This window comes from Microbispora siamensis, from assembly GCF_016863095.1.
Classification (GTDB): domain Bacteria; phylum Actinomycetota; class Actinomycetes; order Streptosporangiales; family Streptosporangiaceae; genus Microbispora; species Microbispora siamensis.
The window spans coordinates 1-57671 of record NZ_BOOF01000033.1; the positions used below are offsets into that span (position 1 = coordinate 1).

General features: G+C 73.3%; 43 protein-coding genes (1 of these 43 running past the window's edge). 23 read left to right on the forward strand and 20 right to left on the reverse strand.

The genetic code is table 11. From position 1 onward, the window contains the following. Positions 1–48 precede the first annotated feature (48 nt). Complete coding sequence (locus Msi02_RS26765) at positions 49–1128, reverse strand: MBL fold metallo-hydrolase (RefSeq protein ID WP_239108734.1); 1080 nt, start codon at positions 1126–1128, stop codon at positions 49–51. A 203-nt stretch (positions 1129–1331) separates the two neighbouring features. Between Msi02_RS26765 and Msi02_RS26770 the strand changes: the two genes are divergently transcribed. The 3 genes from Msi02_RS26770 to Msi02_RS26780 all read left to right on the forward strand — a co-directional run bounded on the left by Msi02_RS26770 (position 1332) and on the right by Msi02_RS26780 (position 5645). After that, positions 1332–2576, forward strand: a complete 1245-nt coding sequence (locus Msi02_RS26770) for a MurR/RpiR family transcriptional regulator (protein ID WP_204050825.1) — start codon at positions 1332–1334, stop codon at positions 2574–2576. 77 nt (positions 2577–2653) lie between these two features. Next, on the forward strand, positions 2654–4405 hold the full coding sequence (hutU, locus tag Msi02_RS26775) for a urocanate hydratase (RefSeq protein ID WP_275414181.1): 1752 nt from the start codon (positions 2654–2656) through the stop codon (positions 4403–4405). After that, positions 4398–5645 (forward strand): allantoate amidohydrolase, encoded by a 1248-nt coding sequence (locus Msi02_RS26780; RefSeq protein WP_239108735.1) that lies wholly within the window; start codon positions 4398–4400, stop codon positions 5643–5645. The genes hutU and Msi02_RS26780 overlap by 8 nt, the downstream gene beginning before the upstream one ends. Before the next feature lie 244 nt (positions 5646–5889). Here the strand turns inward: Msi02_RS26780 and Msi02_RS26785 are convergent, their stop codons facing one another. Beyond that, positions 5890–6318: a hypothetical protein gene (locus Msi02_RS26785; RefSeq protein WP_204050827.1), complete on the reverse strand. Its 429-nt coding sequence runs from the start codon at positions 6316–6318 to the stop codon at positions 5890–5892. Positions 6319–6551: 233 nt separating this feature from the next. Next, entirely contained in the window at positions 6552–8951 is a 2400-nt protein-coding gene (locus Msi02_RS26790; protein ID WP_239108736.1) for a Tex family protein, read from the reverse strand. A 182-nt stretch (positions 8952–9133) separates the two neighbouring features. On the opposite strand from Msi02_RS26790, the gene Msi02_RS26795 reads away from it, so the two are divergent. Further along, complete coding sequence (locus tag Msi02_RS26795; protein ID WP_204050829.1) at positions 9134–11107, forward strand: APC family permease; 1974 nt, start codon at positions 9134–9136, stop codon at positions 11105–11107. A gap of 37 nt (positions 11108–11144) precedes the next feature. Here Msi02_RS26795 and Msi02_RS26800 read toward each other — a convergent pair whose 3' ends face one another. Continuing rightward, on the reverse strand, positions 11145–11525 hold the full coding sequence (locus Msi02_RS26800; RefSeq protein WP_204050830.1) for a hypothetical protein: 381 nt from the start codon (positions 11523–11525) through the stop codon (positions 11145–11147). A gap of 126 nt (positions 11526–11651) precedes the next feature. Continuing rightward, positions 11652–13400, reverse strand: coding sequence for a RecQ family ATP-dependent DNA helicase (locus Msi02_RS26805; RefSeq protein WP_204050831.1), 1749 nt, complete (start codon positions 13398–13400; stop codon positions 11652–11654). 106 nt (positions 13401–13506) lie between these two features. Here Msi02_RS26805 and Msi02_RS26810 point away from each other — a divergent pair, with 106 nt between their 5' ends. The 3 genes from Msi02_RS26810 to Msi02_RS26820 all read left to right on the forward strand — a co-directional run bounded on the left by Msi02_RS26810 (position 13507) and on the right by Msi02_RS26820 (position 16084). Further along, positions 13507–14508, forward strand: a complete 1002-nt coding sequence (locus Msi02_RS26810) for an NADPH:quinone reductase (protein WP_239108737.1) — start codon at positions 13507–13509, stop codon at positions 14506–14508. A 68-nt stretch (positions 14509–14576) separates the two neighbouring features. Next, the gene (locus Msi02_RS26815) at positions 14577–15530 is read left to right on the forward strand and encodes a Ppx/GppA family phosphatase (RefSeq protein WP_204050833.1); all 954 of its coding nucleotides are present in this window, start codon (positions 14577–14579) and stop codon (positions 15528–15530) included. A 125-nt stretch (positions 15531–15655) separates the two neighbouring features. Further along, a complete protein-coding gene (locus Msi02_RS26820; RefSeq protein ID WP_204050834.1) occupies positions 15656–16084 on the forward strand; it encodes a hypothetical protein in 429 nt (142 codons plus the stop codon). 91 nt (positions 16085–16175) lie between these two features. Here the strand turns inward: Msi02_RS26820 and Msi02_RS26825 are convergent, their stop codons facing one another. Then, complete coding sequence (locus Msi02_RS26825; protein ID WP_156080805.1) at positions 16176–16316, reverse strand: hypothetical protein; 141 nt, start codon at positions 16314–16316, stop codon at positions 16176–16178. Between the two features lie 131 nt (positions 16317–16447). Here Msi02_RS26825 and Msi02_RS26830 point away from each other — a divergent pair, with 131 nt between their 5' ends. From Msi02_RS26830 to Msi02_RS26845, 4 genes are all read left to right on the forward strand, one after another. Beyond that, on the forward strand, positions 16448–16939 hold the full coding sequence (locus Msi02_RS26830; protein WP_204050835.1) for a metallophosphoesterase family protein: 492 nt from the start codon (positions 16448–16450) through the stop codon (positions 16937–16939). A gap of 37 nt (positions 16940–16976) precedes the next feature. Then, positions 16977–17558 (forward strand): DUF5709 domain-containing protein, encoded by a 582-nt coding sequence (locus tag Msi02_RS26835; RefSeq protein ID WP_204050836.1) that lies wholly within the window; start codon positions 16977–16979, stop codon positions 17556–17558. Positions 17559–17672: 114 nt separating this feature from the next. Further along, entirely contained in the window at positions 17673–18086 is a 414-nt protein-coding gene (locus tag Msi02_RS26840) for a PH domain-containing protein (protein WP_079319957.1), read from the forward strand. Between the two features lie 68 nt (positions 18087–18154). Beyond that, positions 18155–18571 (forward strand): DUF3592 domain-containing protein, encoded by a 417-nt coding sequence (locus Msi02_RS26845; protein ID WP_079319958.1) that lies wholly within the window; start codon positions 18155–18157, stop codon positions 18569–18571. Between the two features lie 37 nt (positions 18572–18608). On the opposite strand, the gene Msi02_RS26850 is transcribed toward Msi02_RS26845, so the two are convergent. Further along, positions 18609–20882: a glycoside hydrolase family 3 N-terminal domain-containing protein gene (locus Msi02_RS26850; protein WP_275414182.1), complete on the reverse strand. Its 2274-nt coding sequence runs from the start codon at positions 20880–20882 to the stop codon at positions 18609–18611. Between the two features lie 248 nt (positions 20883–21130). On the opposite strand from Msi02_RS26850, the gene Msi02_RS26855 reads away from it, so the two are divergent. Beyond that, positions 21131–21838 (forward strand): MBL fold metallo-hydrolase, encoded by a 708-nt coding sequence (locus Msi02_RS26855; protein WP_204050837.1) that lies wholly within the window; start codon positions 21131–21133, stop codon positions 21836–21838. Here Msi02_RS26855 and Msi02_RS26860 read toward each other — a convergent pair. After that, a complete protein-coding gene (locus Msi02_RS26860) occupies positions 21828–22007 on the reverse strand; it encodes a putative quinol monooxygenase (RefSeq protein WP_204050838.1) in 180 nt (59 codons plus the stop codon). The genes Msi02_RS26855 and Msi02_RS26860 overlap by 11 nt on opposite strands. 134 nt (positions 22008–22141) lie before the next feature. Between Msi02_RS26860 and Msi02_RS26865 the strand changes: the two genes are divergently transcribed. The 3 genes from Msi02_RS26865 (at position 22142) to Msi02_RS26875 (ending at position 29026) form a co-directional block, all read left to right on the forward strand. After that, positions 22142–26422, forward strand: coding sequence for a glycoside hydrolase family 38 N-terminal domain-containing protein (locus tag Msi02_RS26865; protein WP_204050839.1), 4281 nt, complete (start codon positions 22142–22144; stop codon positions 26420–26422). A gap of 122 nt (positions 26423–26544) precedes the next feature. Next, a complete protein-coding gene (locus Msi02_RS26870; protein WP_204050840.1) occupies positions 26545–27255 on the forward strand; it encodes a peptidylprolyl isomerase in 711 nt (236 codons plus the stop codon). Between the two features lie 70 nt (positions 27256–27325). Beyond that, positions 27326–29026, forward strand: a complete 1701-nt coding sequence (locus Msi02_RS26875; RefSeq protein ID WP_204050841.1) for a WS/DGAT/MGAT family O-acyltransferase — start codon at positions 27326–27328, stop codon at positions 29024–29026. 157 nt (positions 29027–29183) lie between these two features. Here the strand turns inward: Msi02_RS26875 and Msi02_RS26880 are convergent, their stop codons facing one another. After that, on the reverse strand, positions 29184–30485 hold the full coding sequence (locus tag Msi02_RS26880) for a serine/threonine-protein kinase (protein WP_204050842.1): 1302 nt from the start codon (positions 30483–30485) through the stop codon (positions 29184–29186). A 157-nt stretch (positions 30486–30642) separates the two neighbouring features. On the opposite strand from Msi02_RS26880, the gene Msi02_RS26885 reads away from it, so the two are divergent. Both Msi02_RS26885 and Msi02_RS26890 read left to right on the forward strand, forming a co-directional pair. Then, positions 30643–31254, forward strand: a complete 612-nt coding sequence (locus Msi02_RS26885; protein WP_079313960.1) for a TetR family transcriptional regulator — start codon at positions 30643–30645, stop codon at positions 31252–31254. Between the two features lie 207 nt (positions 31255–31461). Next, a complete protein-coding gene (locus Msi02_RS26890; RefSeq protein ID WP_239108738.1) occupies positions 31462–33291 on the forward strand; it encodes an MFS transporter in 1830 nt (609 codons plus the stop codon). Between the two features lie 27 nt (positions 33292–33318). Here Msi02_RS26890 and Msi02_RS26895 read toward each other — a convergent pair whose 3' ends face one another. From Msi02_RS26895 to Msi02_RS26910, 4 genes are all read right to left on the reverse strand, one after another. Further along, the gene (locus Msi02_RS26895; RefSeq protein WP_204050843.1) at positions 33319–33858 is read right to left on the reverse strand and encodes a nitroreductase/quinone reductase family protein; all 540 of its coding nucleotides are present in this window, start codon (positions 33856–33858) and stop codon (positions 33319–33321) included. Between the two features lie 6 nt (positions 33859–33864). Next, positions 33865–34494 (reverse strand): hemerythrin domain-containing protein, encoded by a 630-nt coding sequence (locus tag Msi02_RS26900; RefSeq protein ID WP_239108739.1) that lies wholly within the window; start codon positions 34492–34494, stop codon positions 33865–33867. Between the two features lie 91 nt (positions 34495–34585). After that, positions 34586–37900 (reverse strand): ATP-binding protein, encoded by a 3315-nt coding sequence (locus tag Msi02_RS26905; RefSeq protein WP_204050845.1) that lies wholly within the window; start codon positions 37898–37900, stop codon positions 34586–34588. A gap of 116 nt (positions 37901–38016) precedes the next feature. Continuing rightward, the gene (locus Msi02_RS26910) at positions 38017–39066 is read right to left on the reverse strand and encodes a zinc-binding alcohol dehydrogenase family protein (RefSeq protein WP_204050846.1); all 1050 of its coding nucleotides are present in this window, start codon (positions 39064–39066) and stop codon (positions 38017–38019) included. A gap of 121 nt (positions 39067–39187) precedes the next feature. Here Msi02_RS26910 and Msi02_RS26915 point away from each other — a divergent pair, with 121 nt between their 5' ends. Further along, positions 39188–39781 (forward strand): TetR/AcrR family transcriptional regulator, encoded by a 594-nt coding sequence (locus tag Msi02_RS26915; RefSeq protein WP_204050847.1) that lies wholly within the window; start codon positions 39188–39190, stop codon positions 39779–39781. 204 nt (positions 39782–39985) lie between these two features. After that, complete coding sequence (locus Msi02_RS26920; protein ID WP_204050848.1) at positions 39986–41443, forward strand: alpha/beta fold hydrolase; 1458 nt, start codon at positions 39986–39988, stop codon at positions 41441–41443. A 69-nt stretch (positions 41444–41512) separates the two neighbouring features. Here Msi02_RS26920 and Msi02_RS26925 read toward each other — a convergent pair whose 3' ends face one another. The 5 genes from Msi02_RS26925 to Msi02_RS26945 form a co-directional block, all read right to left on the reverse strand. Then, positions 41513–42160, reverse strand: a complete 648-nt coding sequence (locus Msi02_RS26925) for a hemerythrin domain-containing protein (protein WP_204050849.1) — start codon at positions 42158–42160, stop codon at positions 41513–41515. Between the two features lie 157 nt (positions 42161–42317). Continuing rightward, complete coding sequence (locus Msi02_RS26930; RefSeq protein WP_204050850.1) at positions 42318–45617, reverse strand: ATP-binding protein; 3300 nt, start codon at positions 45615–45617, stop codon at positions 42318–42320. 40 nt (positions 45618–45657) lie between these two features. Next, complete coding sequence (locus Msi02_RS26935; protein ID WP_204050851.1) at positions 45658–46974, reverse strand: amidohydrolase family protein; 1317 nt, start codon at positions 46972–46974, stop codon at positions 45658–45660. Positions 46975–47087: 113 nt separating this feature from the next. After that, the gene (gene mctP, locus Msi02_RS26940; RefSeq protein ID WP_204050852.1) at positions 47088–48680 is read right to left on the reverse strand and encodes a monocarboxylate uptake permease MctP; all 1593 of its coding nucleotides are present in this window, start codon (positions 48678–48680) and stop codon (positions 47088–47090) included. Continuing rightward, complete coding sequence (locus Msi02_RS26945; RefSeq protein WP_204050853.1) at positions 48677–48898, reverse strand: DUF3311 domain-containing protein; 222 nt, start codon at positions 48896–48898, stop codon at positions 48677–48679. Before Msi02_RS26945 ends, mctP begins: the two co-directional genes overlap by 4 nt. Positions 48899–49152: 254 nt before the next feature. Between Msi02_RS26945 and Msi02_RS26950 the strand changes: the two genes are divergently transcribed. Continuing rightward, positions 49153–49680 carry a DUF1697 domain-containing protein gene (locus Msi02_RS26950; RefSeq protein ID WP_204050854.1) on the forward strand — a complete coding sequence of 176 codons (528 nt, stop codon included), beginning with the start codon at positions 49153–49155 and terminating at the stop codon, positions 49678–49680. A gap of 27 nt (positions 49681–49707) precedes the next feature. On the opposite strand, the gene Msi02_RS26955 is transcribed toward Msi02_RS26950, so the two are convergent. Then, positions 49708–53319 (reverse strand): CHAT domain-containing protein, encoded by a 3612-nt coding sequence (locus Msi02_RS26955; RefSeq protein ID WP_204050855.1) that lies wholly within the window; start codon positions 53317–53319, stop codon positions 49708–49710. Positions 53320–53429: 110 nt separating this feature from the next. On the opposite strand from Msi02_RS26955, the gene Msi02_RS26960 reads away from it, so the two are divergent. Together Msi02_RS26960 and Msi02_RS26965 are read left to right on the forward strand one after the other, a co-directional pair. Further along, positions 53430–53801, forward strand: coding sequence for a hypothetical protein (locus tag Msi02_RS26960; RefSeq protein WP_204050856.1), 372 nt, complete (start codon positions 53430–53432; stop codon positions 53799–53801). Position 53802: 1 nt separating this feature from the next. Continuing rightward, on the forward strand, positions 53803–54759 hold the full coding sequence (locus Msi02_RS26965) for a hypothetical protein (RefSeq protein WP_204050857.1): 957 nt from the start codon (positions 53803–53805) through the stop codon (positions 54757–54759). A 32-nt stretch (positions 54760–54791) separates the two neighbouring features. Here the strand turns inward: Msi02_RS26965 and Msi02_RS26970 are convergent, their stop codons facing one another. Next, positions 54792–56453 (reverse strand): CocE/NonD family hydrolase, encoded by a 1662-nt coding sequence (locus Msi02_RS26970; protein ID WP_204050858.1) that lies wholly within the window; start codon positions 56451–56453, stop codon positions 54792–54794. Between the two features lie 282 nt (positions 56454–56735). Between Msi02_RS26970 and Msi02_RS26975 the strand changes: the two genes are divergently transcribed. After that, positions 56736–57671, forward strand: the 5' portion of a protein-coding gene (locus tag Msi02_RS26975; protein WP_204050859.1) for an anthranilate synthase component I. It continues 1200 nt past the right edge of the window; the window shows 936 of its 2136 coding nt (coding positions 1–936); its start codon is at positions 56736–56738; its stop codon lies off the right edge, out of view.

Genomic DNA, 57671 nt, shown 5'->3' on the forward strand with positions numbered 1-57671 from the left:
CCTCACCTGTGAGGGCGGGAATCCCGGTCCATTAGGGCCGGGAGGAAGTCAAAGGATCGTCTGCCACCAGCCGTCCACCGGCGGAGGGTCGTCGACCGTGACGCGCTCGCCCGGCCGCGGCACCACGAGGCGCACGTCGCGGGCCTTGGCCTCCCGCCACAGCTGGTCGATCGGGTCGTTCCAGGCGTGCGGGGCGAGCGCGAACGTGCCCCAGTGCACCGGCAGCAGCACGCGGGCGCGCAGGTCGAGGTGGGTGAGGATCGCCTCCTCCGGCGTCATGTGGATGTCCGGCCAGCCCTTGCTGTAGGCGCCGATCTGGATCACCGACAGGTCGAAAGGCCCGTGCGCCTCGCCGATCGCCGCGTACCCGTCGAAGTAGCCGGAGTCGCCGGTGTAGAAGACCCGCCTGCGCTCGCCAGCGATGACCCACGAGGCCCAGAGGGTCTGGTCCCTGCGGAACCCGCGCCCGGAGAAGTGACGGCCGGGGGTGGCCACGAACCGGAGGCCGGACACCGTGGCCTCCTCGTTCCAGTCCAGCTCGATGATCCGGGACGCGGGCACCCGCCACCGTTCGAGATGGGCGCCGACCCCGAGCGGCACCAGGAACGGCGCGGACTGCGTGCGGGCCAGCAGGCGCACCGTGTCCATGTCGAGGTGGTCGTAGTGGTCGTGCGAGATGACGATCGCGTCGAGTTCGGGCAGCTCGTACAGCGGCACCGGCGGAGGGTGCAGACGACGCGGCCCGGTGAACGACGCAGGGGAGCAACGCTCGCTCCACACCGGATCGAGCAGCACCCGCCGCCCCTGGATCTCGATCAGCGCCGAGGAGTGGCCGTACCAGACGGCGTCGAGGTCGCCGCCCCCGGACGAGCCGGGAGTCATCAGGGGAACGGGCAGGCGGGGCTTGCGCTGCGTCCGGCGGAGGAACTCGCGGGCGACCTGCTGCCTGGTCCCCGGCGGGAGGACGGGACTGGGCGTCGTGTTGCGGAACGCGCCGTCGCGGAACTGTCTGGAGCGCCGCACCCGCAGCGCCCGCTCGCCCGACGGCCGCGCCCCCAGCGCGGCGGGGACGTCCCGCACCGCCCACACCGCCGCCGCCAGGGCGGCCGCTCCCGCGAGGAGCCCCACGCGACGGCCCAGGTCACTACTTCTCAAACCACCGGTCTTCAACGGCAATCTCCTTGCTGAGTTCTGCCGATCAGACTAGGCAATCTCCGCGCCGGTCGCGCCGACGACGCCTTGCCTGTGGACAACCCTCCCTGGAGACTGCGTGGTGAATGAAAGCATGCAGACCGACCGGCCCGGCGCGGGCCAGGCGAGGCGGGGGGACGATGAACACCGGCCACAACGCGGACGACGGCCCGGCCGGCAACCGCGACGACTTCGCCGGCTTCGGCGGCCGTGATGTTGCCGGTGACCGTGATGTTCTCGGCGAGCGGGGCGGCCGGGGCGACCGTGACGTCTTCGGCGACCGTGACGACCGTGATGGCGACGCGGCGTCCCGCCTGCTGCGGCTGTTCGAGGGGCACCGCCTGACGCCCGTGCAGCGCAGGATCGCCCACTGCCTCGCGCAGCACGCCGCGGACGCGCCGTTCCTGTCGAGCATCGAAGTGGCCGAACTGGCCGGGGTCAGCCAGCCGTCGGTGACCCGCTTCGCGATGGCGCTGGGCTACAGCGGATACCCCGGCCTCCGGCGCAGGTTCCGTGAGCTCGGCGTACGGCCCGGCCGGAACGGGGAGGACGCCGGGCCCGATGCCCGCGCCTCCGCGCACACGGCTGCCCACCGGCTCTCCGACGGCGGCGCGGCCGGGCGGGCCGCGGGCAGGGAGCAGGGGCCGGCGGAGACGCTTCAGGCCACGCCGGAGGATCCGCGTCGCCCGTCGTCGCGACCCGGCGCACCCGCGCGCCCCGCGCCTCAGGATCCCGTGCCCTTGGATTCCCCGCCCGAGGATGCCGGGCACCCGGACCCCGATCACGGACCGGATCGGGCGACGGGACCGGGCGGCGAATACCGGCGGGCCGTGCTTGCGGAGATCGAGAACCTGCGCGCCCTCGCCCGGTCGCTGGACGACCCCGGGCCCGTCGCCGAGGCCGCCCGCCTGCTCGCCGCCTCGCGCCCGCTGCCGGTGCTGGGCCTGCGAGCCGCCGCGGCCCAGGCCGCGGGGTTCGCCTACTTCGCGGCGAAGGTCCACCCCGACGTACGGCCCCTGCACGAGGCGGGGTCGCTCCTGGCCGACCGTATCGAGCAGGCGGCGGCGGCCGGGGCGACGGCCCTGCTGTGCTTCGCCCTGCCCCGCTACCCGGCCGAACTGGTGGACGCTCTCCGGGCCGCCCGCACGGCCGGACTGAGCGTCGTCACGGTCGCGGACCGTCGGGTGCCGTCCCTTGCCGGCCTGTCGCACGTTCTGCTCACCGCCGCAGTGGGCACGCACCTGGTGTTCGACACGGCGTGCGCGCCGATGATGCTCGGCCGGGTGCTGCTTGAGGCGATGTGCGACGAACTGCCCGGGGCGCAGGCCCGTCTGGAGGCGTTCGAGGCGTCGGCCGCCGCCCGTGAGGTGTTCCTCATTGACTGAATCTATTCATTCACCCAGGATGGATGGGACTCACTGAATGGGACCATGCGCCGCGGGCGCGGGTGGAAGGAGGACTCGTGGCTGACGACGGCGGCAGCGCCCCCAACGGCCGGGCCCCCAACGGCCGGGCTCCCCACGACCGGGCTTCCGGCGACCGGGCGCCGGTCCGGGCCCCGCGCGGCGGCACGCTGAACACGCGCGGCTGGCAGCAGGAGGCCGCCCTGCGCATGCTGATGAACAACCTCGACCCCGAGGTCGCCGAGCATCCGGAGCGGCTCGTCGTCTACGGCGGCAGCGGCAAGGCGGCCCGCGACTGGCCGTCGTACGACGCCATCGTGCGCGAGCTCACCACCCTGCGGGCCGACGAGACGCTGCTGGTGCAGTCGGGGCGGCCGGTCGGCGTGATGACCACCCACGAGTGGGCCCCCAGGGTGCTGATCGCCAACTCCAACCTCGTCGGCGACTGGGCGACGTGGCCCGAGTTCCGGCGGCTGGAGCGACTCGGACTCACGATGTACGGCCAGATGACGGCCGGTTCGTGGATCTACATCGGCACCCAGGGCATCCTGCAGGGGACGTACGAGACGTTCGCGGCGGTCGCGGCCAAGCGGTTCGGCGGCAGTCTCGCCGGCACGATCACCCTCACCGCCGGGCTCGGCGGCATGGGCGGCGCCCAGCCCCTCGCGGTCACGATGAACGGCGGCGTGGCGATCTGCGTCGACTGCGACCCGCGCAGCGTCGAGCGCCGCATCGGCCACCGCTACCTCGACGTGCGGGCCGAGAGCCTGGACGAGGCGCTGCGCCTGGCCTACGAGGCCAGGGACGCGCGCCGCCCGCTGTCCATCGGGGTCGTGGCCAACGCCGCCGAGGCCGTGCCCGCCCTGCTGGCCGGGGGCGCGGAGATCGACGTCGTGACCGACCAGACGAGCGCGCACGACCCGCTGGCGTACCTGCCCCTGGGCGTCGCGTTCGAGGACATGGCCGCGCTGGCGCGCAAGGACCCTGAGGGGTTCACCCGCCGGGCCCGAGAGTCGATGGCCCGGCACGTGGAGGCGATGGTCGGCTTCCAGGACGCGGGCGCGGAGGTGTTCGACTACGGCAACTCGATCAGGGGCGAGGCGAGCCTCGCCGGGTACGCGCGGGCGTTCGACTTCCCCGGGTTCGTGCCGGCCTACATCCGGCCGCTGTTCTGCGAGGGCAAGGGCCCGTTCCGGTGGGCGGCGCTGTCCGGCGACCCGGCCGACATCGCGACGACCGACCGCGCGATCCTCGATCTGTTCCCCGACAACGAGCCGCTGGCCCGGTGGATCAGGATGGCGGGGGAGCGGGTGCGGTTCCAGGGCCTGCCCGCGCGGATCTGCTGGCTGGGGTACGGCGAGCGCGACCGGGCCGGCGAGCGGTTCAACGACCTCGTGGCCTCGGGGGAGATCTCCGCGCCCATCGTGATCGGGCGCGACCACCTCGACTGCGGCTCGGTCGCCTCGCCCTACCGGGAGACCGAGGGCATGCTGGACGGCTCCGACGCGATCGCCGACTGGCCGCTGCTCAACGCCATGGTCAACGTCGCCTCCGGCGCGTCCTGGGTGTCGATCCACCACGGCGGCGGAGTCGGCATCGGCCGTTCCATCCACGCCGGACAGGTCACCGTCGCAGACGGCACACCGCTCGCGGGGGAGAAGATCCGGCGGGTGCTGACCAACGACCCCGGCATGGGCGTCATCCGGCACGTGGACGCCGGATACGACCGGGCCGCCGAGGTCGCCGTGGAGCGCGGCGTACGGGTTCCGATGGCCGGGGCGGAGCCCGCCGGCCCCGACGCCGATGTCTGAGGGGACGGCGCGGGTCCTGCCGGAGGAGGTGGCGGACGGCTTCCGCCGGATGTGGCGTGACCTGCTCCCGGTGGGCCGGTACGACGCGACGGGCGGATACCGCCGGCACGCCTGGACGGCGGCGGACGCGGAGTGCCGGGCCTGGTTCGCCGAACAGGCCCGGGAGCGTGGCCTGGCGTACGAGACCGACCGCAACGGCAACCAGTGGGCCTGGCTGGGCGATCCCCGGGCCGGGAACGCCGTGGTGACCGGCTCCCACCTGGACTCGGTGCCCGACGGCGGCGCGTACGACGGCCCGCTGGGTGTGGTGGGGGCGTTCGCCGCGCTCGACGCACTCCTGGCGCGCGGGCTCCGGCCGGAGCGGCCGCTGGCGGTGGTGAACTTCACCGAGGAGGAGGGCGCCAGGTTCGGCCTGGCCTGCCTGGGATCGCGGCTGATGACCGGCGCCGTCCGCCCAGAGACGGCGGGGGCGCTGCACGACGCGGACGGCGTCACCCTGGCTGTGGCGATGGAACGGGCGGGACGCGACCCGGGGGCCGCCGGGCGTGACGACGAGCGCCTCGCGCGGATCGGCGCGTTCGTGGAACTGCACGTGGAGCAGGGCCGCCACCTCGCCGCCACGCCGCACCCGGTCGGCGTCGCCTCCGCGATCTGGCCGCACGGCCGCTGGCGCTTCGACTTCCGGGGGGAGGCCAACCACGCCGGGACCACCCGGCTGGAGGACCGGCGCGATCCCATGCCGGCGTACGCGGCGGCGGTGCTGGCCGCCCGGGCGAACGCCGAGCGCCTCGGCGCCCTGGCCACCTTCGGCAGGATCAGGGTCGAGCCCAACGGCACCAACGCCATCGCGTCGCTGGTCAGCGCCTGGCTCGACTGCCGGGCGCCGGACGCCGCCCTGCTGGACACGCTCGTCGAGGAGACGGCCCGGGCGGCCGAGGGGGCCGAGGTGACCCGGGAGTCCTACACGGCGGTCGTGAACTTCGACGTGCCCCTGCGTGACCGCGTCGCGCGTGTCCTCGGTGGCGCGCCGGTGCTGCCCACGGGAGCGGGGCACGACGCGGGCATCCTCTCCGGCGAGGTTCCCGCGGCCATGCTGTTCGTGCGCAACCCCACGGGCGTCTCGCACTCGCCGTACGAGTACGCCGAGGAGGCCGACTGCCTCGAAGGGGTCGCCGCCCTCGCCGCCGTTCTCGAGGACCTGCTCGCGACGGCCGCCGACGGCCCCGGCGCGGCTCACTGAGCGCGCAGGCGGTGGGGCGGCCGGGCACGGGCCCTGCTCGCGACGACCTTCAAGGCCCCCGAAGCAACAATCGGAATCCCAAGTCAGGTGGAATTCATTCCGGGTTTCGGCAAAGCCGCAATCGCGGAACTGTTCGAATGGGGCCGGATATCTCCATACTCCCGTGCTTATGGGCTTTTGCTGGCAAAAAGGCTTATTGCACCCTGATGGGTGACTGAGGCGTTTGCTGCCTCTAGCGTGAGAATCAGGGTCCAGATCCAAGGTTCGACGGATCGATTCGAGCTCCGTGAATTCGGACGTCGTCCGCTTTCTCGTCGCGGAGCCGAACGGGGGGATACCCATGTTCAAAGAAGCATTGGCTGCCGCCGTCATGACGGCTTCGGCCCTCGTCGTCCCTGTCACGATGCAGACGCAGCCCGCCAATGCCGCCGGCACGACCGAGCAGGTCATCCGGCCGTCGACCACGGGGGACTGCCCGGGAGGCAGATGCCGCGAGAGGCACCACCGTCACCACCGCCATCATCGCGAGCAACAGCAACAGCAACAGCAACAACAGGAGGGCCGCGGCGGTCAGCAACAGCAGCAGCAGCAACAACAACAGGGCCGCAGCGGTCAGCAACAGCAACAACAACAACAGCAACAGCACGGCCGTGGCGGTCAGCAACAGCAGCAACAACAGCAGCAGCAGTGACCGAATGACCGTCCGCGCAGCGGTCCGGCCAGGTGCACGACTACCTGACGCGCGGTAAGGCGCCGCCGTCGACGCCGAGCTGCCGGACGTCGTGCCTGATCAACCCTGGGCCCCGCGTCCACTGCCTCGCGGGGCATGTTCCGCGCCGCACGCGGTCCCGGCGCACCGAAGGCGGGCGCCGGGTGCGTGCGGCCGGCGGATCGGGGTGAGATGCGTCAGCGGGAGCGGCGGTCGCCGGAACCGGGATCGGCCAGACCGGCCCGGCGCAGGGCCTCGGCCATGGCCCCGCCCAGCGGCGCGCCGCCCGAGCCCCGGCCGTTGCCGCGGCCCGACCCGCCCCTGCCGTTCTGGTTCTGACCACCCTGGTTCTGGCGGGACGGGTTCTGGCGCTGCTGGCCCCGCCGGCCACCCTGGCGGTCCTCGCGGGCCTCGCCGTTCGGCCCGCCCCTGCGGCCGTTGCCCGCCGTCTCGTCCTCCAGGCGCAGCGTGAGGGAGATGCGCTTGCGCTGGAGGTCCACGTCGAGAACCTTGACGCGGACGATGTCGCCGGGCTTGACCACCTCGCGCGGGTCCTTCACGAACGAGTTGGACATCGCGGACACGTGGACCAGGCCGTCCTGATGCACGCCGATGTCGACGAACGCTCCGAACGCGGCGACGTTGGTGACGACGCCCTCCAGGATCATGCCGGGCGACAGGTCGGACGGCTTCTCGACGCCCTCCTTGAACGTGGCGGTCTTGAACGCCGGGCGGGGGTCGCGACCCGGCTTCTCCAGTTCCTTGAGGATGTCGGTGACGGTCGGCAGGCCGAAGGTGTCGTCGACAAAGTCCGACGGCTTCAGCGAGCGGAGCGCGGAGGTGTTGCCGATCAGCGTGCGCAGGTCGCTCTTGGTGAAGTCGAGGATGCGGCGCACCACCGGATAGGCCTCCGGGTGCACGCTGGAGGCGTCGAGCGGGTCGTCGCCGCCCGGGATGCGCAGGAAGCCCGCGCACTGCTCGAACGCCTTCGGGCCGAGCCGCGGCACCTCCTTCAGCCCGCTCCGCGAGCGGAACGGCCCGTTGGAGTCCCGGTGCGCGACGATGTTCTCCGCGAGTCCGGCGCTGATGCCGGAGACGCGGGTCAGCAGCGGGGCGGACGCGGTGTTGACGTCCACGCCCACCGCGTTCACGCAGTCCTCCACCACCGCGTCGAGCGAGCGCGACAGCTTCACCTCAGACACGTCGTGCTGGTACTGGCCGACACCGATGGACTTGGGGTCGATCTTGACCAGCTCGGCCAGCGGGTCCTGCAGGCGCCGCGCGATCGACACCGCGCCGCGCAGCGAGACGTCCAGGCCGGGCAGCTCCTGTGAGGCGTAGGCCGACGCCGAGTACACCGAGGCCCCGGCCTCCGAAACCACGATCTTGGTGAGGTGCGGCATGTGCTTGACCAGCTCACCGGCGAGCTTGTCGGTCTCCCGCGACGCGGTGCCGTTGCCGATGGCGATCAGCTCCACCTTGTGCTCGGTCGCCAGCCGGGCCAGCACCGCGAGCGACTGGTCCCACTGCCGCTTGGGCTCGTGCGGGTAGATCGTCTCGGTGGCCACGACCTTGCCCGTGCCGTCCACGACCGCGACCTTCACACCGGTGCGCAGCCCCGGGTCGAGGCCCATGGTCGGCCTCGTCCCGGCGGGGGCGGCCAGCAGCAGGTCGCGCAGGTTGGCCGCGAAAACGTGCACGGCCTCCTCCTCGGCCGCCTGCCACAGCCGGGTGCGCAGATCGATGCCCAGGTGCACGAGGACGCGTGTCCGCCAGGCCCAGCGCACGGTGTCGAGCAGCCACTTGTCGGCCGGGCGGCCGAGGTCGGCGATGCCGAAGCGCCGGGCGATCCGCGCCTCGTAGTCGTTCGGCTCCTCGGCCTCCGGGTCGAGGGTGAGCGTGAGCACCTCCTCCTTCTCGCCCCGGAACATCGCGAGGATGCGGTGCGAGGGCAGCCGGGTGAAGGGCTCGGAGAAGTCGAAGTAGTCGGAGAACTTGGCCCCGGACTCCTGCTTGTCCTCCCGCACCTGGGAGATCAGACGCCCGCGGGACCACATCCGCTCCCGCAGGTCGCCGATGAGGTCGGCGTCCTCGGCGAAGCGCTCGACCAGGATGGCCCTGGCGCCCTCCAGCGCGGCGGCGGCGTCGGCCACGCCCTCGCGTACGTACCCCTCCGCGGTCGCCTGGGGGTCCAGCGACGGGTCGGCGAGCAGCGCGTCCGCCAGCGGCTCCAGCCCGAGCTCCCTGGCGATCTGCGCCTTCGTGCGGCGCTTGGGCTTGAAGGGCAGGTAGATGTCCTCCAGCCGGGCCTTGGAGTCGGCCTCCATGATCCGCGCTTCCAGGGCCTCGTCGAGCTTGCCCTGGGAGCGGATCGAGTCGAGGATGGCGGCCCGCCGCTCCTCCAGCTCGCGCAGGTACCGCAGCCGCTCCTCCAGCGTGCGCAGCTGGGCGTCGTCGAGCGCGCCCGTGGCCTCCTTGCGGTAGCGGGCGATGAACGGCACCGTCGCCCCGCCGTCGAGCAGGTCGACGGCCGCGGTGACCTGGCTCTCGCGCACGCCGAGCTCTTCGGCGATCCGCTGCTGAATGGACGTCGTCACGATCCTGATCCGCCTTCTTCCGGGTCCGCCCTCTCCGGGGGCTCTCATTCTGCCGGATCCCCCGGGCCCCCTCGCCCCGCCTGTGGACAACCCCGTGCGGCGCCCCCGATGTCGGTCGCCACCGCTATCGTCTGTCCCGCCGCCCTCGAAGGGACGAGGGCCGACGAGGAGAGTGAGCCGAGGTGACGACGTCCACGCGGCGGGAGGCCGCGGACGACAGTACCGGGGGCGACGCGAGCGGGGGCGACAGAACCCGGAGCGGCGGGGCCGGGGCATTCCGGGCCTGGTTGCTCGAGGGCCTCCAGCGCGACCCGGGTGCGACGGGGCCGCACGCCGGCCAGCCGGGCACGCGCCACCCGTGGTGGCAGGTGATGTGCCTCACCGGTGTCGACTACTTCTCCACGCTCGGCTACCAGCCGGGCATCGCCGCCCTGGCCGCGGGGGCGCTGTCGCCGATCGCGACGGCGATGCTGGTGGCGCTCACGCTGTTCGGCGCCCTGCCCACCTACCGCGCGGTCGCGGCGCGCAGCCCGCACGGCATGGGGTCGATCGCCATGCTGGAGCGGCTGCTGCCGCACTGGTGGGGCAAGCTCCTGGTGCTCGTGCTGCTCGGCTTCGTCGCCACCGCGTTCGTCTTCACCATCACCCTGTCGGCGTCCGACGCGACCGCGCACCTGATTGAGAACCCGTTCTTCCCCGACGTCCTGTCGGGGCAGCGGGTGCCCATCACGCTGCTGCTGATCGCGGTCCTCGGGGTGATCTTCCTGCGCGGGTTCAGCGAGGCGATCGGGCTGGCCGTGGTCCTCGTGGGGGTCTACCTCGCGCTCAACACCGTGGTCGTGGTGGTGGCGCTGCGCGAGGTGGTCGGCCACCCGGACCTGCTGGCGGACTGGCGGGGCGCGCTGACCGCCGACCACTCCGGCCCGCTCGCGATGATCGGCATGTCGCTGCTGGTGCTGCCCAAGCTGGCCCTCGGACTGTCGGGCTTCGAGACCGGTGTCGCGGTGATGCCGCAGATCAGGGGCGAACTCGACGAGCGGGTCCGCGGCGCCCGGCGCCTGCTCACCACCGCCGCGCTGGTCATGAGCGTCTTCCTGCTCGCCAGCAGCGTGGCGACCAGCGTGCTCATCCCGGCCGCCGAGTTCCGCGAGGGCGGCAGGGCCAACGGGCGTGCGCTGGCCTACCTGGCGCACCAGTATCTGGGCGACTGGTTCGGCAGCGCCTATGACCTGAGCACGATCGCCATCCTGTGGTTCGCCGGCGCCTCGGCGCTCACCGGCCTGCTCAACATCGTGCCGCGTTACCTGCCCCGATACGGCATGGCGCCCGACTGGGCCCGCGCCGTACGGCCCCTGGTGCTGGTCTTCACCGCGATCGCGTTCGGCATCACGATCCTGTTCCGGGCCGGGGTGGAGGCGCAGGGCGGCGCGTACGCGACGGGCGTGCTCGCGCTGATCCTCTCGGCGGCGGTGGCCGTCACGATCAACGCCGCCCAGGAGGGCAGGAAGGGCCCGGCCATCGCCTTCGGCGTGATCTCCGTCGTGCTCCTGTACGCGGCCGTGGAGAACATCAGGGAGCGGCCCGACGGCCTGAAGATCGCGCTGCTGTTCGTCGTCGCCATCGTCGTCACCTCGCTCATCTCCAGGGCGACCCGCTCGACCGAGCTGCGCGCCACCAAGGTCGAGCTCGACGAGACCGCCCGCGCGATCGTGCTGGGCGTGCGGGGGGAGCTGCGGCTGATCGCCAACGAGCCGGACGCGCGCGATCCGGCCGAGTACGCCGACAAGGACCGGGAGACGCGGGAGTACCACCACCTCCCGGAGGACGAGCCGATGATCTTCCTGGAGGTCACCCTCGGCGACGCCTCGGAGTTCGAGTCGGAGTTGCGCGTCGCGGGGGAGGAGCGGCACGGCTACCGGGTGCTCACCGTGCGGAGCCCCGCCGTGGCGAACACGATCGCGGCGATCCTGTTCCATCTGCGCGACCTCACGGGCAAACGGCCGCACGTGTACTTCCACTGGGCCGAGGGCAATCCGGTGGGGGCCCTGCTGCGTTACCTCGTCTTCGGCGGCGGGGACGTGCCGCCGCTGACTCGTGAGGTCATTCGCAAGGCCGAACCCGACCTCGCCCGGCGCCCCCAGGTCCACGTGAGCTGACAGCGGCGATCCGGCGCCGGGAGTGCCCGGCGCGTGCTCAGCGGGCGTGGAGCCGCTCGTACAGGCCGGCGCTGGTCAGCAGCAGGAGCGTGAGGGTGAGCAGCGCGTGCGACGCGAACGGTGCGCCCCGGGCGGGCCTCTCGCCGGCCGCATCCTGCAGTGCGGTCCGGCCCAGCGTGGTCTCCGGGTGGTGGGCCAGGTAGCCGGTGGGGAACGTGGTCACGGTCCCGCAACCGCATCCGGGGCAGGTCGTCCCGGACCAGGGCGGCTCGACCGTCACGTCGTCCCGGATCCACACCACGACGTCGATGCCCTGCTCGTCGCGCACGCGGTGGACGACGTACTCCTCCTCCCAGACCCGCAGGCAGTACAGGCACTCGAACGGCCACGTCTCCGTGCTGCTGGTTCCCTCCCGCACCGGTACCACCCCCGAATTCACGACCTCCGCCTACGAGTCTCAACACAGGGTGAAACCACTGCAAGTGGTGCCAAGGCCACGATCGGTAATGATTGCCCAGCCGGGGTGAGTGCTTCTCGTGATCCGTCAGACCACTTCGAGCAGCTCGTCGACCAGGCCGAGCGCCAGCGTCTTGTAGCCCACGGAGTCGAACAGCACGGTGATCCGGTCCTGCTCGCGGCTCATCACGATCCCGTGCCCCCACTCGGCGTGCCGTACGTCCGCGTGCATGGGGAACCGCCCGTCGCCGGTCTCCGGCGGGGTCGCCGTCCCCGAGCGGCAGGTGTCGCAGTCGCCGCACGACCGCTCGTACGGCTCGCCGAAGTACTCCAGCAGGAAGCGGCGCCGGCAGCCGGTCGTCTCCGCGTAGCCGCGCATCATCTCCAGCCGGGAGTCCTCCATCCGGTGCCGGAGGTCGTCGATCTCCACGGCGTGGGCGGCGGCCTCGTCCGGCGGCGGGCCGTCCGGGGCGTAACGCAGGGCGCCGCCGTGGGTGACCTCGACCGCGCCCGCGCGTTCCAGCAGGTTGACGTGCGAGGTCAGCCTGGCGGCCCCGACGTCGAGGAGCTCGCGCAGGTCGGCGGCGGCCACCTCGCCGCCGTGTTCGTGGACCAGCGTCGCGACGCGCCGCATCAGGGCCTCGTCCGCGCGGCCCGCGGTGAAGAACTTGCGCAGTCCCAGGTCCTCGGGCCGGTAGAACAGCACGGCGTCGGCCGGGTTGCCGTCCCGGCCAGCCCGGCCGATCTCCTGGTAGTACGCGTCGAGCGACTCGGGGGGCGCGGCGTGCAGCACGTAGCGCACGTCGTGCTTGTCGATGCCCATCCCGAAGGCTGAGGTCGCCACGACGGTGTCGAGGTCGTCGTCCTGGAACCGCTCGTGGATGCGGCGGCGTTCCTTCGCCTTCATCCCCGCGTGGTAGGCCTCGGCCCGGCGGCCGCGCTCCTTCAGCAGTTCCGCGTACTCCTCGGCCTGGCGCCGCGTCGCCACGTAGATCAGCCCCACGCCGTCAAGCCCGGCGGCGTGGTCGGCCAGGGCCCTGCGCTTGTCGTCGTCGCTCGTGAACCGGTGGACTTCGAGGTGCAGGTTGGGCCGGTCGAATCCCCGCACGATCTGCTGCGCGCCGACCAGGCCGAGCGACTCGACGATCTCCTCGCGCACGGTCGGCGCGGCCGTGGCCGTCATCGCGATCACCGGAGGATGGCCAAGACGCTCGATGACCTTGCCGAGCCGCAGGTACTCCGGCCGGAAGTCGTGGCCCCAGGCGGACACGCAGTGCGCCTCGTCCACGGCGATCAGCGAGGGCCGGGCCTGGGCCAGCCGCTCGACCACCTCGGGCTTGGCGAGCTGCTCCGGCGACAGGAACACGTACTCGGCGTCGCCCGCCGTGACCTGGTCGAGCCCCGCCTCGACCGAGCCGGCCGAGTTCACCGCCACCGCGCCCGCCGCCCCCGCCTTCAGCAGGCCCATGACCTGGTCGCGCTGCAGGGCGATGAGCGGAGAGACGACGACCGTCGGGCCCTCCAGGAGCAGTCCGGGCACCTGGTAGACGGCCGACTTCCCGCCGCCGGTCGGCATCACCAGCAGCACGTCGCGCCCCGCCAGCAGGAGCTCCATCGCCTCCTGCTGGCCCGGACGCAGCTGCTGCCAGCCGAACGCCTCCCTGGCCGTGGCCCGCAGGCGCCTGCCCCGGCGCCCGAAATGCCGGCCGAAGCGGCCTCCCGCCCAGCCCCTGGCCCAGCTTCCCGACCAGTCCCTCGACCAGCCGCCCCCCGTGCCGCCGAGCCTGTCACCGGGCCGTCCGCCGGACAGGCCCCCGTACCTCTGCCTGACGCTCATTCCACCGCACCCCCTCGCCCGATCGGCCTGCAACTACCCGAGCGGAAAGGGCCGAACCGGAATAGCCTCAGGGACCCGGCGGCTTAGAGCCGGTATGAGAGCGATCGTGTATTCCGAGACCGGTGACAGCGGCGTCCTGCGCCTGACCGACCGGCCGGTGCCCGAGCCGGGACCCGGCGAGGTACGGGTGCGGGTGGTGCGGTCGGGCGTCAACCCCACCGACTGGAAGGCGCGGCGCGGCGCGCTGCGCCATCCGGAGGCCGTGCCCAACCAGGACGGCGCAGGCGTCGTGGACGCGACCGGACCGGGCGTGACCGGGGTGGCGCCGGGAGACCGGGTGTGGCTCTGGGAGGCCGCCTGGGGACGGCCGGACGGCACCGCCCAGGAGTACGTCGTCCTGCCCGAGCGGCAGGTCGTGCCGCTGCCGGACGGCGCCTCTTTCGACCTCGGCGCGAGCCTCGGCATTCCCGCGCTGACCGCGCATCGCTGCCTGACCGTGCGCGAAGGCGGGCCGGACCGGCTCGCCCCCGGCGCGCTCGACGGCAGGACCGTCCTCGTCGCGGGCGGCGCCGGGGCCGTGGGCAACGCCGCGATCCAGTTGGCCCGCTGGGCCGGGGCGACCGTGGTGACCACGGTCAGCGGGCCGGAGAAGGCGGCGCTGGCCCGGGCCGCGGGGGCGCACCACGTGATCAACTACCGCATCGGGGATCCGGCGGCGGAGATCCGCGCCGTGGCCCCGGAGGGCGCCGACATCGTGGTGGAGGTCGCGCCGGCGCCGAACGCCGCCCTCGACGCGGCGGTCACCGCGCCGCAGGGAGTCGTCGCGGTGTATTCGACCGACGGGGGAAACGACGTCGAGCTGTCGGTGTGGGAGCTGTTCACCCGCAACATCCGCTACCAGTTCGTGCTCGTCTACACGGTTCCCGAGGCCGCCAAGGACGCCGCGGTGGCGGATGTCCGCGCGGCGGTCGAGGCGGGGGCGCTGCGGGCGGGGGAGGAGGCCGGGCTGCCCCTCCACCACTTCCCGCTGGAGCGTACGGCCGACGCCCACGACGCGGTCCAGTCGGGCGTGGTCGGCAAGGTGCTCGTGGACGTCGCGCCGGAGTGAGCCCCAGGTGAGTCCGGGGGCCGGGAGGGGCGATGGATCTTTTCCGCGCGGGCGGTAGCGTCGGGGGCATGCGACTCGGAGTCCTGGACGTCGGTTCCAACACGGTGCACCTGCTGGTGATGGACGCGCATCAGGGTGCCCGGCCTCTGCCCGCGTTCTCCCACAAGGAGGAACTGCGGCTGGCCGAGCATCTCGTCGACGGCGACAGGCTCAGCGAGGAGGGCGCGGCGCGGCTCGGGGCCTTCGTGCGCGAGGCGGCCCGCATCGCCGAGGACAAGGGCGTGGAGGACCTGGTCGCGTTCGCGACTTCGGCGGTCCGCGACGCGGTCAACGGCGAGGACGTGCTGGCCCAGATCAAGGCCGACACCCGGGTGGACATCCAGGTGCTGTCGGGGGACGACGAGGCCAGGCTGACGTTCCTGGCCGTACGCCGCTGGTTCGGCTGGTCCTCCGGGCGGCTGCTGGTGACCGACATCGGGGGCGGCTCGCTGGAGATCGCCTCCGGCATCGACGAGGAGCCCGACGTCGCCGTCTCCCTCCCGCTCGGCGCGGGGCGGCTCACCCGCGACTGGTTCACCGCCGACCCGCCCGATCCCGAGGAGGTGCGCGCGCTGCGACGGCACGTACGCACCGAGATCGCGCGGACGGTCGGGGCGGTCGCCAGGTACGGCAGGCCGGACCACGCGGTCGCCACGTCCAAGACCTTCCGCCAGCTCGCGCGCATCGCGGGGGCGGCGTCGTCCGGCGAGGGCCCGTACGTCAAGCGGACGCTGACGCACGAGGACCTGGTCGAGTGGACGGCCCGGCTGGCCACGATGCCGGCGGCCCGCCGGGCGGAGCTCCCCGGCGTGTCCGCGGGGCGGGCCGCGCAGCTTCTCGCCGGTGCGGTCGTCGCGGACGCCGCGATGGACCTGTTCGAGCTGCCGGTGCTGGAGATCTGCCCGTGGGCGCTGCGGGAGGGCGTGATCCTGCGCAGGCTAGACGGCCTGCCCATGGGTGGGCCCCCGCTGGCCGATCAGTAAGGTATGAAGGTCATCCAAACGGGGCAGGCACCAATAACCGGCAAATTTCGTTCCTCTACGTGGCGGGTGATGTTCCACCGGCCACCGGAGTGCCGTAATCGGGGTCGACCTCTGGAGGAATCTCAATGGTGGAGCTGCTGGGAGCCGTGGTCTCCCTGGCGGCGGTGGCGGTGCTGGTGCTCGGAGCCGTGGTGGTGATCGCGATCGTGACCCTGGTCTGGCTGGGCGCGATGGCGGTGAGCACCGGGCGCGAGTCCTACGGGCGGGCGGCACCCGTCCCGGCGGGCACGGGCACGGACGGGCGCGCGCGGAACTCCCTGGCCGCCGAGGCCGGGGAGAACGGTGCGCCCGCCGGCGGATCCGGCAAGGCACCCGCGAGCGGGTCCGGCAAGGAACCCGCGATCGGGCTCGTGAACGGGTCCGGCAAGGCACCCGTGAAGGGGTCCGGGAAAGCGCCCGTCAACGTGTCCGGCAACGGGCACGTGAACGGGCGACCCCCGGGCAGGGGCGCGGACCGGCAGGTCCGGGCCGTCGCCGCCTCCGCACGTCGCTAGCGAGGCCCACACCGGCGTCAGCGTCCCCGTCAGGAACTTCCTGGCGGGGACGCCGTCGTTCCGGGCGCTTCGCTGCCGGACGGCGCCGCCGTCAGCGGCTCTCCCTGCTCTGCCCGGACAGCGTCTTGACCAGCTCGGTGAGGCGGGCGACCTGAGTCTCCAGCCCGCGTACGCGTGCCTCGAGCTCGGACAGGGTGGGGGCTTGGTAGCCGTCGGCGATCTGCCTGCTCATCGTTCCTCCCGAGCGGGACCGGCCGGGGGAGACCGGTGTAGGGGTGCAGGGCATGAGGGTCGTGCGGGTCCTGAATCCCTATTCCCCGAATATGTGATTTGGCACCTCTTCTCTGCGGGGAAGATGGAACGGTGAAGGTCGTCGTGCTCGCGGACACCCACGCTCCCCGGCGTTGGAAGTCCTGCCCGCCCGCGGTCGCCGAGCACCTGCGAGGGGCGGACCTGATCCTGCACGCCGGTGACGTCTGCACCGCGGACGTCCTGGTGGAGCTGTCCGCGTACGCTCCGGTCCACGCGGTGCTCGGCAACAACGACGGCCCGGACGTCGCGGCCTGGGGCGCGCCCGAGACGCTCCAACTCGACCTCGGCGGGCTCCGGGTGGCGATGATCCACGACAGCGGCCAGGCCACCGGGCGGACCGCGCGGATGCGGCGCCGCTTCCCCGAGGCCGATCTGGTCGTCTTCGGCCACTCGCACATCCCCATGGACCTGACCGGCGACGGGGTGCGGGTGTTCAACCCCGGCTCGCCCACCGACCGCCGTCGCCAGCCGCACGGCACCATCGGAATCCTCGACGTCGAGGGCGGCGTGCTGCGGCGGGCCGAGATCGTCCCCGTCACCTGACCTGCCTAAGGGCCGTACGGCGGGGCATGGGGCCGGTATGAGAGAGAACAGACCACAGCCCGACCCGCGTTCGCGGTTCGAGGACGAAGGCATTCCGGACCTGCAGGAGGGCACGCCCGAGCAGCAGTGGGCCGAGGACCCGCAGGAGATGCCGCTGCCCGGCGACCGGCCTCTGGGCCTCGACGAGTACGGCACCACGCCCAACGAGATGCGCGAGGGCGAGTCCCTCGGCCGCCGCCTGTCCCGTGAGGTCCCCGACGTGGACGTCCGGTTCGGCACGGAGCCCGGCACGGCGGGTGGCCGTCGCGAGGAGAAGGCGGCCGAGGCCGACGTCCTCGGTGAGAGCGGCGACCAGCCGTACGAGAGGTACGACACCGGCACCGGCGACGAGGCCGGCGGCTACGGGTCCGGCGACCCGGCCGATTACGCGACCGCCAACCCGGCCCAGCCCGGCAGGTACGGCACCGCGGAGCCGGGCAGGGCCGGCCGGCTCGTCGATCCGGACGGCGGCATGGGCGTGGACACCGAGAAGGACCTGATCGCCGAGGACGTGGGGCCGGATTTCGGCGGCTACACGGCGGAGGAGCAGGCGATGCGCGTGGAGGACGAGACGCCGTAGGACGAGACGCCGGCAGGGGGAGACGGCGGCGGCCGTGCGATCGGGCCGCCGCCGCGCGGCGTGAGGGGCCGGGAAGGAGCCGCGAGAGGCTCTCGCATTCGTTACGCTGCCTCGATGGCGGGAGTTGAGGAGCCGCGGCACGAATGGCGGGTGCCGCGCGGGATCGTTGCGCTGAAGGTCGCCGGCACGGTGCTGTGCGGTGTGCTGGCCGTCGCGGGCGACGGCGCGCAGCTCTTCCTCGCCGGCGTCGCCACTCTGGGGTTCGGCCTGCTGACCGGCCGCGACCTGGTCGCGCCGGTGCGGCTCGCGGCGGGGGAGGACGGTCTGGTCGTCACCGGGCTCTCCGGCCGGGAACGCATCTCCTGGAACGACGTGGACCGCATCCGGGTGGACTCCCACCGCCGCTACGGCCTGACGACCGAGCTGCTGGAGATCGACGCCGGCGAGCAGATCCACCTGTTCAGCCGTTTCGACCTCGGCGAGCCGGTCGTCGACGTGGCCGAGACGCTCATGCGGATGCGCCCCTGATCCGTGCGCGCGTCGCGGTTTGGGAACGGTGCAAGCCGATCGCAAGCGCGGGGCCCTAAGGTCCGAGCGTGTCACAAACCGCTCTCATCACACTGATCCTCTCGGGTCTCGGGCTCGTCTTCGGCCTCATCGGCGGCGGCATCACCATGAACGCCCGGGAGTTCCGCCGCCGGGCGCAGCGCACCCGCGGCCTGGTCGTCGGACTGCGGGCGAGCCGGTCCGACGACGGCACCTCGTACTACCCGACCATTCGCTTCACCACCCTGTACGGCCAGCAGGTCGAGGCCGAGACCACCTACGGGAGCAACCCGCCGCCCGCGCGGCCGGGTGAGGAGGTCACGGTGCTGTACGACCCGGCCAGGCCGACACGGATCCGCATCGACAGCGCGGCCGGGAGCGGCACGCTCCTTGGCGGCATCTTCCTCGCGGTCGGCATCGTCCTGTTCACCGCGGGGGCGGGGGTGGCGTTGGCCCAGACGTTCTGAGCCCAGGCGTTCCGTCCCCGCCCCTCCGGCGCATGGGTCATCCGGTCGTGCAGGCCGTCCCGTTCAGGGTGAATGCGGTGGGGGCGGGGTTGGCGCCGCTGTAGGACCCCTGGAAGCCGAAACTCGCCGTGCCGCCGCTCGCGCCGATGGTTCCGTTCCAGGTGGCGTTGGACGCGGTGACCTGCTGGCCCGACTGCATGATCGTCGCGTTCCAGTAGCCGGTGACCTTCTGGTCGCCGGCGTAGGTCCACTGGAGCCGCCAGCCGTTGACCGGGCTCGACGACCTGTTGGTGATCGTCACGTCGGCGGTGAACCCGCTGCCCCAGTCGTTCACCTTGTACGTCACCACGCACCCCCCGGAGGACGGCGAGGGCGACGGGCTGGCGCTCGGCGAGGGGCTGGGGGACGGAGAGACCGACGGAGACGGGGAAGGGGACGGCGAGGGCGATGGGGAGGGCGACGGGCTGGAGCCCGTGTAGGTCAGCCCGAAGCCGTACTCGAACAGCGCCTGCTTGCCGTCCCCGGCGTTGATCGGCTGCTGGTCGGCGCTGCGCATCCAGGTCATCGGCAGCTTCGCGGTGGGCGCGTAGTCGCCGAACAGCACGTCGGCCACGCCGCGCCCCTCGGTGCCCGGCAGCCAGGCCGCCACCAGCGCGTTCCACTGGTCGATCTGGCCGGCGATGTCCAGCGGCCGGCCGGAGACGAGCACCACGACCAGCGGCACGCCGGACGCCTTGAGTCGCTGCAGCGTGGCCAGGTCGGTGGAGTCGAGGCCCATCGACCCGGTCCGGTCGCCCTGGCCCTCCGCGTACGGCGTCTCGCCCACGACGGCGATCGCCGCACGGTAGGAGGAGTCGATGCCGCTGCCGTCGCGGTTGTAGGTGACCTGCGTGCCGGAGCCGACGGTGTCGCGGATGCCCTGCAGGATCGTGGTGCCCTGCGTGATGTTCCCGGACGAGCCCTGCCAGCTGATCGTCCAGCCGCCGCTCTGGTTGCCGATGTCGTCGGCGCTCTTGCCGGCCACGAAGATCTTGCCGCCGCTCTTGCCGAGCGGGAGCACGTTGCCCGCGTTCTTCAGCAGAACCAGCGACTTGCGCACGGCCTCGCGGGCGATGGCGCGGTGCGCCGCGCCGCCCACCGTGGACGTGTAGGACCGGTCGGTCAGCGGCCTCTCGAACAGCCCCAGCTCGAACTTCTTGGCCAGGATGCGCCGGTTGGCGTCGTCGATCCGCGACATCGCGATGTGCCCGGCCTGCACCTCCTGCTTGAGCAGCGAGATGAACTTCTTGTAGTCGGTCGGCACCATCACCATGTCGACGCCCGCGTTGATCGCCGTGGTGATCTCGTTCGCGGTGAAGCCGGTCTGGCCGTCGAGCTGGTCGATGCCCGCCCAGTCGGTGACCACGAAGCCGGTGAAGCCGAGCTCGCCCTTCAGCACGTCGGTGAGCAGGTACTTGTTGCCGTGCATCTTGACGCCGTTCCAGGAGCTGTAGGACACCATGACGGAGCCCACGCCGCGCTGCACGGCGGCCTTGAACGGCGCGAGGTGGATGGCCCGCAGGTCGGCCTCGCTGAGTTCGGTGTTGCCCTGGTCCTTGCCGCCCGTGGTGCCGCCGTCGCCCACGTAGTGCTTGGCGGTGGCGAGGATGGAGGCGTTCCCGGCCTTCTGGAAGCCGTCCACGATCGTCGTCATCTGGGTGACGAGCTGCGGGTCCTCGCTGAAGGACTCGTACGTGCGGCCCCAGCGGTCGTTGCGGGCCACGCACAGGCAGGGGGCGAAGGTCCAGTCGATCCCGGTGCCCGACACCTCCTCGGCCGCCGCCCGCCCGACCCGCTCCACCAGGTCGGGGTCGCGGGTCGCCCCCAGTCCGATGTTGTGCGGGAAGATCGTAGCGCCGACGACGTTGTTGTTCCCGTGCACGGCGTCGATCCCGTAGATCATCGGAATGCCGAGCGGGGTGGACAGCGCCTGCCGCTGGAAGTTGTCGTACATGTCGGCCCAGGACGACGGAGTGTTCGGGGAGGGCGCCGAGCCGCCGCCGGACAGGATCGACCCCAGCCGGTACGTCGCCACGTCGGAGACCGACGTCAGGACCGACCGGTCGGCCTGGGTCATCTGCCCGACCTTGTCGTCCAGCGACATCCTGGACAGCAGGTCGTCCACCCGCGCCGCCACCGGAAGGCTCGGATCCTTGTAGGGGGCGTCGGCCGCTCGCGCGACCCCGCGGTCGGCGGTGAAGACGGCGCCCAGCGCCACGGCGAGCAGCGCCACGAGCGTGGTGACCCAGACGGGTCTCAGCCGGGATGTCATCAGGTCCTCCTCGATGTTCCCGCCGACCGTAGGAATCGCCGGAATTCGGGTCAAACGATGTGACTCCCGGACACTCGCCACCAGCCGCGCACCACGAAACTTTCACGCTCGGCTCGATCACGGGTTCGGCAGCAGGGTCTGGCAGCACGGTTTGGCAGCACGGTTCGGCAGCGGGGTTCGGCTCAGGGCGGATCCGCTCCGGGCGAAGACCGCGCCGAGGGCCGCTCCGCCGGTTCTAGCGTCGCGGCATGGATGTCGTCGAACTTCTGCCCAGCCTGTATTTCCTGCGGTTTCCCGTCGGGCACGTCTACGTGTGGCGCGACCCCGACGGGCTCACACTGATCGACTCCGGGGTTCCCGGCTCCGCGCCGCTCATCGAGAGCGCCGTCCGTTCGCTCGGGCACACGCCGTCCGACGTACGGCGCCTGGTGCTGACGCACTTCCACGAGGACCACACCGGCTCGGCCGCCGACATCGTCTCCTGGGGCGACGTCACCGTGTACGCCCACCGCGACGACGCGCCCTTCATCCGGGGCGAGGCAGCCGGGCCCCCGCCGGTCCTTTCCGATTGGGAGCGGGAGCTGTGGGACCGGGTCCACGCGGGCATGCCGCACGTGCCCGCGCCGCCCGTACGCGTGGACCGCGAGCTGGGGGACGGCGACACGCTGGACTTCGGCGGCGGGGCGCGGGTGCTGGCCGTGCCCGGTCACACCCCCGGCAGCCTCGCGGTGCACCTGCCCGGGCCGGGCGTGCTGTTCACCGGCGACACCATCGCCCGCGCTCCCGACGGGCAGGTCATCCTCGGCGTGTTCAACGCCGACCCGCCCGCGGCCGTCGCCTCGTTCGCGCGGCAGGCGGCTCTCGACGTCGAGATCGCCTGTTTCGGTCACGGGGAGCCCGTCACCGAGGGCGCGTCCGGGCTCATCAGGGACGCCGCGGCCCGTTTCACCGGATGAAGCCGGCCAGCTCCTCGGCGAACTCGATCTGGGGCTCGGCGACGAGCAGCTCTCCGAACCGGGCCACGAAACCCGAGACGTACGGCATCGCGAAGTGGGCCTCGCGCGCGGCCTCGTCCGCATACTTCTCGTAGATGATGAACGTGTCCGTGCCCTGCCGGTGGAGCACGCGCGCGCCGAAGCGGTACCGGAGCGGGACGGCCGGCCGAGATCGCAGGGGTGAGGCCGGTGCGGACGGGGGATGTCTCGACCGTCACCTGTCCCCCCAGCGGCCGCCGTGGGGAGCCGCAGTTAGGGGTGCGCATGCGCATCGCCGCCGTCGAATCCACCGAACTGTTCGTCCGCACGGCCACCGGCGACGGCCCGCGCCAGGTGGTCCGCGTCGTACTCGACGAGGTGCCGGACGACGCGTCTGCGGTGGTCGAGGTCACCGGTCCCGAGGTGCGGGGCGAGCACACGGCGGAAGGCCGGCCCCCCGGCCTGGTGGTGGAGGTGCCCGTGGAGGCCGCCGCGCCCGCCGCGGTCCCCGGTGCGCGCGTCCCGATCACCGTGCGGGCCGCCGCGGGCCGGGAGCGGTGCACGGCCGAGGGCGAACTGCTCGTGGCCGAGCCGGGGTGGACCGTCTGGATGATCCCCCACTTCCACTACGACCCGGTCTGGTGGAACACCCAGGCCGCCTACACCGCCACCTGGGACCACGCGGGCGGCCTGGCGCAGGCGAACCGGCAGGAGTTCCAGCACGCGGGGTTCGACCTCGTCCGCCTTCACCTGGACACCGCCAGGAGGGAGCCCGGCTACAAGTTCGTGCTCGCGGAGGTCGACTACCTCAAGCCGTACTGGAACGCCCACCCCGAGGACCGGGCATACCTGCGCCGCCTGCTCGCCGAGGGCCGGCTGGAGATCATGGGCGGCACCTACAACGAGCCGAACACCAACCTGACCGGTCCCGAGGCGACGATCCGCAACATCGTCCACGGGATCGGCTTCCAGCGCGACGTGCTCGGCGGGGATCCGGCGACGGCCTGGCAGCTCGACGCGTTCGGGCACGACCCGCAGTTTCCCGGGCTGATCGCCGAGGCGGGGCTGACGTCCAGCTCGTGGGCGCGCGGCCCCTATCACCAGTGGGGCCCGATGCTCGCCGGCGGCGGCTGGGGCGACCCGTCGGTCATGCAGTTCCCCTCGGAGTTCGAGTGGCTGTCGCCGTCCGGGCGCGGGGTGACCACCCACTACATGCCGGCCCACTACAGCGCCGGGTGGTGGATGGACTCCGCGCCGGACCTGGAGCAGGCCGAGGCCGCCGTCTACGAGCTGTTCACGCTGCTCAAGAAGGTCGCCGCGACCCGCAACGTGCTGCTGCCCGTCGGCACCGACTACACCCCGCCCAACAAATGGGTCATGGAGATCCAGCGCGACTGGAACCGGCGCTACGTCTCGCCCCGGTTCGTCTGCGGCCTGCCGAGGGAGTTCTTCGCCGCCGTGCGGGACGAGGGCGTCCGCCTGACGCCGCAGACGCGGGACATGAACCCGATCTACACCGGCAAGGACGTGTCGTACATCGACACCAAGCAGGCGCAGCGGCACGCCGAGACGCGGCTCGCCGACGCAGAGAAGTTCGCCGCCGTCGCCGCGGCGACCCTCGGCGCGCCCTACCCGCACGCCGCCCTCGACAAGGCCTGGCGGCAGATCGCGTACGGCGCGCACCACGACGGCATCACCGGATCGGAGTCCGACCAGGTCTACCTGGACCTGATGACGGGCTGGCGGGAGGCGTACGACCTGGGCGGGCGGGTCCTCGACGCGTCGCTGCGCCGCCTCGGCGAGGGGCTGACCGGCGTCGCCGTCTGGAACCCCTCCTCCTGGCCCAGGACCGACCTCGTCCGCGTACGGCTGACGCTGCCGGCGCCGGGATCGTACGGCGTCGCGCTCGACCCGCCCGCGCGCGGTCTGCTGCTGGAGCATCCCGAGCGGCACCCCGACGGCAGCCTCGCGGCCGTGGACGCGGTCTTCGTCGCCGACGACGTGCCCGCGCTCGGGTATCGCACGTTCCGGCTGGTGCCCACCGCCGCGCCCGCCCCGATCGGCTGGGCCGTACGCGAGGGGACCCGCATCGAGAACGCCACCCACGCGGTGGAGGTCGACCCCGAGCGCGGCGGGACGGTGTCGAGCCTCACGGTCGAGGGCCGCGAACTGCTGCAGCAGGACCGGGTGGGCAACGAACTGCTCGTCTACGACGAGCACCCGGCCCACCCCCGGTTCGGTGAGGGCCCCTGGCACCTGGTGCCGAGCGGAGGGATGAGCGGCTCGGCCGCGGCCCCCGCCGAGGTCGCCGTCGCAGAGTGCCCGGCGGGGCGGCGGATCGTCGTCGGCAGCCGGGTCGGCCCGGTCGTCTACACGCAGGAAATCACGCTCTGGGACGGGCTGCCGCGGGTGGACCTCACCACCCACGTGGACGAGTTCCACGGCTCCGACGTGCTGGTGCGGCTGCGCTGGCCGGTGCGGGTGCCGGGGGCGCTGCCGGTCAGCGAGGTCGCGGGCGCCGTCGTCGGCCGCGGGTTCGGCCTGATCGACGTGGACTCCGCGCAGCACCCGTGGACGCTGGACAACCCGGCGCACAACTGGTTCGCGCTGTCGTCCACGGCCCGCGTCGTGCTGCGCTCGCCCGCCGGACGCCCCCTCGGCGCGCGGGCCGTCGGCGTCGCCGAGATCATCGCGCCGCCGGACGCGGCCGCCGCCGACCTGAGAGACCTCGCCGTGGCGCTCGTAGGGCAGGGCGTGACCTCGACGTGCTCCACCGGGCCCGGACCCCGGTACGGGAACCTCGCCGTGGACTCCAACCTGCCCGACGTGCGCATCGCGGTCGGCACGCCCGAGGAGAACCCGTTCGTCGCGGCGCTGCTGGACGACGCGGAGGCCGCCGAGCTGCGCGCGCGTCTCGACGCCGAGGGCCGGGCCCGCCTGTGGGTGCCCGCCGACGAGCCGCTGGAGAAGGTCTGGGTGCCGGGCGCCGACCTCACCGGCCCCCGCGACCTTCCGGTGCTCGTGGTCTGCGGCGAGGGCGCGGTCGAGGAACTGGCCGCGGACCTCGCCGACGCGGCCGTGGAGGTGGTGACGGACGCCGAGCCTGCCGACGCGGTTCTCGACGACTACACGATCGGGCTGGTGAACCGGGGCCTCCCGGGCTTCGCGGTCGATCCGTCGGGGGCGTTGCACGTGTCGCTGATGCGGTCGTGCACCGGCTGGCCGTCCGGCGTGTGGATCGACCCGCCGCGCCGCACCGCGCCCGACGGCTCCGGCTTCCAGCTCCAGCACTGGACCCACACGTTCGAGTGCTCCCTGGTGGCCGCCCCGGGCGACTGGCGCGCGGCCGATCTCGTGCGGATCGGCCACGACGTCAACCACCCGCTGGCGGCGACCACGGGGCTTGACGGGCGGGACTGGCAGGACGGGCCGGCCGGCGAGTCGCGGTCGTTCCTGGAGACCGGGCCCGGCCTGGTCCTCACCGCGCTCAAGGCGGCCGGGAACCCGATCGCCTCGGGCCGGACGCCCGGCGCGGTGACCGCACTGACCGCCCGCGTGTACGAGGCCGGCAGCCGCACCGTGCCGCTGTCGATCGCCACGACACTGCCTCTGGGGCCGTGGCGGCGGGCCGACCTGCTGGAGAACGCCACCGGGGACGCCCCCGGCACGCTCGACGGCATGGAGATCGTCACGCTGGTCGCCCTGCTCCGTCCCCCGCCCACGTCCGCGCCGGACGCCGCCGACGTGGGCGGGGAGCGGGCCGGCGACCTGGAGGCGGGCGGGGCGGCGGGCGGCCGGGTGGTGGTCTGCGGGAGTGCGCCGCCGGTGCCGGAGACCGAGCCGCACCAGCCGGTCCACACGCGCTACTGGCTGAACAACACCGGGGCCGCGCCGATGGGGGACCTGCCGGTCGCCGTGCACCTGTACCCACCCGACCTGGACGTCGCGGGGCCTGTGGACCTGACCCTGACCATCGCCTCCGGCCTCACGAAGGAGCAGGCGGAGGGCGTGGTCACGCTCACCGCCCCCGACGGCTGGTCGGTGGCGCCCGCCGTCCGGCCGTACGTGCTGCCTCCGGGGGGCCACGCCACCGTGCCGGTGCGGCTCACGCCGCCTCCCGGCGCCGAGGGCGGCCTCCACCTGCTCACCGCGCGCACCGAGTTCGGCGGCCAGGCGTACGAGGACGTGACCCGGCTGCACGCGTTCCGGCCGGGCGAGGGCGGGCGGCGGTCGCCGGGGCTGGAGGTGACGCTGGAGGGTCTCGGCCACCCGCCACACCTGCGGCTGACGCCCGGCGGCCGGGCGGAGGTCGTGGTCCGGCTGCGGTCCGAGGCGTGGTCGCCGGTCTCCGCACAGGCACAGCTCGTCAGCCCGTGGCAGACGTTCGAGATGTTCCCCGAGTGGAACGGCGGGGCGGTCGTGCCGCCCGAGGGCGAGGCGGAGGTGCGCTTCCCGGTACGCGTGCCGCCGGGCATTCGCCCGGGCCGCTGGTGGGCGCTCGTGAAGATCGCCAGCGCCGGGTGGCTGCACTACACGGACACGATCGAGGTCGAGGTCGAGCCGTGAACGGCCCGGGCGCGCCCTTGACCGGCGTCGCCGCACCGGCGTCCCGCGCAGAGGACGGCATGCGGCGCTCGGACGGTCGCACACACCCCGACTCGAGAGCCGCGGCGACGGTGGGGGATCGGGTGATCACGGTCGCCGAGGTGGACCGGCGGCTGCGCCTGATGCGCAGCGGCCCGCTCGCGGCCAGGTTGCCGCGCCCCGAGACCGCCGAGGGCCGCAACCTGCGCCGCTGGCTGGTGCAGGTCATGGTGGCCGAGTCGCTGGCCGAGCAGGAGGCGGCCCGCCTCGGCCTGCCGGCCGGGCACTCGGCACCGCCACGGCCGCAGGTGGCGCTCACGCCGGCCGTCGCGCTCCGGACGGGCGGCGTCGCGGCCGCCGTCCTGGTGACGAGCCCTGCGGCCAGGGCGGTGTGCCGGGCGCTCGCCGCCGGCCGCGAGCCGTCCGAGGACGAGGTGCGCGACTACTACCGGCGCAACCTCGACCGGTTCGCCACGCCGGAGACGCGCTGGGTCCGTCCGTTCGGGCGGGTCCGGCGCGGGCAGATCGCCGGGCCGATCGAGGACGCGGTCTTCGCCGCCCGCGAAGGTGAGACGGTCGGGCCCGTGGAGGGCCCCGGCGGCCCCTGGACCCTGGTGGTCGAGCGGATCGAGACGGCGCGGCGGGAGCCGTACGCGGCCGTGCGGGAGCGGATCCGCGCGGAGCTGGCGAAGGAGAGCGGGGAGCGGGCCTTCGCCCGCTGGCTCGACGCACGGCACGCCGACGCGGTCGTGCTCACGCCGGGGCACGAGCATCCGGCCGACCCGGCCCAGCCCGACGCCGACCACCGGCACTGACCAGCGAAATCCCCGGTTCGAGAGGCTCCCGGGCGGTCCGACCCCGGCGTTTCGGGGCACGTGAGTAGGCATGGCACAGCAAGTCAGCGCCTTCGACGCGCAGTTCCTCAACTTCGAGACGGGCACCAACCTCGCGCACATCGCGGCGCTCACGATTCTCGACCCCTCCGGCAGGCCCGGCGGCATGCTGACCCGCGAGGACCTGATCGCGCTGCTCAAACGGCGGCTGCATCTCGCGCCGCCGCTGCGCAGGCGGCTGGTCGAGGTGCCCTTCGGGCTCGACCATCCCTACTGGGCGGAGGACCGCGAGGTCGACTTCGACTACCACGTACGGGACCTGGCGCTGCCTCCTCCCGGCGACGACCACAAGCTCGCCGAGCAGGTCGCCCGGCTGCACGGGGCACGGCTCGACCGAGGGCGGCCGTTGTGGGAGATCTACCTGATCCACGGTCTGGCCGGGGGCCGGGTGGCGATCTACACGAAGGTCCACCACGCCGCCGTCGACGGCGTCACCGGGGCCGAGGTGCTCGCCGCCGTGATGGACTTCGAGCCCGAGCCGGCCGCCGTTCCCGCCCCGGAGGCCGCGGCCGAGCCGCAGTCGGCCCCCGACGCGGTGGAGATGGTGATCAGGGGCGTCGCGCGGGTGCTGGACAACCCGTTCGCCCTGCTGCGCTTCATCGCCGAGGCGGTGCCGCGGCTGGACGAGGTGCCGTTCGTGGCGCAGCTCCCGGGGGCGGGGCTGGTCTCGCGGTTCGTCCGGGGCATCGGCGGCGGGGACGCCGAGCCCCTGCCCGAGCTGCCGCGCATGGTGGTGCCGCGCACGCCGTTCTCCGGGCCGATCTCGCGGCACCGCCGCTTCGCCTTCGGACAGTTGCCCCTGGACGAGGTCAAGCGGATCAAGAACGCCTTCGGCGTCACCGTGAACGACGTCGTCATGGCGATGTGCGCGACGGCGCTGCGGCGCTGGCTGGCCAAGCGCGACGAGCTGCCCCGCCAGCCGCTCGTCGCGGGGATTCCGGTCTCCACCCGTGGGCAGGCCGCCAACGGCTCGGCCGCCAACGAGGTGATGCTGACCATGACCACCCTGCCGACGGACGTGGCCGACTCGCGCGACCGGTTGCTGTCGGTGAACCGCTCGATGGGCCTGATCAAGGAACGGATCGCCGCGGCGCCGGCGGCCTGGCTCCTGGAGTTCAGCCAGGCGATGCCGGCCGCGCTGAGCGCGCTGGCGGCCAGGTCCGCCTTCCGGATCGCCTCGCGGGCGGCTCCTGCCATGAACCTGCTGGTCTCCAACGTGCCGGGGCCTCAGACGCCGCTCTACGTGTGCGGGGCGCGGGTCACCGCGCTCTACCCGATGTCGGTGATCACGGACGTCAGCGGGGGGATCAACATCACGGTGTTCTCCTACGACGGCAGGCTCGGCTTCGGGATCGTCACCGACCGCGACATGGTGCCCGACGTGTGGGACCTCATCGACTATCTGCGGGACTCACTGGCCGAGTACGGCGCGCTGGCGGCCCCGGCCGAGCCGGGCACGGCGGAGCCAGGGAAGCGCGCGAAGCCGGGAAAGCGCGCGGAACCGGGAAAGCCCGCGAAGCCCAGGAGGACGGCGAAGGCGGGCGCGGCGGCGGCACGCGGCGCGCGGGCGGCCGAGGGGCCGCGACAAAAGCCGCGGCAGGAGCCGCAGGAGCCGCAGGAGCCGCGGCAGGAGCCGGGCACGGCGCCGAAGCCGAGGCGGACGCGCAAGCCTCCGCAGCCGCCGCCCGCCTGAGGTCCTCGGCACACCTTGGCCCACGACCGGCCACCCGCAGGTCAGGAGAGGGCGTCGTCCGTCGTGTGCGGTCCGGCGTGGTCCGCGCCGAGGCCGGCCGTGGAGCCGGGGACGGTAGGGGCCCTGTCCCAGGCCGCGTCCCAGGCCGTGTCCCCGGTCATGTCCCCAGGCCGCCGTCTCCCAGGGCCAGCGCCGCGATCCCGGCGGTCAGCAGCAGGGCGAAGACGGCGGCGATCACGGCGAACACGATCGACTGCCGGGACATGCCGGTGCGCGGCGGGAGCGGAGGAGCCGACCCCTGCCGGGGGCCCTGCGGCCGGTGACCACTCGACTGATGACCACCTGGCCTGTGATCACTTGGCCTCAGGTCATTCGGCCTGGTGCCCGGCACCGCGTTGGGCGCGGTCGCCGCGCGGCGCAGGTCCTGACCGCTCGCGGGAACGCCTCCGGCCGGGCCGGTGAGCGAGTGCCCCGGCGCGGCGGGGTCGCGGCTCTGGACGGGCCGCCCCTCCCCGGCGGGCCGGCCGAGCGCCGCGACCGGCCCGGAGGGGGACGGAGCGCTCCAGACGTCACCGGCCGGGCCCCCGGGGGTGCCGGAGCGCCCGTGATCCCCGGAGGCGGAGCCGTCCGGTGCCAGGGCGGCGAGCGCGTCCCGCAACCCGGCGGCCGTCCCGATCCGCTGGGCCGGATCGGTCGCCATGCCGTGGCGCAGGACGGCGGTGAGCGCGGCGGGCACGCCGGGGATGTCGGGAATCGGCAGCCGGTGCAGCGCCATGATGGCCGCGATGTTCACCACGCCGCTGTCCGGGAAGCGCGGTGGCCTGCCCTGGAGCAGGGCGTACAACGTGGCCGAGAGCGCGTACACGTCCCCGGCGGCCGTGGGCTCGGTGAGGTCGAACGCCTCCGGCGGGGCGTAGGCGGGCGTGAGCGACTCGCGCGTGACCGACACCTCGCCCCGCGCCGCGCCGCCCTGCCCCGGCATCGTGGCCAGCCCGAAGTCCGACAGGGCCACCATGCCGTACGAGTTGACCAGGATGTTGGCGGGCTTGACGTCGCGGTGGAGGACGCCCACGGCGTGGGCGGCGGCCAGCGCGTCGGCGATCTTGATGCCGATGTCGCGCACCTCGCGGGGGCCGAGCGGGCCGGCGTCGCGCAGCCGGTCGGCCAGCGAGCCGTTCGGGCACAGCTCAAGCACCATGTACGGCCGGCCGTCGGGCAGCACGCCCGCGTCGTACACGTCGGCCACGTGGGGGTGTCCGGACAGGGCGCCGGCGGACGTCACCTCGCGCATGAACCTGCGCCGGTCGCGGTCGGAGACGAGCACGCGGTTGTCGACCTTGAGCGCGACCTCGCGGCCCACCGCGAGCTGCCTGGCCCGGTACACGACCCCGAAGCCTCCCTGGCCCAGGATGCCGAGCACCTCGTAACCCGGGACCAGCGGCCCGCCCGCCTCGCCCACCCCGCACCTCCAGAGGACCCGGCGGAACCGTTCACCAGACAATCCCGGACCGGAAAATTCCGGACCGGAAACCCGCGTCCGGCACATTACCGGAGTGATCGCCCATAGGGCCCGGTCTTGATCCAGGCGACGCGGAATCGGCACCTATGCTGTGCTCATGACGGGGCTCACGACGGGAGGCACCACCACGGGAGGCACGACGGGCGGCCGGAGCCCGGAGCGGCGCAGGGACCTGCTCGACGCGGCCGACCGGGTGATCCGCAGAGAGGGCCCGCAGGCGTCGATGGCCGCGATCGCGGCGGAGGCGGGGATCACCAAGCCGATCCTCTACCGCCACTTCGGGGACAAGAGCGGCCTTTACCAGGCGCTCGCGGAACGCCACACGCGCGTCGTGATCGACCTGCTGCGCCCGGAGTTCGCCAGGGCCATGGCCGACCCCCGGGTCCGCGCCCGGGGCACCATCGAGGCGTACCTGGAGACCATCTCGGCCAACCCCAACCTCTACCGCTTCCTGTTCCATCGGGCCAGCGCCGAGGACAGCCGCACCCGCACGCAGATGGCCGCCATCGTCCGCAGCGTCGGCGAGGAACTGGGCGCGGTGCTCGCGGAGGAGGGCGTCGCCGACCCGGTGCGCGCCCGGGTGCTCGGCCACGCGTTCGTCGGCATGGTGCGGGCGATCGGCGACTGGTGGCTGGAGAACCCCGGGCTCGACCGGGACACGGTGGTGGACAGCCTCGTCGACGTGATCGCCGGGGCGCTCACGTCCTGACGCGGCCTCCTCCCGCCGCCTCACATCAGGTCAGATAACGCCCAAATCCGTTTAAGGGCCCTATGGGGGCCTTCATTGCGCATGCCCGCGAAACATCGATGTCATCCGATCGGGGTAATTTAGTTGCGCTAACTAACTGTCCGTCCGTCGCGCGCTGCGCGGAAACAGGCCGTGCGCTGTGCGGACCAAGAGGAGGGGAATCACTCCGTGGCCGTAGCGAACCAGTCCCTGGCGGGGGCGTCGCCGCAGTCGGCGCCGTCCTCGCGGTACAAATGGATCGCGCTGTCCAACACCACCCTCGGCGTCCTGATGGTGACGATCAACCAGTCCATCGTGCTGATCGCCCTTCCTGACGTCTTCCGCGGCATCCACCTGAACCCGCTCGATCCCGGCAACACGGGCTACCTGCTGTGGATGATGATGGGCTTCATGGTCGTCACGGCCGTGCTGGTGGTGATGTTCGGCCGTCTGGGCGACATGTTCGGCCGGGTCCGCATGTACAACCTCGGGTTCGCGGTCTTCAGCCTGTGCTCGATCATGCTGTCGCTGACCTGGATGGACGGCGACGCCGGGGCGATGTGGCTGATCGGATGGCGGATCGTGCAGGGCATCGGCGGCGCGCTGCTGTTCGCCAACTCCACCGCGATCCTCACCGACGCCTTCCCCGTGCGCCAGCGCGGCACCGCGCTCGGCATCAACTCGATCGCCGCCATCGCGGGCTCCTTCCTCGGCCTGGTCATCGGAGGGGTCCTCGCCCCGGTGAACTGGAAGGCGATCTTCCTGGTCTCCGTGCCGTTCGGCGTCTTCGGCACCATCTGGGCGTACGTCAAGCTCAAGGACAACGGCCTGCGGCGCCGGGCGCGGATGGACTGGTGGGGCAACGCCACCTTCGCCGTCGGCCTCATCGCGCTGCTGGTCGGCATCACCTACGGCATCCAGCCGTACGGGACCGGCGTGATGGGCTGGGGCAACCCCTGGGTGATCGCCGCGCTCGGCGGGGGCGTCCTGCTGCTCGCGCTGTTCGCCTGGATCGAGACCAGGGTGGACGAGCCGCTGTTCCGGCTCGCGCTGTTCCGCAACCGCGCCTTCCTCGCGGGCAACGTCGCCAGCCTGCTGACCGCCCTCGGACGCGGCGGCCTGCAGTTCATGCTGATCATCTGGCTGCAGGGCATCTGGCTGCCGCTGCACGGCTACAGCTTCGAGGAGACGCCCCTGTGGGCGGGCATCTACATGATCCCGCTGACCGTGGGCTTCCTGCTGTCGGCGCCGGTCTCCGGCTGGCTGTCGGACCGGTTCGGGCCGCGGATGTTCACGGTCGGCGGCGCCCTGGTCACCGCGGCGAGCTTCTACGCCCTGATGGCCCTGCCGACGGACTTCGGCTACGGCGTCTTCGCGCTGCTCATCCTGATCAACGGCGTCGGCTCCGGCCTGTTCTCCTCGCCCAACCGTGCGGAGATCATGAACTCGGTCCCGGCGGAGTCCCGCGGCGTCGGCGCGGGCATGACCGCCACCTTCCAGAACTCCTCGATGGTGCTGTCCATCGGCGTGTTCTTCAGCCTGATGATCGCGGGTCTGGCGCAGTCGCTGCCGCACACGATGCACGACGAGCTGGTCGCCCAGGGCGTGCCCGCCGCGCAGGCCGAGGGCATCGCCCAGCTGCCGCCGATCGCCGTGCTGTTCGCGGCGTTCCTCGGATACAACCCGTTCCGGCAGCTCCTCGGCGGCATCCTGGACCGGCTGCCCGACGGCGGCGCCCACCTGACGAGCAAGGAGTTCTTCCCGCACCTCATCGCGGGCCCCTTCCACCAGGGGCTGGTCATCGCCTTCTGGTTCGCCGTGGCCGCGTGCCTGGTGGCCGCCCTGTCGTCGCTGCTGACCGACCGCGTCGGCCGCAGGCACCGCGCCGCCGCCCACGAGTCGCTCGGCTCCGAACTCGCCGCGGTCTCCGGCGAGGCCGGCCTGGCCGGCAACGAGCTGGTCGTCCCGGACGAGGAGTTCGACGCCCAGCGCGCCGCGCCGGACACGACCAAGCCCTGACGCTCCGCCGCGTCCCCCACCTCGTCCTCACGGGGGGCGGAGGCGCGGCGGGTCGTGCCGGTCCTCGGCCGGCCGCCATCCCGGCGTACCGGCAGCCGGGGTCACGCCGGAAGGGCGTCGAGGGGGTCGAGCACCACGACCGGGATGTGGCGCGGCGTCATGCCCTTGTACCCCCTCGTAGACGGGGTGCCGCCGGCTCATCATCCGCCACAGGCGCTCGTACTCCTCGCCCGTGGCCTCGATGGCCCGCACCTTGAGCGCGGTGAGCCCGCCGGCGCCGCCCACCTCGATCTCGGCGAAGGGGTCGTGCCGCAGGTTGAGCCACCAGGCGGGAGTGGCGTCGTCGCCGCCGTTCGAGGCGATCACGACGAAGCGCCGGCCGTCCCTGCCGTAGCCGACCGGCCGGGTCCGGGGCAGGCCGGTCCTGCGGCCCCGGGTCGTGAGGAGCAGAACGGGGATGCCGCGCATGGTGGCGGGCCTGCGCCCGCCGGTCCTGCGGTAGGTGCGCACGTGCCAGTCGCAGATGCATTTGATCGCCAGGTTGAACAGGCGGGAGCGTCGTGCCATGTCCGCTCAGCTCCCGAAGACGATCCGCTGGCGGCGCCGGTGGCCGGGGCGCAGCAGTATCAGCAGCAGGCTGAGGATCGGCCCGGCGAGCTTGCGGATGTGCGCCATCTCGTCCGGGCTCGCGTACCGGTCGACCCAGGCGAGCTCGAAACGCGGGTCGCCGCCCCTGAGCGATTTCTCCATCTCCTTCCATTCGGCTGCCGGCACGTACTTCTCGATGACCGGGAAGATCCTGCGCTCCTCCTCTTCGATGTGCTCGTCGATGAGCTCCGACAGCGTGCGCAGCGCGGTCGCCAGGTCGCCGACGCCCCGGCCGCTCGCGAAGGCCCGTGCCGTGGTGCGGACCCGGTCGAGCAGGGGGTCGAGTTCGGAGTGGTCGTCGGAGAGGTCGGCGAGGTCCACGGCGGCGCCCGCCGACCGCTCGATCACCGGCCAGACGACCTCGTCCTCCCTGGTGTGGTGGTGATGGATCGCCGCGCAGACGTCCTCCGCGTAGCGGGCGACGGCGGCGGCGCGGGCGGAGTCCGCCCGTCCGCGTCCCGCGTCGAGGTCCTCGGCGAGCGCGCGGAGCCGGTGCAGGTCGCCGCGCATGGCGCGGTGGATGATGCGGATCCCGGTGAGATCGGGAGTGTCCAAGTGAGCCTCCATGATGTCCGAATCGGTCTCGGAAACCACGGTGGCCCCGCCCGCTAAACGCCTGTTTGGCGGCCACTTGGCGGCGCTGTCCTCACGAATTCACCGTGTCGAGCGCCCGCAGCGCCTCCTCACGCCAGTGCGGCGAGCCGAGCTGTCCGGCGACGGCCGCGGCCGTGGCGTAGTGCTCCGCCGCCGCGGCGGGATCGCCCAGGAACTCCGCCAGCCGCCCGAGCACGAGGCCGGTGGGGCCGAGCGTGATCGCGACGGTGTGCAGGCCGGCCATCTCACCCCGGAACGGAAGGAGAAGCCGGTAGCACTCCTCGGCCACCTCCCGCGCGCCGAGGGCCATCGCGGTGCCGGCGCGGAGCGCCACGTTGATCGTGTGATAGACCCACCGGGTCGGCCAGCGGTCCGGCCAGGCGGACCGGGCCTCCTCAAGACGCCCGGCGGCGACCAGCGCGCCGACGTAGAACTCGTCGATCTCATCGGGGATGGCCTCGCGGGCGGCGGCCAGTTCGGCCACCGACTCGTGCGCACGGCCACAGGCGAGGCGTACGACGAACCGGGCCAGGCTCCCGAAGACCACGTCGTTCTGGCCCCCCGCCTCTCCCATCCGGCCGGACAGCACCGTGTAGGCCGCCTCGGCCTGCTCGAACTCTCCCTCCACCAGGAGGCGAAGGGCGTCGAGGAACGCGATGATGGCCAGGACGAGGCCCAACTGGCCGCTGGTGGAGTATTCCACCGCCCGCGCGGCGTGCGTCTGGGCCGTGGCCCAGTCGTTGCGCCCCAGCGCGACCATGCTCAGCGCGTGGTGAGCGACGGTCTGGTAGCCGAGCAGCCCGTCCCGGGCGGAGATCTCCAGCAGCTCGTGCCCGATCGCCTCCAGCTCGTCGCGGTGGCCCGGCACGAACGTCGCCCAGTAGCGCGCGTTGAGCGCCAGGCACAGCAGGCGAGGGTCGCCGAGGCCGCGGGCGATCTCGACGGCCTCGGCGCTCGCGGTCGCCACGAGCTCTTCGTCGTGACCGCCCATCTCGTAGGCCAGGGCGGCGAGCAGCCGGCAGCGCGGTTCGCCGGCCACGACCGGCAGGCAGGAGCGGATCGCGTCCACGAGGTTGGGGTCGGCAGCGGGGTCGTTCTTCCAGATCATGGGCGCGTCGTTGGCGACCGCGGCGCGGGCGACGGCGAGGGGGTCGCCGAGCCGCCGAGCCATCGCCAGGGCACGCTTGCGCGTGGCCGCCGCCCGTACGAGGTCACCCGCGCTCGCCTGCGCGGAGACCAGGCGGCACAGCAGGTCCAGCCGGAGGTCGTCCGCGGGCTCGGTCGCGAGGTCCAGGGCCTCGAGTGCGCCCTCGAGCAGGGTCGCCGCCTCCCTGTGGGCGTACACGCCGGACGCCTGCTCGGCCGCCCGGCGTGCGTACTCCGCGGCCGCGCGCGCCGTGGCCGGAGTGGCGGCGGCGAGCGCGTGGTAGCCGAGCGCGCCGACGTCCCCCGGGTGCACCCGCTCCAGCGCGGTGAGGACCTTCGCGTGCAGCCGCGTACGGCGCAGCCGGGAGATGTCCTCGTAGAGGGTCTCGCGGACCAGGACGTGCGTGAACCGGACCCTGCCGGGGGCCGGCTCGGTGAGCAGCCCGGCGAGCACTCCCGCCTCCAGGCCGTCGAGGACGGTCTCCTCGTCGCCGTCCTGCACGGCGACCAGCACATCGATGTCGGCGTCCCGGCCCATGACGGCGGCGTTGCGCAGCGTCGTCTGCGCCGTCGCGGGCAGACGGGCGATCCGCCTGCGGATGAGGTCGCGGACCCCTGGCGGCAGCGAGCGCGCCGCCGCTGCCCCCTCGGTCGCCAGCAGCCGGCCGGTCTCGGCCACGAACAGCGGATTGCCTCCGGTGCGCTCGGCGACCGTCCGGGCGGTGCCGGCGTCCACCTCCATGCCGGATCGTTCCACCAGCAGGCGCCGGACGTCGTCCTCCCCGAGCCCCTGCAGGGTCACGTTCTCGGCCGTCTGCACGGCCAGGGCGGCTCCGGTCGCCATCAGGTCGTCGCCGGCCTCGGACGGCCGGTGGGTCAGGACCACCAGGATCGCGGTGCCCGCCAGCCTGGCCCCCAGGTGGCGCAGCAACTCGAGGGTCGTGTCGTCGGCGCGGTGCACGTCCTCCAGCACGAGCAGCAGCGGTCCCGGCACGCTCTCCAGGTAGTCGCCCACCGCCTGGGCGAGCCGGAACTGACCGGCACCGGGGGAGTCCTCCTTCAACAGGGGCGCGAGCCGCGCCTCCGTCGCGGGATCCGGGGGATGGGCGGAGAACAGTGTCCGCAGAACCTCGGTCCACGCCCACGCGGGAGGCACTCCGCCGAGGGTCTCGGGGCACCGGCCGACCGCGACCTGCCAGCCCTCGTCGCCGAGACGGCGCAGCAGGGCGTCGGCCAGCGTGCTCTTGCCCGCGCCGGGATCCCCGCCGACCCAGGCCACGCGAAAACCGTGCCCGGCCTGCCCGGCGGCCGAGACCAGGCGGGCGAGCTCCGCCGTACGGCCGATCACCCGGGGCGGCGGCGCGGCCGGTGACGGAGCACGCGGCGACTGCGCGGCCGCTGCCTGTGCGGCGGGTGGCAGGGCCGGAGATGCGGGCGCGGTGACGGTCTTCGGCGCGTCGAGGGCCTCGCTGTGCGCGAGGATGCCGGCTTCGAGCGCCCGCAGGGCGGGTCCCGGGTCCATGCCCAGCTCTTCCGCGAGCCTGGCCCGAGTCCTGCGCAGCGCCGCCAGGGCGTCGGCCTGCCGTCCGGAGCGGTAGTAGGCGAGGGCCAGGAGCCGTACGGCGTCCTCACGCAGCGGGTGGTCGGCGACGTGCCGCTCCAGCTCCGGCACCACCTCGGCATGCCGGCCGAGCGCGAGCTTCGCCTCCGCGCGATACTCGGCCGCCAGGACCCGCAGCTCCTCCAGCCGCGCCGCCTCCGGCACCGCCCAGTCCTCGTCGCCGAACTCGGCGAAGGCGGCCCCCCTCCACAGCGCCAGGGCCTCGTCGACCACCCGCAGTGCCCCCGCCGGATCTCCCTCGGCGAGGAGGGCCGACGCGGTGTTCACGAGCGTGGGGAGGCGCCACGCGTCGACGGACTCGGCGTCGAGGTGCAGCGCGTATCCGGGTGGAGCGGTCACCAGGACCTTCGCCGGGGTCCGCGGCGCGCGGCCGGGTTCGAGGAGACGGCGCAGGTTGGAGACGTAGACCTGCAGCGCGCCCAGCGCCTTCGGCGGGGGCTGGCCCTGCCACAGGTCGTCGATGAACCGGTCGGTGGAGATCACGTGCCCGCCGGCGCAGACCAGGCGCGCCAGCACCGCCCGCTGCAGCGGCGGCCCCAGATCGACAGGACGCCCGCCCACTTCGGCCCGGAGCTGGCCGAGAACCCATAAACGCACCATTTCCAGGAGAGCTTAGGGACCGTTCCCGTCCCCGGCATAGATCCGCATTCGCCGATCGACGCGCGGCCCGCTCCGGCTCAGGACCGGTGGGCCGCGCCACGCCTGCGGCGGCGCGCTCAGACGGTGACGACGAGCTTGGTCGCCGAGATGCCTCCCCGGAGTTGCCGCAGCGCGTCGGGGACGCGGGCGAGTCCGTGGCCGACGACGGTCGCGTCCGGTGCGGCCCGGTAGGCGCCGGTGGCGAGCGCGGCCGGGAGGAAGCCGGTGTAGATCGCGGGTCCGACCTCGTTGTCCTTGAGGGTGCCGCCCCAGATCCCGCTCACCCGCACCCCGGGTCGCCGTGCCCACGGGGGCCGTATGCGTACGAGCCGCTCGGGCTGCGCCGACGCGACGCGCTTGCTGCCCGTGGTGCGGGACGCGATCGCGACCGCCGGTGCGAGTGACCCGGATCCGATGGCGAGCGTGCCGGCGAGCGGGCTGTCGCCGATCCGGTCCACGATCTCGTCGACCGCGGCGGGGCTGCGGCGGTCGACCGTCTCGGCCGCGCCCAGAGACCTGACGTAGTCGAAGTTGCGCGGAGAGGCGGTCGCCACCACGCGATAGCCGGCGTTACGGGCGAGCTGGATCGCGTTGCTCCCGACGCTCGTCGAACCGCCCCACACGAGCACCGTCTCCGACCGCTCGACGGGGTCGGCGCCGGGCATCGCCAGCCCGAGGTGGTCCTGCTGGAACATGCCGGTCGCCGCGGTCGAAAGCGCCAGCGGCAGCACGGCGGCCCTCTCGAAGGACAGCGAGTCGGGAATCGGGGAGACCATGTGCTGCATGAGCACGACATAGTGCTGGAAGGCGCCCTCCGCCGCGCGGTTCTGGGACTTCTCGACGCCGAACGCGTGCCCGACAACGCGATCGCCCGGTCGTAGCCGCGTGACGCCTGTGCCGACCTCGACGACCTCGCCGGCGACATCCGAGCCCACCACGGCCGGGAAGGTCAGCCAGGGCATGACCACCCGATACAGGAAGCCCGGTATGCCGTCGATGAAGTTAACGGCGACCGCCCGCACTCGGACGACGACCTCGTTCGCCCCCGGGGGTGTGTAGGGGGCGGGTCCCACCTCGAAGCGTGCGCCTCGCTTCGGCAGCCACAGTGCGACGTTCTGCTCGCTCATCTCAAGGTCTCTTTTCCTCTGGGGCGATCGCTGGGCCGCGTCGTCGGATCGCGCGAGCCGCACCCGCAGACTAGACAGTGTCTAGTATCTAGTCAATGTCTAGATTCAGTACGATGAGGTCGTGACCGCTCGGCCTTTCCACCATGGCAATCTCCGTGCCGTGCTGCTCGACCGGGCGGAGGCGGTGCTGCGCGAGCGTGGGATCGACGCCCTGTCCCTCCGGGAACTGGCGCGTGAGGCGGGCGTCAGTCATGGAGCCCCCCGGAGCCATTTCATCGATCGGAGTGCGCTCCTCGACGCGCTGGCGGAACGGGGCTTCGTCCGGCTCGCCGACGAGATTCGCGAGGCGGCTGCGAGCGAGCCCGACGACCACGCACGCGCCCTTCATGCGGCGGCCTCGGCGTACGTGAGGTTCGCCGTGAGGGAGCCGGCACTGCTCGATCTCATGTTCGCGGCGAAGGTGGACGCCCCGTCGCAGGCGGTCCTAAGCGCCGCGGAGCGCCTGTTCGACACCATGACCGGCATCATGAGCGCGGGTGTCGGAGCGGGCGCCTATGACGCGGGCGACGTCGGCCGGCTGACGCTGCTGCTGGCCGCGACCTTTCAGGGCATCTCGGCGCTCGTCACGTCCCGGCGGATCACGATGTCTCAGGGCGAGGCGCTCATCGACGACGCGATCACCCGCTTCCTCGTGGGGCCGTCGGCCGGGCGGTAGTCGTACCGCGGATACGGTCCGCTCGGGCGGGCGCGGTTCCCGCTCGTGCAGGTGCCCGATGATCGCGCACTGTCCGTTCCGGCGCTCCCTCCTGCCCGCGGGGGGATGTCCCTACGCCCCATCGGGGGGCCTCTCGGATTTCGCCCGGCATGCGTCTCGACGAGCGTGAGGGAGAACGGCACAACCCGAAGGAGGGCACGACGCATGCGTGGCAGAACACGACTCGTGGCCGCCGGGCTCGCGACGGCGGCGATGACGGCCGGGCTCGTCCCGGCGCAGGCGCGGGCCGCGGGCGACCGGCCGGTCATCGAATGGACGGCCTGCGCCGAGGGCGGGTTCCCGGCGGGAACGCGGTGCGGCACGCTCGACGTGCCGCTCGACTGGGCGCATCCGGACGGCAGGACGACGACCCTGCGCATCGCGCGGCTGCCGGCCACCGATCCCGCCCGCCGGATCGGCAGCGTGCTGCACATCCCCGGCGGCCCCGGCAACAGCGGGATCGAGGACATCGAACAGGCGGCGGGCGACCTCGCCGGGATCCGGGAGCGCTTCGACCTCATCGCCTACGATCCGCGCAACACCGGGCTCGCCGCCAAACTGCCCGAGTCCTGCGCGCAGCCGGCGGTGCCGGCTCTGACCGAGCCCCGCGACCGGGCCGAGTACGATGCCCAGGCCGCGGCGATCGCCGCGGCCATCCGCGGGTGCCGGGCCGAGGACCGCAGCGGGCTGTACGGCAGGCTCGACTCGGTGTCGGTGGCCCGCGACACGGAGGCGATCCGCGTGGCCCTGGGAGAGCCACGGCTCAGTTTCATGACCGAGTCCGCCGGAGGGGTGCCGGCCGAGGCCTATCTACGGCTGTTCCCGGAACGCGTCCGCGCCATGTACCTGGACGGCGTGGTCGACCAGACCGCCGGCTGGACGAACCAGAGCCTGCTGGGCTACCGGGACCTGCAGCGGATATTCGGCCGCTTCACCGCCTGGTGCGCGCAGACCGCCCCCTGCGCCCTGCACGGCGAGGACGCCGGGAAGGTCTGGCGCGACCTCATCGCGCGGGCCGACAGGTCGCCGATCCCGGTCACCTCGGAGCGGTTCGGCCGGGGAAAGCTGACCGGCTCCTCCCTACGGTGGTTCGGGTTCGCCCCCGATCCCGGGCCCGGCGACTCCCGATGGCTCGCGTTCGCCGAGGCGGTGGACAAGGCCCGGCACGGCGACGGCTCGGGCTTCGCCGACGCCGCCCTCGGCAACGCCCGCGTCTGGACGATGCCCCTCATACTCGGCATGACCTGCGCCGACGACCGGGGCTACCACGGGTACGAGGAGTACGTCAGGGTACGCCGCGAGGCACGGAGGGTCTCGCCGAACTTCGGCGGCGCGGACCCCGACGCGCTCGGCTGCGCGGGGTGGCCGCTGCCGATCGCGAACCCGTCCCGGCCCCTGCCGGTCCGCGGTCTGCCGCCGCTGCTCGGCGCGGGCACCTGGGGCGACTTCGCGTGGACCGACAGCCTGGTCCGGCGGGTCCCCGGCTCGGCCACCGTGCGGTACCACGGGCCCGGCCACGTGCTCTACCTCTCCGGCAACCGGTGCGCGATCGGGCACGCCACGCGGTATCTCACGGACCTGACGCTGCCCCCGCCCGGCACCGTCTGCCTCCCCGGCGACTGACCGGGGTCCCCGGGCGCGGCCTCCGCACCGCCGTGGCGGAGGCCGCCGGCCGGGTCACCCGTACACCTGTCACCCGTATACCTGGGAGACCCGGCGTTCGTAGGCGCGGCGCCAGGAGAGCCGGTAGAGGATCCGCATGATGGCCGGAGCGGTCCTGAAGATGTGGTCGCGGTCGGCGGGGGTGGCGAGGTCGAGCAGCCAGGCGGCCAGCATCGGCAGATCGCGGCCGTGGCTCTTGGTGACCTTCTTGCCCGACTCCTCCCACCAGGCCGCGCTGACGTGCTCCCTGATCAGCGGGACGACCTCGGACTCCTCCAGGTCGAGGTGGGTGTTCAGCAACCGGTCGAGCGCGCGTAGGTCGGCCGCGACCTCGGGGGCCGGCCTGCCGCCGCCGGAGAGCCTGCCGATGACCGTGTCCATCTCCTGGTGGTCGGCCTCCAGCCGGTCCAGCGTCGCGGCGGCTTGCGGGACGAGACCGCGCAGCAGCGGCCAGATCGCCTCGTCCTCCTCGGTGTGGTGATGGTGCAGGGCGCGCAGCAGCAGCGCGAGGTGCTCGTCGACGATCCCGCGGCGCCGCTCGTCGCGGGGGTCGCAGCGGTCGAGGACCTCGGCCAGCCTGCCGAACTCGCGCCGCAGGCCGGCGTGGAAGACGAGGAACGTGACGAGGTCGGGAGCGGGGTCGCCCGGTCGGCGCCGGGTCTGCGTCGGTGTTGTCATGGCTTCACGATGGAGCCGCCGCCTTCACCGCCACTCAACGGCCACTTGCGGCCCACTCCCGGCGGCGACGCCGTACGGAAGGATCGCCGCGGCGGCGGGGTGGTCGCGGCGCGGCCTGCGGCGTCCCCGGCCGCGGGCTGAGGCCGGACGCGCCGGGTCAGCGCGCGAGCCGGTCGCGTTCGCGGGCGATGCGGGCGGCCCACCAGGTGAGCCCGTTCGCCGCGCAGCGCTTCTGCGCCGCCTCCAGATGCGCCCGCGCCGTCTCCGGCCCGGCCGCCCGGCCGAGGTGCGCCATTCGGCCCAGGTAGTAGCCGACGGGCCCGGCGCAGAACGTCCCCGCCCCGAAGGCGATCCTGTCCTCGTACGGCAGGAGCCTGCGGTAGGTGCGGGCGCACGCCTCGTGGTCGCCCGCGACGATCTGGGCCTCGCCCTGCAGGCACAGTCCCGGCAGCTCGCCGAAGTCGCGCGGCAGCGGGTGCCAGCCCTGCTCACGCGCCGCCTCGGCCGCCGTGCGGTCGCCCCGCCAGTCGCCGATGAGCACGCCCATCACCTGCCGGTGGGCGGGGAAGGGGGAGTAGTGCGCCATCAACTCCTCGGCGCCGTCGAAGTCCCCCATCGCGAAGTGCCGGGTGAGCAGCGCCGACGAGAGCGTGCTGCTCGTGTGCCACAGGTTGAGCCGTTCCCCGGCCTCGGCCGCCGCGGCGTACGCGTTGCCCGCGCCCTCGAAGTCGCCGTCGAGCAGGCGCCGGGTCCCGGTCCAGATCAGGTGCTGGAACCGGGGCCAGGGCAGGTCGAGCCGCTCGACCAGCACTCCCGCCCGCTCGGCGGCCCGGTCGGCGCCGGCCATGTCGAACAGGTCGATCCGGGTCCGCTCCCTGATCATGTAGCCGAGCAGTTCGAACCCGGGCAGCCCGAGCCCGGTGAGCTCCTCGCCGATCGCGTCGAGCTCCGCCATGTACTCGGGGAGCTGCACGCCCAGATACCGCGCGTTCAGAGTGATCGCCAGCAGTTCCGGGCCGGCCTCCCCGGAGACCGCCAGACGGCGGGCCATCGCCAGCGCCTCGGCCGTGGCGGTGTCGCAGCGGGGGTCGGCCGAGCCGTCGTAACGTTCCATCCCCAGGCACCCGAGCAGCCTGCAGCGCAGTTCCGAGTCCCCCTCCGGCAGCGCGGCGAGGGCGTCCTCGATGCGCCGCACGGTGTGCAGCTCGATGTCGCCGTAGGTGTAGAACTTCCACAAACCCGGGGCGTCCAGACTGGTCAGCGCCCGCGCGGCGAGCAGCGGGTCGCCCGACCTGTCGGCCGCCAGCACCGCCTCCGCCCGGGTCTGCCGGGCCGAGAAGCCGTGACCGGCGGCGAGCTGCGCGCGCACCAGCTGGAGCAGGAGCTCGACGTGCTCGCGGGGGTCCGCGCCGGGCAGCGTCCCGTGCGCCTCGGCCGCCCGGCGCCACCACTGCGCGGCGTCCTCGTACGCGTGCCGCCCGGCCGCCTGCACCCCGGTGGCCGAGGCCCAGCGCACCGCGTCGGCCACGGCGGCGGGCCCGGCGGCCAGCGCGTGCCTGGCGAGGGCCGCCAGGTCCGCCACCGGCCGTAGTTCGAGCGCCCGGAGGGCGGCCAGGTGCAGCCCCGCGCGGCGGCGCGGGGGGATGTCGCCGTACACGGTCTCCCTGACCAGGTCGTGGGTGAAGCGCAGGTCCTCGTCCAGAATGCGGATGGCGGTCGCGGCGTCGAGCGCCTCGTCCACGTCCGCGCCCGAGGCGTCCGCGACGACCTCGGCCAGCAGCCGCCGGTCCGCGCCTGTGCCGAGCACGGCCGCCGCGTCGATGGCGGGGCGGTGCCGGGCGGGCAGGCCGAGCAGGCGGCGGCGCAGGACGTCGGCCAGGCCCTCTGGCACCCCGGTGAGCGCCCTCTCGAAGCCCTGGTCCTCGGCCAGGCGGAGGGTCTCGCGGATGAACAGCGGGTTGCCCCGGGTGCGCTCGGCGAGCGCCGCCACGCTCGCCGCATCGCGCAGCCCCGACAGTTCGGCGACCGCGGCGGGGTCGAGCCCGGCGAGCGGCAGGCGGAGGGCGTCGTGCCGCCCGAGCAGGCCGAGCGTGTCGTACACCGCGGCCGGACCCTCGCCGGACCGCACGGTGATCACGATGGCGACCGCGCCGCGCAGCAGCAACGCGAGGTCGGACAGCAGGCCCAGCGACGCCTTGTCGGCCCACTGAAGGTCGTCGATCATCACGAGCAGCGGCCGGTCGGCCGCGGCCGTCTCCAGGTACGCCGCGGTCGCCTGGTGCAGCCGGAACCGGGCCTCGCTCGCCTCGGCGGGCCGTCCGGGCCCCGGGGCGGGGTCGTCTTCCGGGGCGGCGTCGCCGAGCAGCACCCGCAGGGCGGCGGCCTGCGCGGGGGAAGGGGGGACCCGGGCGGCGATGTCCCTGACGACCTGCTGCCACGGCCACAGCGCGGGCGCGCCGGAGGTCTCGTGACACCTGCCCCAGGCGACCAGCCAGCCCTCGGCGGCCCGCCGCTCCGCGAACGCCTCCGCCAGCCACGTCTTGCCGATCCCCGGCTCGCCGGAGATCACCGCGATCCTCGGCGCGCGCCGTGCCACTCCCCGGACCAGCTCCCGCGCCAGCTCGTCGAGCCGGTCGAGCTGCGTCCCCCGGCCGACGGCGCGCCGCTCCGGCCGGTCCTCCCGTGCTGCCCCGGCCTGTGCTGCCTCCATCCGCGCCGCCGGGTCCCGCCGGCCGGGGGCGGGGCCGTCGAGGGCCGGGTCCTGGGTGAGGATCGCCTCCTCCAGGCGCCGCAGCGCCGGGCCGGGGTCGAGGCCGAGATCCTCGGCCAGGTGAGCCCGGGCCGTACGCAGCGCCTCAAGGGCGTCCGCCTGCCGCCCCAGGGCGTAGAGCGTGCGGGCGAGCAGCTCCCACAGCCCCTCGCGCAGGGGGTGCGCGGCCACCAGGGCCTCCAGCTCGCCCACCACGTGCGGGTCGCCCACCCGCCCCGCCAGGAGCCGTTCCCGCGTCACCAGATGCGCCTCGGCGAGCCGCTCGATCTCCGGCCGGAGCCAGGGCACGTCGCCGAACTCCTCGTACGGCATACCGCGCCACAGGGCCAAGGCGCGTTCCGGCTCGCCGGCCTGGGCCAGGCGGACGAACTCGTCGGCGTCCACCTCATAGGGCCCGAGCGCGTACCCCGGAGGGCGGCTGACGAGCACGGACGAGGGCGTGCGGGGAGCACGGCCGGGTTCGAGCACCCGGCGCAGGTTGGAGATGTAGCTGTGCAGCGTGCTCTGGGCGCGCGGCGGCGGCGTGCCGTCGTACAGGTCGTCGAGGATCGCGTCCACCGACACCGTCGCGCCCCTGGCGATCAACAGGCGGGCCACCAGCAACCGGGGCCGCGGCCCGCCGAGGTCGACGGAGACGCCGTCGACGTACGCCTCGACCGGGCCGAGCACCCGGAACATGACCGCCATGCCGGGATTGTGCCACGATCATCCCGACGAGACTGAGCCCTCAGACGGAGAGCGCGGGCACGGTCTCGCGGAGGTGGGCGAGGCTCGCGGCCGCGGCGTCCATGGCCCGCCCGACCGGCCCGGTGAGCACGCCGTCCCGCTTGACGACCACGCCGTCGCAGACGACCGTGCGGACCAGCCCGGGGTGGCCGGCGAGGACGACGGCGGCGCGCGGATCCAGCAACGGCGCCATGGCGGGGGTGCCCGCCTCGACCACGATCAGGTCGGCCCGCTTTCCGGGCGTGAGGCTGCCGGTGACGGCGGACAGCCCGGCCACCACGGCGCCGTCGGCGGTCACCATGCGCAGCAGGTCGGCGGCGGCCAGCGGCGCCGGGTCCTGCGTGAACCGGTGGTGGGCCAGGGCCGCGCGCATCTGCGTGAACATGTCTCCCGAGGTGGCGACTTCGGTGTCGGCGCTGAGGCCGGTGACGAGGCCCGCCCGCAGGAGCCGGCCGGTCGCGGGCGTGCCGAGCCCGGGCATGGTCATCTCGATGAACGGCGACACGCTCGCGGTCACGCCCGCGTCGGCGGCGGCCTTCAGCTCGTCGTCGCCGGTCGCGCTCGCGTGCACCAGGGTGATCGTCTCGTCGAGCAGGCCCTCGTCGTGCAGCCATCCGACGCTGCCCGCCCTGTCGGCGGAGCCGACGTGCATGGTGACCCGCAGGCCGAGCTCCCGCGCGAGCAGCAGGTCGCGCCGGGCGGCGGCGGGGGCCGACATCTCGGGGCCGCGCGCCGCCAGGGCCATCGTCACGCGGGCGGTGTCGTCGCGGAGCACGTCCCTGATTCGGCGGACGTCGGCGGGAAGCTCCGCGTCGCTGTGGTCGCCCACCCAGGTGAGCGGGTCGACCTGGGGCCAGCCGTAGGCGAAGACCCCGCGGATCCCGCTGTCGCGCAGCGCGGCCACGGCGGCGTCGCTGTGCTCGGGGGTGTTCTGGATGTGGGACCAGTCGACGAGCGTGGTGACCCCGGCCTCCAGCGCGCCGAGCGCGCCGAGCAGGGTGCCTGCGTAGACGTCCTCGGGCCGGAAGTTCGGCCCGAGCTGGAGGAACGCGGCTCCGAGGTAGTCCATCAGGCTCCAGTCCAGCCCGATGTGGCGCAGCGCGGACTGCCAGGTGTGGCGGTGGGTGTCGACCAGGCCCGGCATCACCACGCAGCCCGAGGCGTCCACGACCTCCGCTTCCGGGGACGCTTCGGCGGCGGGGCCGACCGACACGATCACGCCGTCGCGGACGATGACGTCGGCCGGGCCGTCCGGCACCGCCGGGTCCATGCCGATCACGTGGCCGCCGGTGACGATCAGGTCGTTGGTGAGAGGCATCCTTCGCTCCTTCGATGTTCGAGGTGATGCCTCTTTGTGCCACCGCACGCTTGTGGCCGTCTTGACGCGGCGCGCGCCGCCCCGTCAAGCCGGCCACAAGTCCGTACGCATCCTCAGGACGCGGGCGCGGTCGTCTCCAGTTCGTGGACGCGCGGGTCGCCCTGGTCGGCGAAGTAGTCCTCGGGCCTGGTGCCGTCCGGGCCGTCGGCGCTCTTGAACGCGCGGGCCACGAAGGTCCCGAGCACGGCGACGACCAGGTTGACGATCAGCGCGAGGAACCCGGCGTACACCGTGATCTTGGTGTCGAACCCGAGCTGCGACAGCGGGAAGGCCGAGCCACCGAAGTGGGCGTGGTTGGTGGCCGGGTTGGCGATGTTGTACAGCAGCAGCATCCCGGCCGCCATGCCCGCGGCCCAGCCCGCGATGAGGCCGCCCCGGTGGAACCACCGGGTGTAGAGGCCGAGGCCGACCGACGGGAGCGTCTGCAGGATGATCACGCCGCCGATGAGCTGGAGGTCGATCGAGAACTGCGGGTCGATGAGCAGGATGACCAGCACCGCGCCGATCTTCACGACCAGCGACGCGATCTTGCTGACCGTGGCCTCCTGGGCCGCGGTGGCGTTCCGGTTGAGGTACTCCCGGTAGATGTTGCGGGCGAACAGATTGGCCGCCGCGATCGACATGATCGCGGCGGGCACGAGGGCGCCGATGCCGACGGCGGCGAAGGCGACCCCCGCGAACCAGTCGGGGAACACGTTGTCGAACAGCTGGGGCACGATCGTGTTGCTGTCCTTGCCGATCGGCTTGACCCCCGCCGCGATCGCCATGTAGCCGAGCAGCGCGATCAGGCCGAGCAGCAGGCTGTAGGCCGGCAGGGCCGACATGTTCCGCTTGATCACGTTGCGGTTGCGCGAGGCCAGGATGCCGGTGACGCTGTGCGGGTAGAGGAACAGCGCCAGCGCCGAGCCGAAGGCGAGCGTGACGTACTGGAGCTGGTTGTTGGCGTTCAGCAGGGGGCCGTCGCCCGGGTTCGGGGTCGCGTCGAACTTCGCCTTGGCGGCGTCGAAGATCGACGCCCAGCCGCCGAGCTTGGCCGGGATGTAGATGATCGCGACCAGGATCACCAGGTAGATCAGCGAGTCCTTGACGAACGCGATCAGCGCGGGGGCGCGCAGCCCGGACTGGTAGGTGTAGGCCGCGAGGATCGCGAACGCGATGATCAGCGGCAGGTCGCCCGTCAGCCCCATCGTCTTCAGCACCGCCTCGATGCCGACGAGCTGAAGGGCGATGTACGGCATGGTCGCGACGATGCCGGTGATCGCCACGAGCAGCGCCAGCGTGGGGGAGCCGAAGCGCACGCGGACGAAGTCGGCCGGCGTGACGAGGTTGTGCACGTGCGAGACCGACCACAGCCGGACCAGCACGAGCATCACCATCGGATAGACGACCACCGTGTACGGCACGGCGTAGAAGCCCATGGCGCCCGCGCCGAAGATCAGGGCGGGCACGGCCACGAACGTGTAGGCCGTGTAGAGGTCGCCGCCGATCAGGAACCAGGTGATCCAGCTGCCGAAGCTGCGCCCGCCGAGGCCCCACTCGTCGAGGGTGGCGAGGTCGCCGGGGCGGCGCCAGCGGGCAGCCACGAATCCCAGGCCGCTGACGACCAGGAACAGGAGCGTGAAGATGACGATCTCGGTGGTCTTCACCGGTTCCTCCTCGTCGCGCGGTAGACGAGGGTGGTCGTGGTCACGCCGAGGATGATGAAGGCGAGTTGCAGCCAGTAGAACATCGGGATGCCGAACAGCCGCGGTTCGTCGGCGTTGAACAGAGGCGGGATGAGCGGGATCGCGATCGGCAGCAGGAGCAGCCAGTTCAGCGGGCTCCGGTCGGGGTTGCGGCCGCGGTCGGCGCGGGGGGTCGTCACACGTTCTCCAATCGGACACGGACCAGGCGTGACCGGCGGATCCGCGTGACGGGGCCGTCGCGCGGACCAGCGGGACGGTTACTCGGCGGCAGCGTAAGGACCCATGGGTAACAGGGGGATCACCAATCGCCGAACGGTCTTGTTGGCGCGCCCAGCGACGATCGCGGGGGAGGCCCCCGGCCACATGCCGGCCCGATACCTGACGCCGTCTGACAGGAACGGACGGTAGCCTCCCGCCGGAAGGAGGCGATGCGATGCGCTACGTGGCGCTGCTGCGCGGCATCAACGTCAACCCCGCCACCACGCTGGCGATGGCCGACCTCAGGGCATTGCTGGAACGGCTCGGGTACGGGAACGTCCGCACGCACCTGCGCAGCGGGAACGCCCTGTTCATGGCGGACGGGGACGCCGAGTCGATCGCCACCGCGATCGAGCGCGGGCTCCGGGAGGAGTTCGGCCTGTCCGTGGCGGTGATCGTCCGTACGGCCGAGCAGCTTCGCGGCGTGGTTGAGCGCAACCCCCTGGAGGTCCGGGACCCCGCCAGGTTCGCCGTGGTCTTCCTGGCCCGGCCGCCGGACCGGGAGGGGCTGGCGAGCATCGATCCGGCGGCGTACGCCCCTGAGGAGATGCGGATGGGCGAGCGGGAGCTCTACATCTACTTCCCCGACGGGCTGCGGCGTCCCAAGCTGCCGCCGCTCCTGGAGAAGCATTCGACCGGCCCGGCGACCATGCGCAACTGGAACACCGTCACCCGCCTGCTCGCGCTCGCCGAGGACCTCTAGGAGGTATCCCCGGCGACTTTCCGCCCGTCAGGCTCCGGCGTGCAGGTAGGGGGCCCACAGCGAGGGCGTCCGCGGGAGCCGGTCGCGTACGGCGCGCACCGCGTGGTGCAGGGCCTGCGCGGACCGGCCGAGGTCCAGGGCTCCGTTCTCGGTGCGAAGGCCCTGGTAGAAGGCGTCGGCGAGTTCCAGGGTGATCGCGTCGTCGATCTCCCACAGCGTGCCGACGACGTGGCGGACGCCGATGGCCTGGAACGCCGCGGCGAGCGTGATGGCCTCGTCGAGCAGGTCACGTCCCCGGTTCAGCCGCCCGACGAGGGCGGCGAGCTGCGGCAGCTCGGTCCGGGCCGGTTGGGCGAGCTCGACCGTGCCCAGCGTGACGACGCTCATCTGCGCGGTGCTGCAGGCCGACAGGTAGACCAGCTCGGCGCCGCTCAGACCGGCCGCGGCGAGATCGGCCACGGTCAACGGGGCCGTCTCGTGGTCCGCCAGCAGCAGCCTGCTCCTCGCCGGATCGAGGGCCTCGCTCACGCCGTGACATGCGAAGTGGGCGATCGGCGCGTCCGCCATCGCGGCCAGCACCGCGTCGCGGGCAGGGGAGGTCAGCACGAGCGAGCCGGGCAACACGGCACGGAGCAGCTCGGCCTCCTCCGCGGCATAGGGCAGCGGCGCGGCACCCGGGGTCTGCGGCATCGCGACGACCAGGGCCCGGCCGGGGCCGCGCGCCCCGGCGGCCGGGGGCGGACGTCGTGCGTCGAGGAGGGTACGGACCGTCGGAGCGTACGACGAGACAACCCGGTCCAGGACCGTACGGCTGTCGGCGGCGCGGTGGTGGCCGGCCGCGTGGAGCGGGAACACGCTCAGCATGCCGCCGGGCACCCACCAGACCCTCGGCAACGGGGTGCCGGAGTCCGGCGGCGGCGCCGGGCAGCCGAGCGCGTCCAGCACCGGAGCCGCGGCGGCGTCCCACAGCCATTCCAGGGTGGCGTTGATGTCGTCCTGCGCCGCCACCCTCTCCCGCCATCCCGCCTCGGGGTCGACGGCACCCTGCAACGCGGTGAGAAAGGCATGGAACCGCTCGGGCGCGGCGGCGAGACCGGGTAGCGGAAGGTGGTCGACGCCGTCGGGGGTGAGCAGGATCGCGTCGCTGCGGTAGCGGCTGACGTTGAACACCACGATCGGGCCGTCCTCCGCGGCGGCGCACAGCTCGGCCAGGCCGGGCAGCGGCGGGCTCTGCCGTATGCGGCCCAGCAGGATCGACCGGCCGGATTCCAGCAGGCGCAGGGCCCGCAGCGCGGGTGGTTCGGACCCGCCCCGCCGCTGCGGCGGCCCGGCGGAGGGGACGGACAGCGCGAGCGCGGCGGCGTCGGCGGCCAGCCGTGCGTAGGTTCTCAGCTCGTGCTGCCTGTCGCTCCAGCTCGGGCCCGCCGGAATCGTCTCGGGCAGTAGGGCGACCGCGGCCTCCAGCAGGTCCGCGGCGAGTGCCGGCCGCGTGTCGTGTACCAGGTCCGCCGCGGCCCTGGCGGCGGAGATCCGGAGGTCCAGCGGGCCCGACGGGTCGCCGAGCGCGCTCCGGTAGGCGGCCAGCGCCTCTCCGGCGCCTTCGCCCGAACGCTCGGCCCGGGCGCGCAGCGCATTGCCGAGGAAGGCGACGTGCACGGCTCGGTGTGGTGAGCCGTCAGGGGTCGCCTCGACGGCCTCCCGGGCGACGGCGACGGCGGCGTGCAGGTCATCGGGTGCGCCCGTCGCTTTGGAGCGGTCGCCGTGTGCCTCGGCGAGCGTCGCCAGGAAGATCGACCGCGTCGGCGAGCCGGTCGGGGTCGCGTCCACCGCCTCGCGTCCCGCTCTGATCGCCATGTCGAGGTCCGAGACGTCGCCGGTGAGTGTGAAGCGGTCCCGCAGTGCCACGCCGAGGTTGTGCAGCACGCCCGCCCGGAACGGGCGCCCTGCCGGCATCGCGTCCGCGGCGCCCTGGAAGGCCTCGACGGCGGCCTGGAGGTCGTGGAAATCACCCGTACGCCGGTAGCGCACATGGTGTGCCGTGCCCAGGTCCGACAGCAGGGTCGCGCGGCGGGGGTGGCCGGCGGGGACCGCGCCGACGGCCTGCGTGCCCATCTCGACGGCCGCGTCGAGGTCGGCCGACGAGCGGCGGAGTTCGAACCGCAGCCGGAGGGCGAGAGCCAGGTTGCTCATCCGGGCCGGGCGCTCCGGATCACCGGGCGGGGTGGCGTCGACGGCCTCCCGGCCGGCCGACACGGCGCGCTCGATGTCGTCCGACGCGCCGTCCGTCTCATGGCGCCGCAGGAGCGCGAGACACAGATTGTTCAACGCGGCGGCGCGCTCCGGCCGCCCCGGCGGGACGGCGCGAACGGCTTCCTCGCTGAGGGCGAGCGCTCGTTCCAGGTCCTCTCGTCCGCCCGTGACGCCGAAGCGGTCGAGCAGGGAGATGCCGAGATTGGTGAGCGGCGTGCCGCGGTCGTCGCCGGGGGTGCGGGCCAGGGACTCGCCGCCCGCTTCGATGGCGGCCTCGAGATCGTGCGTGTCTCCCGTCTGGTCGAACCTGGTCCGCAGGGCCACGGCGAGGTTGCCGAGGACGTGGTGGGCCGGCCCGTCCCGCGTCGTCAGGGCCTGCCGGTACGCCTCGATCGCGAGGTCCAGGTCGGCGACGTCGCCCGTACGGCGGAACCGTGTGACGAGCAGGACGCCCGCGTTGTACCAGAACCCGGCGGTCCGGAAGGCGGCGATCGCCTCGTCGAGGTCCGCGGCCTCGCCTGTGCGCTCGAACCTCGTGTTCAGCGCGCCTGCCAGGTTGCCCAGGAAGCCGGCGTGGTCGGGGTGGCCGGGCGTGGCGGCGGCCACGGCCCGGCGATTCGCCTCGACGACCTCGTCCAGGTCGGTGGGCGCCTGTGTGACGTCGAACCTGGCGCGCAGCGCCGCGCCGAGCAGCCATTGGTAGGTGCCGTTCCCGGGGACGGCGTCGGCCGCGAGCCGTGCGGCCTCGATCGCCGCGCTCAGATCACCCGGCGCGCCTGTACGGCGGAACCGGTCCAGAAGGGCGCGGCCGAGCCGGTGCCGCTGCTCGGGCACGTCGCCGTCCCGCGACAGGGCCACGGTGACCGCGAGACTCAGCGTCTCGACGGCCTCGTCCAAGAGATCGGCCGAGCCGGTCCGCTCGGCCAGCATCTGCAGGGCGACGCCCCAGCCGCCGATGTACCGGGCCCGGGCGGCGCCGTCGGGCGCGGCCGCGGCCACGATGCGCTGCCAGACGAGGGCGGCGGCCTCCAGGCCGTCCGGCCCCGGCGTCTGCAGCCCTTGCTGGGTCATCGCGATCGCCACGGGTTCGGCGATGTCGGCGAGGACGGGCAGCAGCGGTTCGGGCAGCGGTTCTGCGCCGGCCACGAAACAGCCGACGAAGGCACGCAGGGCGGCCCGCAGCTCGTCGCGGTCCTGGCCTTCGGGCAGGGCACTGTAGCGGTACCAGTGCAGCCAGCCGAGCGCGAACCCGGCGTCGAGGTCCTCGTCGTCGCCGAGCGCCTCCGTCAGCCGGCGGATGTCCGCCGTCACCTCGGGAGCCAATGCGTCCCGGGGTGTCCGGATGCGTGCCAGATGCGCCTGGACGGCGGCGAGGTGCTGTTCCCGCATGACGGCCCCTGTCCCGGCGTCGGACCCGTGCGAGCGTAACGTCCGTGCGGGCCGAGCCGCTTACAGATTGGTGGGTCATCGGCTCCGCCGGGACTCGCCCGGAGGTGAGAATGAGCGATCGGACGGCCGCCGCGATCGGCTATGTCTGCGGCCACCTGGCCGGCATCCGCGAGCATCTGGAGGCACTCGGAGACACCGGGCCGCTCGACCGGCTGCTGGCCGCCGTTCGCTCCGGGGAAGAGGTCGCCGGACCGCTGGACCGGCTGCACGAGGCGCTGGTGGCGGGCGGCGACGTGCTCGGGGTGTACGGCAACGCGGGGCGTGGCCTGCACCCTCTCGCCGTCGAACCCGACCCGGGCGAGTTCGTCTACCTGTGCCCGCAGCGGCGGTGCGCGCGGTATCGCTGGCCCTCTCCCGGCTCCGGCGCCGCGCCGTCCTGCGACATCGGCGGGACGCCGATGACCCGCGAACGGCTGCGCTGACATGGGCGGCCTGCTGGCCGAGCTCGGGAAGAAGCTGGCCGAGCGCTGGCTGACCCTGCTCGTCCTGCCCGGGGCGCTGTACCTCGCCGCCCTGGTCACCGCGGCGACGCTCGGGCATGCCCATCCGTTCGACGAACGTCTCATGACGACCCGGCTGGACCAGTGGACCGTGCCGTACGGCACCGGGCGTGCCGCGGTGCTCCTCACCACGTTCCTGCTGGGGTCGGCCGCGGCCGGGGTGGCCGCGCAGGCCCTGGCCGCCGTGGTCGAACGGCTCTGGCTGGCCGAGGGATGGGGTTCCTGGCCGTCACCGCTGCGGCAGGCCGCCGCCCGGCTCACCCGGCGCCGGCGCTCCCGCTGGTCCCGTGCGGTGAAGGGGTACCACCAGGCAAGGGAGGACGCCGCCGCCGCTCTGGCCCGCGCCCGCCTGGAAGAGGACCCGGTCTCCGGCGTGCCGGGCCGCGCGGCGCCCCCGTCGGGGCTCGACGCCGCACGGCGGCGGCTGCGGCACATCGGCACGGAGGAACCGGAGCGGCCCACGTGGATGGGCGACCGGATGCAGGCGGTCGCGACCCGTTTGGACCGGGAGCTGGACCTCGACCTGGCCACGGTCTGGCCGTACCTGTGGCTGACCGTACCGGAGACCGTCCGCGCCGAGATCACCGCGGCCCGCGAGACGCTCGGCCGGGCCACCACGCTGGCCGGGTGGGGGCTGCTCTACGCGGCGGTGGGGGCGCTGTGGTGGCCGGGCCTGCTCATCGCGGCCGTCGTCTTCGGCACAGGATGGCGCCGCGCCCGTACGGCCGTCGACGCCTACGCCGCGCTGGTCGAGGCGACAGTGCGCCTGCGCACCGCCGCCCTGGCCGGTGACCTGGGCCTGGAGCACACCGGTCCGCTCAGCCCGGCGACCGGCAAGGCCGTCACCGACCTCCTCCGTCACCGCGGGCCGGTGCCGTGAGAGCTACTCGCGGCTCATCATGTGCCGATCGGTCAGAGCAGCGTGGGGAGGATCACCGCGGAGGGATGGCGGGGGTCGTGCAGGATCTCCTGGTCGGAGGCGACCATGGGGGTGCCGGCCGTCAGCGGCGCGCCGGTGCCCGGGTTGCGCGCGATGCGCGGGTAGGCACCGCTCGCCACCTGTACCCGGATGCGGTGGCCGCGGCGGAACCGGTGACCCATCGGCCACAGGTCGATCTCCACCCGGCGCACGCCGTCCTCGTCGCCGCGGTCCGCGGGGGTCAGGCGGCGCACGCCCTCGCAGACGTTCATCGACGTGCCGTCGGGGTGCACGTCGCACACCCGTACGACGAAGTCGGTGTGCTCCCTGCCGGTGCGGACGAACAGTTCGGCGCTCACCGGGCCGATCATGTCGGTGTCCCTGGCGAGCACGTCCGAGGTGTAGACGAGCACGTCACGCCGGGCCTCGAGGCGCCGGTTGTCCCTCGGCTCGGAGTTGCCGATCAGCACGGGGCCGCCGAGCACCGGCGTGGGGTGCGCGGGGTCGTAGCGGTAGCGGTCCGGCTCGCCGCCCGCCGGGTTGTCCCGCGACAGGGCGAAGCCCGGCTGCAGGTGCCAGCGCTCGCGCCGCATCCCGGGCGGCGGCCAGTCGGGCTCGTCCCGCCACTCGTCCGCGCCGGTGACGTACAGCCGGACGGGGGAGGGGCGCAGCCCCGACGGGTCGCCGAGCAGGTGGGCGCGGAACCAGGCCAGGGCGTCGGCGTTGGCGGCCCGCCCGTGGCGGATGTCGGCGTGATACCACGGCCCGATCGTCAGGTAGGGCCGCCGCCCGGCCGCCCGCAGCGCCGCGTAGTCCTTGAGCTGCCAGGGCAGGAACACGTCGTACCAGCCGCCGGTCATCGTGATCTCCGCGCCGACCTGCCCCACGGAAGCGGAGAAGTCCGCCTTGTCCCAGTACGTGCAGAGGGTCTCGCCGTGATGGGCCAGCAGCTCGCGGAAGAACGGCAGCGGCCTGCCCGCCGACAGCAGGTCGAGCTCGTGCAGCGGGCGGCCCGACAGCACGGCCCGCCGCGTGCGCCGGGGCGCGATGAACGCGGCCACGCCGCCCAGCCTGCCCTCCAGGTGCGCGGTCAGCGTCGTCCAGATCAGCGTCGACTCCAGCGCGAACGACCCCCCGACGTACGCGGCGTCGCGGAAGCACGAGGCGGTCACCTGGATGGACATCGCCCGCAGGTCGGGGGTCTCCGCCGCGATCGCCCACTGCGTGTAGCCGAGGTAGGAGGGCCCGTGCATGGCGAAGCTGCCGCCGTACCACGCCTGCGCCCGCATCCACTCGACCGTCGCCAGGCCGTCCTCCTGCTCGTGGACCAGGGGATCGAGCCGCCCGCCGGAGCCGAAGCCGCCCCGGCAGCTCTGCAGCAGCACCTGGAACCCGTGCCGGGCGAAGGTCCAGCCGTACATCCAGCCGATCACCCCGCCCCTGCCGTACGGCGTGCGGATCAGGATCGTCGGCGGCCGGTCGGCGCCGACGGGCGCGTAGTGATCGGCCAGGAGGGTCACGCCGTCCGGCATCGGCACGGGCACGTCACGGCGGACCCGGACCCGGCGGCCCTGCGGCCCGCTCGAACCCCCGCCCGTGCCTCTCGGCCCGCCCGGCTCTCCCGGGCGGCGGCGGTGCACCGGCACGCGGACCATGGCCCCTCCTTCCCCGGCCTCGGGCCGACGGCCCCGCGCCGAGAGTGAGGTTTCCCGACCAGTAACAGAATATCTATCCGCTATTCGCCCTTCCAGTCATGCCGCGTTGCATGATCGCGGCTCCCGCCGCTACCCTTGACGCATGCGAACTCATGCACCCTCCCAGTGGTGGCGCCGCTGACAGGCGGCGTTTTCGCATTCGCGTCGAATAGACCGGCCGCCCCATGAGTGGCGGCCTTCTGTGTGTCCGCCCCGGGGCATACGAAAAAAGGGGCGTGGACAGTGGAGATCAGCGGATATACCACGGCCGGCGGCATCGCGGTCGAGCGCCGGGTGCGCGAGGTGCCCGAGGAGGCGCTGGAGGAGATCGTCACGTCGCTGGGGGAGCGGCGCGGCGGGGCCTTCTCGTCCGGCATGGACTACCCGGGCCGTTACAGCAGATGGGCGTTCGGCTACGTCGATCCCTGCCTGGAGATCGTGGCGCGGGGACGGCGGATCTCCGCCCGCGCGCTCAACGAGCGCGGCCAGGTCGTGCTGCCCGTCGTCGCCTCCTGCCTGCTGGCGGCCGGCAAGCCGGTGTCCGAGCCGACCCATGGCTACGTCGAGGTGCACGTCCCCGAGTCCGAGGACCTGCTGCCCGAGGAGATGCGCAGCCGCAGGCCCACCGTCTTCACCGCCATCCGCGAGATCATCGCGGCCTTCCGGTCCGACGACCCGCACCTCGGCCTGTACGGCGCCTTCGGCTACGACCTGGCCTTCCAGTTCGAGCCGATCCGCTACCGCCTGACCCGCCCGGGCGACCAGCGTGACCTGGTGCTGCACCTGCCCGACCGGCTCGTGGTGATCGACCGGGTCCGCGAGACCAGCGTGGAGTACTGCTACGAGTTCACGGTGGACGGCGCCTCCACCAGCGGCCTGGAGCGCGCAGGCGAGACGATCCCCCTGGTCGCGCCCCGGGAGATCCCGCCGAACCCGGTGAGGGGGACCTACGCCGAGGTCGTCGCCAAGGCCAAGGAGAAGTTCCAGCGCGGCGACCTGTTCGAGGTCGTCCCCGGTCAGGTCTTCCACGGCGCCTGCACCGACCCGTCCGCCTTCTACCGCTCGCTGCGCACCGAGAACCCCGCGCCGTACGAGTTCCTGCTCAACCTCGGCGACGGCGAGCACCTGGTCGGCGCCTCGCCCGAGATGTACGTCCGGGTGACCGGCGACCGCGTCGAG

What these genes read in the sequence shown, in the direction of transcription:
- Msi02_RS26770 (WP_204050825.1), top strand. Translation starts at nt 1,332, where the DNA reads ATGAACACCGGCCACAACGCGGACGACGGCCCGGCCGGCAACCGCGAC.
- Msi02_RS26780 (WP_239108735.1), top strand. Translation starts at nt 4,398, where the DNA reads ATGTCTGAGGGGACGGCGCGGGTCCTGCCGGAGGAGGTGGCGGACGGC.
- Msi02_RS26805 (WP_204050831.1), bottom strand. Translation starts at nt 13,400, where the DNA reads ATGAGCGTCAGGCAGAGGTACGGGGGCCTGTCCGGCGGACGGCCCGGT.
- Msi02_RS26815 (WP_204050833.1), top strand. Translation starts at nt 14,577, where the DNA reads ATGCGACTCGGAGTCCTGGACGTCGGTTCCAACACGGTGCACCTGCTG.
- Msi02_RS26820 (WP_204050834.1), top strand. Translation starts at nt 15,656, where the DNA reads ATGGTGGAGCTGCTGGGAGCCGTGGTCTCCCTGGCGGCGGTGGCGGTG.
- Msi02_RS26825 (WP_156080805.1), bottom strand. Translation starts at nt 16,316, where the DNA reads ATGAGCAGGCAGATCGCCGACGGCTACCAAGCCCCCACCCTGTCCGAG.
- Msi02_RS26835 (WP_204050836.1), top strand. Translation starts at nt 16,977, where the DNA reads ATGAGAGAGAACAGACCACAGCCCGACCCGCGTTCGCGGTTCGAGGAC.
- Msi02_RS26840 (WP_079319957.1), top strand. Translation starts at nt 17,673, where the DNA reads ATGGCGGGAGTTGAGGAGCCGCGGCACGAATGGCGGGTGCCGCGCGGG.
- Msi02_RS26850 (WP_275414182.1), bottom strand. Translation starts at nt 20,882, where the DNA reads ATGACATCCCGGCTGAGACCCGTCTGGGTCACCACGCTCGTGGCGCTG.
- Msi02_RS26855 (WP_204050837.1), top strand. Translation starts at nt 21,131, where the DNA reads ATGGATGTCGTCGAACTTCTGCCCAGCCTGTATTTCCTGCGGTTTCCC.
- Msi02_RS26865 (WP_204050839.1), top strand. Translation starts at nt 22,142, where the DNA reads ATGCGCATCGCCGCCGTCGAATCCACCGAACTGTTCGTCCGCACGGCC.
- Msi02_RS26875 (WP_204050841.1), top strand. Translation starts at nt 27,326, where the DNA reads ATGGCACAGCAAGTCAGCGCCTTCGACGCGCAGTTCCTCAACTTCGAG.
- Msi02_RS26885 (WP_079313960.1), top strand. Translation starts at nt 30,643, where the DNA reads ATGACGGGGCTCACGACGGGAGGCACCACCACGGGAGGCACGACGGGC.
- Msi02_RS26895 (WP_204050843.1), bottom strand. Translation starts at nt 33,858, where the DNA reads ATGGCACGACGCTCCCGCCTGTTCAACCTGGCGATCAAATGCATCTGC.
- Msi02_RS26905 (WP_204050845.1), bottom strand. Translation starts at nt 37,900, where the DNA reads ATGGTGCGTTTATGGGTTCTCGGCCAGCTCCGGGCCGAAGTGGGCGGG.
- Msi02_RS26910 (WP_204050846.1), bottom strand. Translation starts at nt 39,066, where the DNA reads ATGAGCGAGCAGAACGTCGCACTGTGGCTGCCGAAGCGAGGCGCACGC.
- Msi02_RS26920 (WP_204050848.1), top strand. Translation starts at nt 39,986, where the DNA reads ATGCGTGGCAGAACACGACTCGTGGCCGCCGGGCTCGCGACGGCGGCG.
- Msi02_RS26925 (WP_204050849.1), bottom strand. Translation starts at nt 42,160, where the DNA reads ATGACAACACCGACGCAGACCCGGCGCCGACCGGGCGACCCCGCTCCC.
- Msi02_RS26930 (WP_204050850.1), bottom strand. Translation starts at nt 45,617, where the DNA reads ATGGCGGTCATGTTCCGGGTGCTCGGCCCGGTCGAGGCGTACGTCGAC.
- Msi02_RS26935 (WP_204050851.1), bottom strand. Translation starts at nt 46,974, where the DNA reads ATGCCTCTCACCAACGACCTGATCGTCACCGGCGGCCACGTGATCGGC.
- Msi02_RS26950 (WP_204050854.1), top strand. Translation starts at nt 49,153, where the DNA reads ATGCGCTACGTGGCGCTGCTGCGCGGCATCAACGTCAACCCCGCCACC.
- Msi02_RS26955 (WP_204050855.1), bottom strand. Translation starts at nt 53,319, where the DNA reads ATGCGGGAACAGCACCTCGCCGCCGTCCAGGCGCATCTGGCACGCATC.
- Msi02_RS26960 (WP_204050856.1), top strand. Translation starts at nt 53,430, where the DNA reads ATGAGCGATCGGACGGCCGCCGCGATCGGCTATGTCTGCGGCCACCTG.
- Msi02_RS26965 (WP_204050857.1), top strand. Translation starts at nt 53,803, where the DNA reads ATGGGCGGCCTGCTGGCCGAGCTCGGGAAGAAGCTGGCCGAGCGCTGG.
- Msi02_RS26970 (WP_204050858.1), bottom strand. Translation starts at nt 56,453, where the DNA reads ATGGTCCGCGTGCCGGTGCACCGCCGCCGCCCGGGAGAGCCGGGCGGG.